Consider the following 55,871-nt stretch of genomic DNA (forward strand, 5'->3'; position numbering starts at 1 on the left):
GAGGAACCACACCCTCGACGAAAGGTCCATATGGCCGTCACGGCTGAACCTCGGGTCGCGCTCTACTTCGACTTCGACAACATCGTCATCTCACGCTACGACCAACTGCACGGCGACAGCGCGTATCGCAAGGACACGTCGCGCGGCAAGACGCCGGCCGCCGGAACGCAGACGGCGTCCAAGCTCAGCGAAGCCACCGTCGACGTCGACGCCGTGCTCGACTTCGCCGCCACCTTCGGCACCATCGCGATCGCACGCGCCTACGCCGACTGGTCGACCCCAGTGAACGCGAGCTACCGCGGCCAGCTCATCAACCGCGCCGTCGACCTCGTGCAGTTGTTCCCGCTGTCGGCGACGAAGAACGGCGCCGACATCCGCCTCTCCGTCGACGCTGTAGAAGACATGTTCCGCATCGACGACCTCTCGCACATCGTCATCGTCGCGGGCGACTCCGACTACGTCGCGCTCGCGCAGAAGGCCAAGCGCCTCGGCCGTTACGTCGTCGGCATCGGCGTGGCCGGCGGCACGAGCCGTGCGCTCACCGCGGCCTGCGACGAGTACGCCGACTACGACGCGCTGCTGGCAACGGATGCCGCAGTGAGCGACGACGAGGCGACGGTTGCCGCGGCGCCGCCAGCCCGCGGTCGCGGCGCGGGTCCTGCCGCAGCGGCACCCGAACCCGCTCCCGAACCGGCCGCTGAACCTGCCGCCGAACCGGCACCCTCCCGTCGTCGACGGGCTTCGACGAAGAAGGCCACGGATGCGGCATCCGCAGATGTCGTCGTCGACGGCGGTGCGCCGAGCACACCCGAGGAGCCCGCGGCGCCCTCGGTGCCCTCCACGTCGGTGACGTTCGTGGCTCCCGTGGAGCAGTTCGGGGCGGGCGACGACGACGAGGCCCCATCGGGCAGCCCCCGCAATCCGGGTCGCCTCCTGCTGAAGGCACTCGAGCTCATGCGTGCGAAGAACGACGAGGAGTGGCAGACGATGCGCGCAGTGAAGAACCAGATGCTGCGCATGGACCCAACGTTCCAGGAGCGCCGGCTCGGCTTCGCCTCGTTCACCGACTTCCTGAAGTCACGCGGCGGCGTGGTCGAGCTCGACGAGGCCGGCGGCAACCGCGTGCGAATCCGCCCGAAGAAGGGCTGACGCCCGGCTGAGTGCGGCTGCCCTGGCGGTGGCGACGGTGAGTAGGTCGCCGCCCGTGATGATTAGGCTGACCGGATGATCATCAACTTCGCCGCCGAACTCGCCGCTGTCACGGACCACTGGACGCCACGTGTCGTCGGCCAGGTCAACAACGAGTACGTCAAGGTTGCGAAGTTGTTCGGCGAACTCATGTGGCACGACCACGCGGATGAAGACGAGCTCTTTCTCGTCGTCTACGGGCGGCTCGTGATTCAACTTGAAGATCGCGATGACGTGGTACTGAACCCCGGCGAAGCATTCGTCGTTCCAAGAGGAGTGCGCCACAACCCGGTTGCGAAGGAGGAGTGCGGCATCGTGCTCGTCGAGACCGTGACGACGAAGCACACGGGCGACGAAGCCAGCGACCGCAGCGTTCCGCTTGACCGGCAGCTGGACCGATTCGCGGTGCGCGCGCAGGTGGAACCGACCGACTGACCCAAACGCAACGCGAGGCGGGGCGGGTGCCCATCTGCAGCACCCACCCGCCTCGACGCGGTTCAGCGATCGTCGTGGAGCAACTGCACCTCGGCGATGTTGACTCGCCCGCCGTGCTCGTCGAGCACGCGGAGCCGTTCGACGTGCGCCTCGGCCGGCAGCGGGAAGCTGTACCACTGATCGGCGGCGACGCCGGTGAAGGTGACGAGCGTCTGCCACGTCGCTCCGTCATCGTTCGAGCCCTGGAGCACGGTCCCGTTCGCACGCGGGAGCTGCGACGCTCGCGGCCGCATCCGCACGACGTCGAACGTGAATGTCGTCTCGTCAGTCGGCACGACAGTCACCCAGCCGTTGGCCACGGTGGTGTCAGGGTAAGTCGTCAGGTCGCCGTCGAACATGCGCCATCCGTTGTCCTGCGTCGTTCCCGAAGTGCCCGGCCATGGCACCGTGGAGGCGTCGACCCACTCCCGCCGGATCTCGAGGGAGCTCACGTGGGTGTTCCAGAGCGCGAGCGACGATCCGTCGGTGGTCTCGATGACCGTCGCACCCTGGTCTCCGGCCGCGGTGCGATAGTCGGCCGCGAACACGAGGTTCCTCCCGTAGTCGACGTCGTCGGGCAGCACGAGCTCGGCGGTCCACGTGAGCCCGTCGCTCGACGAGGCCGTGGCCGGGCGTCCCTCGATCGTCGCATCGACGCCGGCGAGCGGCTGGTCGGCGACCAGTGTCAGCGTGACCGTGTCGCCGTTCACCGCCTTCCCCGTCTCGGCGTTCGTCGACGTGAGCGCGGCTGAAGCGATCGCGTCGACCATCTCGTGGCGTTCGCCGTGGAGGCGGATCTCGCTGAACGACGAGATCCCGGGATACACGGGGTCGGTCGGCACCCCCGGGTGGTCGACCTGCACCTTGAGGTACCGCCAGGTCGAGTCCTGCAGCTCGGCGATGACCGGGATCGTCTCGATCGCGAAGTTCTGCGCGGTCGTGTCGGTGGTCTCCCGCGACGTCAGCAGGGTCCAGGTGCGGCCGTCGTTGGAACCGTAGACGTTGGCGCCCTGCGAGCGGTTGGCGAAGTTGTACCGTGCCTGGAGTCCGATCGCGTCAGCCGACACCCGGAACCCGGCGCCGAAGTCGAACGTGAAGGGTGCACGCAGGTCGCCGGTCGTCGTGTTGAAGTCGCCGTCGACGAGGTTCGAGACGTTGGCCGCCGACAGGGTCGAGGTGACGAGTCCGCGATAGTCGAACGAGCCATCGTCGGCCAGGCGCGGGGTGAGCAGTTGCAGCGCAGCCACGGCCTCCTGCAGCGCAGCGAGTCCGGTGAGGAAGGTCCCGTCGTCTGCGGTGTCAACGGATGCCTCTGCGCTCGCGCGCACCTGCTGGAACTCGGCGAGCGAATCCGACACGTATCGCTCACCGGGATCGAATCCGGCGAGGGCCGCCTCGAGCGCCGCCTGCCGGGTGGCGGCGACCTCGACCTCGACCTCGAGCGTGCTGGTGACCTCGCCGTTCGACGCCGCGAGCGTGAACCGGTGGTTGCCGACCTGCTTCTTGGAGGGCGTCCAGGTCAGGCGACCGGATGCGGCATCCACGCTCCCCCCTTCAGGAAGCCCGAATGCCTCGTACTCGAGCGTCGCGCCCTTCGGATCCGTCGCAGCGAGATCACGAGCGGATTCGGCGCCCGCGACACCGATGAGCCTGGTCGCCGAGCCCTGTGGGAACGCCGGGATGTCGAGCTTGGTCTTCGCCTCGAGCTCGACGTGGTCGAGGTCGACGTTGACTTTGCCGGATCCCTTCGCCGTGTAGTACGCCAGGTTGTCGCCCAACGTGCTGCCGGGCAGCACCTTCGTGTCGACGTCGTAGGTGATGTAGCGCCACTCGCCATGCGTGTCGGGCAGCGGCAGTGAGTGATACGGCGCGAGCTCAGGGCGCTTGCGGATCTCGAGCGTCGCGGGCCCGTCGGTGCGGACCCTCACGCCGACCGGGCTGTAGCCGGTGCGGCCGACGTACATGAGCGTGCGCACGGCGACTGTGCTTCCGGCCTTCGAGGCCTTCAACCGCGCGAACGTGGTGTCGCCGTCGGTGAGCACCTTCGTGGTGCCGTCGATGTGCACGCCGCGCTGCTCGAGTTGCACCTTCGGGTCAGTCGGAGCCGGCGGCGTCGTGCCGGCGATCTCCTCGGGCAGGGAGAGCCAGTAGTCGGGCGCGTAGTCGGGGTTCGGATCCCAGAAGTTGTACAGGCTGGCACCCCAGTAGAAGATCGGGCCGTCGGCCTGCTTATGCCACTGTTCGAGGTTCGGTGCCTCCTTCTCGAGGTCGCGCCCGAGGTCGTAGCGGTAGACGTGGTACATCTCATCGATCGAGTTGAACAGCCGGCCGCGGTATGCCTCCGAGAGCACGCCCGCGCCGCCCGTCGTATCGATCCACGGGATCTCGTGTCCGAGCATGTACCCGACGAACGCATTCGCGCCGTCGAGGAGCCGGTCGCCCAGGAACGCATACGGCGACACCGCGTCATCCGCTGTGGAGCGGGTACCGGTGACCGGATCGACCTTGGTGCCCTGCACCGTGAGGATGCGCGCCATGACGCCGAGCGTGTTGACGTCGTCCCAGCCGTGTGCCTGGTCGCGCCCCATCTCCTGGTGCTGGACGAAGCTGTACCCGTACGGATTCAGCGGATCGTGCTTGTCGATGAGCGGATAGATCGCGGCGATCGCGCCGTTCTGCTCGGGCCGCGTCGTCGTCGAGTTGACGGTGAACCATTCGACGCCCTCGTCGTAGCGTTCCCGGTTGTCGGTGAAGATGTACCCCGACATGGCTCCGATGAGCGGGTAGATGTGCTGGTTGAGGTACCGCCAGTTCGTGTGCAGGAAGGTCTCGGTCATCGGCACGATGAGGTTGTCGGTCAGCTTCGCGGTGTCCGAATCGTGCCAGGCGAGGTCGTATGCCGTGTAGCCGTCGGCGACGGTCGAGTAGCGGAAGATCTCGGCGGCCATGAGGAGCCGCTGCAGCGGCACGCCCGAGTGGATGTGGGCGTCGGGGTAGTACGCGTAGGCGGCGGGATCCATGTTCGACCAGATCCGGATGATGCGCATGCCGTTCTCGCGATGCACCGGGTCGCCCGTGATCACGTAGAGCACCGCTTGCGTGTATGCGCCCCACGCGTCCTGGATCAGCCTCGACTGCACCGCCTGCGAGTTGAAGGCCGTCCCCGCGGGCTGGTCGAGCACCGCGGACTGGTTCGCCGAACGCAGGGTCGTCGACGCGTACTTCGTCGCGACCATCGCGCCGTAGTACGTCGCCCAGGGCTCGGCGCCCTCCTGCACGTGCTCGCGTGCCCGGAGGAGGTTCTCGGCGCTCACCCCGATTCCTGGGTGCGTGAAGCCGTCGTCGCTCGTGCTCTCGTCGAACGACACCTCCACGTGCTTCGGCGGTTCATCGGCGGCCAGCGCGGGCACCGGGGTCGCCACCAGCGCGAACGCGGCCGCGATCGCCGCGAGGCTCAGCCGCCTCCGCCGGATCCACTCGAACGGACGTTGCATCACGGGACTCCTTCGTCGTTCGGATGGGATACACGACTCGCCGCTGGGGCAAGGTTGGTTGGATAGCGTTGTCCACTATGGAGCGAAGCGAGCCGGGCTGTCAAGCATTGCGAGCGGCGGCTTGGTAATCGATATCCGCGCGAACGCGAGCCCCTATGCGACTCCGATCAACTCGCGAGGCATCTGCACCGAATATCCCGGCCGAGTACCGACCGATGCATGGGACCTTGGGACGCGATATGTCAACGCCCGCGACGCCCGCGAGCGCGCCCAGCACGGACGGCACTACACGCCACGAGAACGACGCGGATGAGCGCCTCCCACTCACTCTCACGCCGTGAGTGTCCGGCACAAGTCGCGTCTCCAGTCAGGCGAGCAACATGGCATGCACTGCCACGACGACGACGCGATCCACGTGGCGGATTATTCGACCAATTCCAAGGTTGGCTCCTGCGAGTGAACCTCAAGTCGTCCGAAATCCCCAGCAATTACGTATGCTCCGTCGCTCACTTCGAACACGTCGAACGAGCCGAAGTCTGACTCTCCCATAGCGTCCACGGCGGGTAGCGCAGGCGGTTCCGTCCAGGACAAGGCTCTAATCTTCTCGAAGAGGATCCGCCCGCGGCGGTAACAGTACTGCTCACCTTCTACAGGTGGCTGATAAGAGGGATGAGTCTCGCGCAGAACAACGTCCACCGTGAAAGTAAGACTGTCCACCTCTTGCGCTATTCCGAGCACCCAGCTGTCCTCGAGGTAGACATCCTCGAATCCCGGGAGAGTCCAGTAGCTGCGCATGTGATCACCAGTCCCACTCGATTGGCGTGTGATTGCCGGGGCTGCGACACCGAGCCCGACTCACTCCGCAGTCGCACATTTCGCCCGATGGTGAAGACCCGTCGATCGGAGCGATTCCCACTCGTGGCATGAGATGCCGTCTCACCGCGACCACGGTGCCGACGTCCGCGACCACGTAGGCCTCGACCTCGGCAGCAATCATCCGCTCCTGCTCACCGACGGCATTGCGACATCACTAGGCCGTGTTGCTAAACACGGTTTGAGGGCTGGCGGGCGAGTTCTTGATGGGTGTCGCGTGATGTGATTTCGGGTACGGAGCGGACCGACGCTACACACCCGTTGACTCTGCTTCCGCGATCTGCTGAGCAAAGATCGCGACAGCGTCGGGATTCTCGCCCACGAGAGCCGAGAAGTGGTCCGGGTCATCGACAAGTTCTCGGTACCCCCACAGTCCCCTGGCAACAGGTCACCCGCGACCACCCAACGGCCCAGCTCGGGGACCCAGAACGGGTGCCCGTCCGTCGCGACCACCGCACCTGCGTCGTCCCCGCCCTGACCAGCGATCGTGATCGTCGTGAGGTCCTTCTCCCCATCACCGGTGATCAACGCCGTCACCGGCCGCGGTCCGCTCTCCCCGGTCTCGGGATCGGTCGCGAGGACCTGAGCCCGCGGTCCACACTGCGCGCATTGGACTTGACGAGTCACCACGGCCGGTACTCGCTTAGCAGGGCGCTACCGGCTCGAGAATCGTTGTCAGCAGCTCGAGGCGGGTTCGATCTACCGCGCGATCTTCGAGCATCGTGATCGCAGCCTCAACGGCTTCCACGGCTGCAGCCAGCTCGGCGTCGTCGAGCGCCGCTCGCTCCGCGTCGGCCTGTCGTTCGCTGCCGACGTCAGAGAGGCCGAACAGTCGGGCAGATACTGCTTGGAACATTGGCTCAAGTAGGTACCAGGCGGAGTCCGACGGGTCGAATTCGCCGAGCGCGCTACGCAGTGCGGTGTCGACGCAGATCCAGCAGTCTTGGGCAGCGGTGAACATCTCTGCGTCGGTCGGCTCAGACGGAGTTTCAGCCTCAACAGCCTCAAGCGCACCCGGATCAACCGTCGCCGTGCTATCAACAGCAAACTGCACCGCAAGGTCAATTGCTTGATCGAGGACAGCAGTAGCCGGAACCCGTCCTACCGCCTGGCACCAGGAAATGTAGCTGCTGATGAGTGCTCACCCGGCAGCGGCGTACAACCCGACTTGGGCAGGCAACGTCAATAGACGGATTCGGTCTGCGATATGTTCAGCGACCTGCTCAAAGGGACTCATTCGACTAGAACACCTCGCTCGAGAAGCTGAAGGGCACAGTTAATGATTCAACTTGTTTTCGTGAGTGCCGCGCCGACCGCAGTGCTCGCTCGCCGCACGATTGGAGCTTGTCCACGCTGGGTCGATCAGGCGCATCCGCGCGCATGTCGAATCACCTCGTCCGGCGAGCACCGGAGGAGATCCCGTCCCACTGAGCCTCGGTCAAGACGGCATCGCGAGCCCTCGAAGATTGGCCCGCGATCCTTGTCGCGGGACCGAGAACACCCCTAGTCAGCTTGTCGGAAGACGAGCCTGCCACCCGGACGGCCGATTAGACCTTCGCCTGAGCGTAGCCCGATTCTCGCAAGACGCTATCTAGCGCATCACGCAAGGCATGGCGCCCAATGATCCCGCCGTTGGACCAGAATGGGGCCGCTGGTCCGCCCACCTCGAGCGCAATCGGAATCTCAGCGAATGCATATTCAGTCGTGATCACCAAGCTCACGGCAGGGCCGAACTGCTTCAGCGCTGTCACGACGACTTCGCGACGCGGCCAGCTGCCGATCACGCGGCCCGAGTAGTGGAAAAGGACGATCGATGACTCCGTGATGACGAGGAACTGTCGCGAAAACGGCGTAGCGCCGACGACAAAGAGGCGGATCCCAAGGCGCGATGCCATGCTTCCGAAGCGCCGGTACATGACCGGAACAACCCACAAGAAGATTACGAAAACCCCGAAGCTTCCGGCCAGGACAATTGCCGGCATCGGGACCCCGGCGAAGGAGGCGACGTTACCATCCGAGGAAACCAGCATGACTGTGATGGTGATAAAGAGAACGCAGAACATCGACCAGAGCACGGCTGAAACAGTTGATGAGCGTACACGCCCAGGGCGAAACAGGCGCTCCGGTCCAACCTCATAGCGCGCTGCCACGACTACTTCGCCGCTGCCAGATCCACGGATGAGGTCGCGAAGTACAGCTTCGTTCAACACGTTTCGCCTATCCGACATGAGGCTCCGCCTCCAAGTCCGAATCCACCGCCAGAAAAACCGGCTCCATATCCGACCTGGGCCAGGACCACAATCATCCAAACATCCTCGCCATCCGGGCCGACTCCGTACGCGTAGACGCCCTTTCCTCCAAACCCTTGGGAATAGCTGCCTTCAGCCGACCACATTAGCGAGTCAAGTTGTTCAGCCGTACGGGCGTTCGTGTAGCCAAACCCAGCTCCGGCCTCTGCTGCGAGTTTCGTGCTCGGCCCAAGCCCAAAGTCCACCCCTCCGACAGCCACTCGCGAGCCATCGGGCATGACAACGTTGCACACGCTCGCGCCCATTGCGACCACCACCGAGCTGCCCCCTGCAGCAGCGCATGTAACGAGCCCAACGTTGACGCCGGCGTGACATTTATTGAAGCTGAATGAGTCGCATGCGAGAGGATCGAGAGGATCGTCGAGCTCGCTGTAGTTCGTTCCTTCGCCGCACGCGCCTCGATTGAAGCTCATCTGGCCACCGCAACTCGGCAGCCCACCGCCCAGGTTGATGCTGTTGTCGTCATCTGACGCCGACTCACGAACCGGCGGATCTACCGTGACATCCGGCACGACGTCCATCTCGAGTCCTCGTGCGTGTTTGTAGGCGTTGGTGATCCGCGCTTGGTCCGCGGGGGAATCGGACGCTACGTCTGTGACGCGCAGTCCGGTTGCGTCGGAGCGCGTGACGGGGTTGCTATTGGCGTACGCGTAAGCATTCCACTGTTGCGGGTCCGCGAGGTCGAGGAGCGGGTCGACGCTGATGAAGGCACCGACAGCCTCATCGAAGTAGCGCGCACCCACCTGCGTGAGCCCAGTGGTTCCGTCGCGGGTCTTCCCGAGAAACTGGCTATCGCCAGGCACGGTGGCGGCATCCGATGCGCCGCGGGTGGCGCCGAACGGATCGGTGTAGAGGCGTTTGATCGCGGTCTTGGCGGGGTGGCCGCCGTTCGGGATGGCCGCGATCGGGGTGCCATGATGATCGGCGACCAGGGAGGTGACGCCGTTGCCGAGGCCGCGGTCGGTGCGGATCGCGACGCTCTTGCCCGCGAACGAGTAGTACCGGGTGGCCTTGACCGCCCTGTTGGCCGCAATGTGGATCTCTTGCCCGCCGGCGTACACGGTGGTGCCGCTCGAATCGGTGCGGACGATCCGGTTCCCGTCGGCGTCGTACACGTTCGACGTGTCGCCGGCGGTGGTGAGCTCGCCTTCGGCATCCCACGTGTATCGCCCGGTCTGGCCCGAGACCTCGACGGTGGTGCGATTCCCGGCCGCGTCGTAGCCGTACTTGATCGGCAGCCCAGCCATGGTCGCAGTCGTGACCGCGTGCGGGCCCGCTGTGCCGGCACCGTGCGCATAGGTGGTCGTGATCGCGGTGCCGTCGGCGGCGGTCGCGGTCTGCTTGGTGCGGTTGCCGAGGACGTCGTAGGTGTAGTTCGTCCAGTACGGTGCCGCACCGCCCATCGCACCCGCGGATGGTGCTTGCGCGCAGTCCCCGTTGCCGGGTGTCCACGCGGTTTGCAGGTGCGCGAGGCCGTCGTAGTTGAAGCACTGGCTGTCCTGGAACGCTGCACCGGACAGCGGCGCATTCGTCGGGGTGTCTTTGATGCTGGTGACGTTCCCGGCCGGGTCGTAGGTGTAGCTGAGGTCGAGTTCGGTGCCGTTGATGCGTTCGCGGTCGAGGCTGATCCCGGCCGATCGTTTCGTGCCGTCCTCATACCGGTACGACACGACCGCCCCGTACGTGTTCCCGAGGTCTGCGAGCAGCGGGCGGCCGTCGGCGGCGAATCGGGACGCGGCGACGTAGGTGCCCCACCCGAAGCCGCCGCTCATCCAGGACGGCATCGACGAAGCGGTGTCGTAGATCGTGGTGACCTTCTCCGCGCCGAGGATCGTCTTGCCATCCGCGGACGTGTCGGCTGCCACAACGGCGGGGTAGGTGACGGCCGCGGTCTGCCCGTCGACGGTGTACGCGTGCTTCGTGCTGAGCGTCCGGGTCTGTAGGTTCGTGAACGCGCCCGTGTTCGGCAGCACGAGGGAAGTCTGGGTGGGCCGGTACGCGGCGTCCCAGGCATCCGTGCGGGTGACGTACGCCTGCCCGCCCACGTACCGGGTGGCTGAGGTGAGCACACCCTTGAGGACCGTGTCGTACTGCCATTCCGCGCGGACGGTGCCGGTCGGGGAGCCGTCGCGGACACTGGTGGTGCGACCGAGCGCATCGTAGGTGTACCCGAGGGTCTGGCCGTTGCCATTCGTGCGGGTGAGCACGCGGCCGAGCACGTCATACGTCGTGGACGAGTCGCCCGCGTCGGGATCAGATGCGGTGATCTGCCGGCCGGCCCAGTCGTAGCCGTACGCCCACTCGTTGAGATCGGGGTCGACCATGCCTGACAGTCGCCCGGCCGCGTCGTACGTGTATTTGGTTGTGGTTGTGGTCGGAGTCCTGCTGGCGGGGTCCTCGAGTGCCAACACTTCGGCGACGGTGTCGGCCTCGGATTTCTCGTCAGGATCGCGCACGTATTGGGTCAACTCGACGGTGCGGCCGCGGGCGTCAACGGTGGTCTTGGTCGGCGTTCCGCCCATGGGCGGGATCTGCAGTGTCTTCGCGCCGTCGTAGTGGGTGATGGTGCGCCACTTCTCGTTGGCGGGGTCGGAGTCGGTGTGCACCCAGAAGATCTGCGCGGTCTGCCGGCCTGCGTCGTCGTATTCGAACGTTGTGTGCCCGGACGTGTCAGCGGGCGGTGTCTCCGGGGTAGCGGACACGCCGCCCTGCACCCACCAGGGCTCGGTTTGCTTCACGATGCGGCCGGTGGAGTCGTAGATGGTGTGCGCCACCATCCGGCCCTGGTCGGATGTTCCGGTGCCTCGCCCTTCTTGCTGGGTCTGGAACGGGCGCATGAGTGCGTCATAGAGGACGGCGCTGGCGTGTTGGCGCTTCCCGTCCGCGGAGATCGTCTTGGTGACGACCGCGTTCAGCCCGTTCGGCTGGACGGTGTACTCGTACTGTACGGATGGGAACTGCGCGTTCACGTGCTGCGGGTAGATGACCTTATGCAATCGGCCCAGGGCGTCGTACACCCCCGTGGTCGTGCGCCCATTCGCGTCGGTCGAGGAGACGGGGACGCCGAGGATCGGGTCGAATCCGGTCGTCGTGACGTGCCCGAGGGGGTTGGTCGTGGTGGTCTCCGCGACCAACCCACCCGCCGAGGGGGTGTACCCGATGGTGGTGGTCTTACCGGCAGCGTCGGTGTTCTCGGTGACCCGGCCGCGGGTGTCGTACTTCACGGTCGATGTCTGGATGAATCCATCACCGTCCTGCGGGTCGATGGTCTCGACCTTGGTCGGCCGACCGGATGCGTCGTACGTGAGCTTGGACGCGGACACCACATCGGCCGGCCGCTGCGGTAGCTGGTCGCATGCCTTCGCGACCGTCTCGAGCACGGACGGCAATGCAACAAGGTGCTTCCCGGCGAGGTCGTCATCGGTTTCGTGCGCGTAGGTGGTCGTCGTGCACAGGTTGTCCGACGCGGTCTCGATGTCGCCGCGGTCGTCGACCGTGGTCGGCTGACTGAACGCGTTGAACGTCGTCGTGGTCTTGGTGTGGTGCACTGCCGATGTCCCGGCCGCGTTGTAGGTGACCGCGTCGACGGTCTGCGACGGGATGCGGGTCGCAGTGTAGGCGGCGTCCTGTGCGCTGGTCGCAACGGTGACCGGATTGCCGAACGTGCTCACCGTTTCGGAGACCTTGATAGTCCCGTTGAGCTCGGTGGAAGTGAATACCTCGCCCGCGAGGCGGTCGACGTCTGTGACGGTGCCGACACCGCTGATCGGGGCGGTCAGGGATTCTCCGGTCCCGCGGTAGTAGGTGGTGACGGATTTGGTCTGCTGGGCGCCGGAGTTCCCGGTGATCGTGGTGATCTGCTTCGCACCGCGGAACTCGGAATAGGTCTTGTCGGCGTCCTCGATCAGCGGAGTGTCCGGTTTCACCCATTTCCATGCGGCGTCCGTGTAGTCGTACCGGGTGGTCACGGCCAATGACCCGGTGATCAGCTCGGGGCCAGACGGTTCGAGGTTGGTGTGTCCCTCGACGACGGTGTCGACCACGTACTTGTAGAAGTAGTCAGTGTGCGGGTCTCCGTCGTTCGACTTCACTGGGAAGCAGAGGTCCGTGTTCGCCGCAGGGTCCGCGGTCAGCCCCTCCACGCAGCGGGTCGTGTAATTCACGCTGAGGCGCCCGCCGGACTCGGTCCGCACGCTCGTCACCCGATGCCGGTAGAGCGCGTCTGCGCCAGTGTCGGCGGCCTGGACTCGGTTCTTCAACGCCGTGTAATCGAATTTCACCGCAGGCAATGCCACATCGTCCTTGGAGCCGGCTTGACCAGTGTGGGCGACCGCCTCCAGGCGGAGCATGATGCCGGTCGCGTACTCCAACCCGATCCCGTCGCCCTGCGGCACGAACCGCTGCGACAATGCCCACGAGTCGACCGGCTGGAAGTCCGAGCCGACGTTCGCATAGGTGGTGATCTTCGCCAACCGGGTGCGGTTGAAGAATGTAGGCGCGTACGTCTCACAACCCGTCGTGGTCTCGCAGATCAAGTCGACCGGGGTGTCGGGCCAGTGGTACCCGGTCGTCGCGGACTGCGCGCCAGAGCACCAGGAGTCCGGCACGGCCAGGTTCGTGATGCAACGGGGGGTGTGGGTGAACTCGACCTTCGCCGGCGCCTGGCTGACACCGTCGTCGGCGTGTGTGCCGTACTCGATCCGGTTCAGGTACCCGCCCGCGACATACGAGACGGCGGCGTCACCGTAGAAGGGCCGGTAGTTGTTGGACTCAGCCGTGTAGAAGTACGACGCCGTGTTCCCCGACGGGTCGATCACCCGGTCGAGGTTCCACCGCCACACCTGCTCGTCGGACGAGTCCTTGAACGAGGCCGCGTGCCCCGGCTCGTCGGCATGGTTGCCGTACACGGGCACCGTCCACGCCGACGAGGCGTCGACTTGCTGGCCGAAGAAGTACTGGGTGCCGTCGGTTGTGGTGACCTTCCAGTACTCACCCTTCGCCCCGCCGCTGGTGATGTGCTCGATGCGGGTTCCGTCGTCCCGCTTCGGGTGCCACGTGCCGCTGTTCTGGTCCTTGACCAGCTCAGATCCGCTGCCGTTCAGCGACAGCGTCGCGTTCGCAGGACCCCAGCACAGGTCAGGCGCGGACAGGCCGGCATTGTTCGCCCCGGAGGTCTCGTCATCGGCGCACGACTTGTACGTGCGCTCGATGAAGCTCGCACCCACATCGAAGCCCTCACCGACCAGCCCGGACTGGTTGTTCGTCGACGCGATCCGCCCGTCGGAGACCGCGGACGAGTACGACAGGGCGAGTTCTGGTGCCGGCCCCGCCGGCACTTGCGGCGCCCGCATCGGGTACGACCACGTGAACGCACCCGTCGCACCGGTCGTGCCCCACGTAGACGACAACGCCAGCGGCGTCGCCGACCAGTCGCCCAACGGCCCCGCGACACCTGCGGTGATCGCGACCGACCCGCCCGACGAACCCGTCGATGTCGTCGTGGTGGTGGTCGTGGTTGACTGCAACATCGCCGGCGCCGCAGCCCCACCCGACGCGGCCGGGTTCACGGGCACCGTGACACTCACGGTCTGGGCGGTTTCGTCGTGCGAACTCTCCAACAGGACCGGGCGGCACTCCGGCGTTGGTTCAGCGGTGGTGTCGCAGTTCGGCACCCACACCGCCTGCAACCGGGACGCCCAGTCACCGCCGCCGACCCCGGCGAACGCGTCATACGAGACTGACAGCTTGACCGTCTTGTCCAGAGGTACTGGCGTGTCGGATGCGTCGGCGACCTCGAGGATGACCCCGGTGACGCCCGCCTGCTCGGTCGCCGCCTGATCGAGAACTTTCAGCGACACCCGCTCGGGCGACGGCTCGCCCTCGACCGGTGCGACGATCACCGACATCCCGCCGAGCTCGACCGGCACCCCCGTTCCCGGCGTCTGCGTGCCGGGCAGGTCTACGGTCGCCTCAGCAGCGGTCGGGAGGTCGGCCGGCAGTGCCAGTGGGACCAGCGGCTGGTCCGGATCCTCCGCAGCGCCCGCGATCGGGATGGGCCCGGCCGCTGTCTCCGGGTCGAGCGTCGCACCGGCGGCGGCGAGATTTTGCTCGCGAGACTCGTCGATCACCCCGGTCGCCGCAGCCTGCGCTGCCCACGACCACGCCGCCCCCAGCATGCCCGGGTCCACGCCGAGCACCACGACCAGGCCACCAGCGACTGTCAACATGAGCCGTTCGCGCACGCGCACCCCGTTCGTGGTCATCCATCCACTCCTGCGGAGCCCTTTGGCACCCTTGATCGGCATCACTGCTCGCTCACCGTCGGATCGATTGCGTTGAACGCGGCGACACCTTCTCCGAAGTCCTCAATCTCTGCGCCTTTGCACAGCCGGCGCAGCTTCGCGGCGTCGGTGATCTGACCCGAGAACAACCGCACGTTGTCGATCTGACCTGGCCACCAGGTTGCGCCGGCCCCGGCGGTTTGACCGCGACCCACCGCGAAGGCGCCGGGCGATTGCCACGCCGCACCGCCACGCGCTATCGGTGCGCTACCGATCGGCTCACCCGTCGCTGACTGGTCTGGGGTGCCGACTTCGCAAACCCACAGTCGCACCGTCTTCGCGGTCGCGTCATGCTCACCAACCAGGTGCACCCATTGGCCATCGGTCACCTCCGCGCTCGAGGTGGCAGCCGTGACACTCGTGCCGGCGCTGGTGTCGGGCATGCCGAACGACCAGCAGTCCGTCCCGTTCCCACAGTTCGACCGGTACCCCAGCCGGAACGCCGACTGGGTCAGCCCGTCCTGCGACAGCGCCGTGTAGTCCCCTTGACCCCTCGTCGACTTGTTCAGGAGCACATGGGCGGACACGGTGAACGACTTCGACGTGTCCAACACCGGCCCTCCGCTGATCGCGGCATCGTTCACACCGTCGAAGCTCAGCGCCCAGTCATCATCACGCGACCCGAACAACTGGTGCGGGCCCGCAACCCACCCGGCACCCGTGACACCCAGCGGGCCCGCATCCTTCGGACCCGAATCCGCCGCACTCGAACCATTGTTCTCGTCGAGTTTCCAGATCACGTCCTCGACCGGGGACGCGACATCGAATGTGTAGTCGAACGGGGCAGACCAGTTGCCGGCCCCGTCGCGCGCCTTCGCGTGGAGGGTCATCGGCCCCGAACCCTTCGGATCATGCGGGATCTCGAGGGATGAACCCGGGGTGACCGATGCCAACGTCGGGGTCTCTCCCGTGAACCAGTACTCGACGAACTTGACGTCGTAATCGTTCGGACTCTTCAACGTGAACTTGCCCAGGAGGCCAACGCCGCCGCGCTCGACGTCCGGTTCATAGACCGCTTCGATCCCCGCACCGGATCCCACCGCCGTTACGGTCGGTTTCCCCGGCGGGGTGATGTCCACTTTGAACTCGCATGACACCGACCACCCCGACCAGCGCCCGCCGGTGTCCACCGACGTCGCCCGCCAGAAGTACGAGGAGTACCCCGTGTTCTCAACAAGCTTGCCCGGAGCGACCGTCGCCTGGGCGCGGGTGCCTGACGCCTGCGCGGCCAGGGTGGTGCTGTTCCACACCTCGGTTTCCGTGGTGCCGGACTTGGTGTACACCTGGAAATGCGGGGCAACGAGCGTCCCATCAGGGTCGCTCACGATCGCCGAGAGCGTCGGCGTCTTCGAGTTGATCTGTTGTTGACTGGTCGAACAGGCCGGTTGAACTGGATTCGTCACCTGCAGGCTTGACGGCTTGTTCGGCACCCGGTTGAACTCCACGGAAAGCGTAGGTGTCGAGCGCGGAACGCATTTCGGCGTTGGCGAGGGCGGAACGCGTCTTCCGATCTGCTGTGGTCTGACCACATCTGCTACTGTGGTCTGACCACACCGGGGCGGCGAGAGGACGAGCAGCATGGCAGCTGACGCATCCGACGCTCCCCGCGCCTGGCAGAGCGTGCTCGAGCACATCGAGTCGCAGCTCCTCGAGGGCCGGCTGCGCCCGGGCCATCGGCTCCCCGGCGAGCGCGCCCTCTCCACCGAACTCGGCGTCGGCCGCTCGAGCGTGCGCGAGGCGATCCGCGTGCTCGAGGTGCTCGGGCTCATCCGCACCCACGCCGGCTCGGGGCCCAACGCCGGCGCCATCATCATCGCCACCCCCGGCGGAGCCATGAGCTCGCTCATGCGCCTGCAGGTCGCCGCGAGGGGCTTCCCGGTCGCCGACATCGTGCGCACCCGACTCATCCTCGAGTCCTCGGTCGCGGGCGATCTCGCCGACGCGACGCCGGCACCCGACCTCGCCGCGGCCGACCGGCTGCTCGACGCCATGGACTCCCCCACGCTCACGCCCCAGGAGTTCCTCGCGCTCGATGCCGCCTTCCACCTCGCGCTCGCCGAGGCATCCGGCAACCAGGTGATCACCGCGACGATGGCCGGCCTGCGCAGCGGCATCGAGGGCTACGCACTCCAAGGGCTCGCCGCGCTCACCGATTGGCATGCGACATCCGCTCGCCTTCGAACCGAGCACCGCGGCATCGTCGAGGCGATCAGGGCAGCGGATGCCGCAGCCGCCCGCACCCGCATCCACGACCACATCTCGGGCTACTACGCCGAGACCTTCATCGATCCCGCCCGAACCCCCGCGACCTAACCGTCCAGACGACAGAGAGCAACGACACCATGGTGAAGCGCCAGTTCCCGAATCCCCGCGAGCTCACAGAGCTCATGCAGTTCAAGAAGGCGACCCTCAATCCGACCGACCGACGGCTCGAGCGGGCGCTCACGATCGCCGACCTGCGCACGATCGCGAAGCGCCGCACGCCCAAGGCGCCGTTCGACTACACCGAGGGCGCCGCCGAGGGTGAGCTCTCGCTCGCTCGCGCGCGGCAGGCGTTCCAGGATATCGAGTTCCACCCGTCGATCCTGCGCAACGTACCGATCGTCGACACGAGCCGCGAGGTGCTCGGCGGGCCGAGCGCGCTCCCGTTCGGCATCGCGCCGACGGGCTTCACCCGCATGATGCAGACCGAGGGCGAGGTCGCGGGCGCCGGTGCTGCGGGTGCTGCCGGCATCCCGTTCACCCTCTCGACCCTCGGCACGACGTCGATCGAAGACGTGAAGGCCGCGAACCCCGATGGGCGCAACTGGTTCCAGCTCTACGTCATGCGCGAGCGCGAGATCTCCTACGAGCTCGCGCGCCGAGCGGCCGCGGCGGGCTTCGACACCCTCTTCTTCACGGTCGACACCCCGGTGGCCGGCGCCCGCTTGCGCGACAAGCGCAACGGCTTCTCGATCCCGCCGCAGCTCACGCCTGCCACGGTGCTGAACACGCTCCCCCGCCCCGCGTGGTGGATCAACTTCCTCACGACCCCGAAGCTCGAGTTCGCCTCGCTCTCGTCGACCGGCGGCACCGTCGCCGACCTGCTCAACTCCGCGATGGACCCGACCATCTCGTTCGACGACCTCGACATCATCCGCGAGATCTGGCCCGGCAAGATCGTGGTCAAGGGCGTGCAGACCGTCGACGATGCGAAGCTCCTCGCCGACCGCGGCGTCGACGGCATCGTGCTCTCGAACCACGGCGGGCGCCAGCTCGACCGGGCGCCGATCCCCTTCCACCTGCTGCCGCACGTCGTGCGCGAGGTCGGCACCGACCTCGAGGTGCACCTCGACACGGGCATCATGTCGGGCGCCGACATCGTCGCCTCGATCGCCCTCGGTGCCCGGTTCACCCTCATCGGCCGCGCCTACCTGTACGGCCTCATGGCGGGCGGGCGCCGCGGCGTCGACAAGACGATCGAGATCCTCCGCAGCGAGATCGTGCGCACGATGACGCTGCTCGAGGTGGCGACGCTCGACGAACTCGGGCCGCAGCACGTGACCCAGCTCGCGCGGCTCGTGCCGATTGCGAGGCCGGTGACGGATGCCGCAGAAGCGGCCTCCGCGTCGAAGCCGAAGACGGTGCGCACGCCGCGTACGGCCTCGGCGACGAAGTCCGCCGCGACGAAGCCGGCCTCGGCGAAGCCCGCGTCGCGGAACTCCGTCACGAAGTAGGTCGGGCCGCCGACATCCGGCGCCACGACCACGCGAGGTACCGCGGCACGCGCTCGCGGTAATCGGCGAACTCGTCGCCGAACTCGCGGCCGAGGCCGCGCTCTTCCGCGAGCACGCCGAGATGCTCCACGAGCACCGCAACAGGCAGGGTCGCCACCATCCAGGCGGAGCCGCGGACGACCCCGACGCCGAGGTGGATGAGCCACCATCCGACGTACATCGGGTGCCGGCTCAGCGCGTACGGCCCGGTCGTCACGAGCGATTGCGGTTGCTCCAGCTGGAACTCGCCGGTCGTCCGACGTCGTCGTTCGCGCAGCGCCCACACGTTCAACGCGCACCCCGCGGCGAGCGCGGCGGCACCCGCCGCTCGTTGGAGGCCTCGCGGACCGGGGAGCGGCGTCGGGCGCACACGGTCGAGCACGACGATCGCGACGACCCCGACGACCGATCCCGCCGGCAGCGGGAGATTCTCATAGAGCGCGACAGCGCGCCGAATCATCCTCCGGATCATCGCACCCGCTCTTCCACGTGCGCCGAGCGGCCGCCGCGGACCGCCCGCCCGACGCTCGCGGGCTGTGTGGCCGGCGAAGCCGGACGCATCCGCCGAGCGAGGTAACGGGCGTCGCGACCCACGCCGGGGATCGTCGCTGACGTGAACGCGTAGAGGAACTCGAGACCGAGGAAGTACAGGCCCGGAACGGAATCCACCACGCCGCGGCGATGGCGGGGTTCGCCATGTTCGTCGAACGCCGGCAGGTCGATCCAGCCGAAGTCATTCCGGTAACCCGTGCACCAGATCACGCTCGACACCTCACGGGTGGTGCCGTCGGCGAGGACCGGCTGGCCGGCACGCGCTCCGGTGACGCGCGGAACGCGTTGAACACCGGCGTCCACGAGGTCCGCGACCTTGGTGCGGATGAGCGGGGCACCACGGAAGGCCGCAGCGGCGGCACGACCGAGCGGATTCCCCCGGGTCAGCACGTGGGTGCCCACGAACCGGATCACCGGGAGGACGAAGCGCGCGGTCGCACGGTTCAGTCGCACGGGCAGTTCACCGCTCGGCGTTCCCGCGATCGACGTGGGGTGGGTGGGAGCGATGTCCCGGGCGATCTCGGCACCCGAGTTGCCCATGCCGACGACGAGCACCGGGCCCGGGGGCAGCTGGGACGGGTTCCGATAGTCGTTCGAGTGCAGCTGCACGATGTGGTCGGCGAGCTGATCGGCGAAACCCGGCACCGTCGGCGCCTGGCATCCGCCGGTGGCGACGACGACGTTCCGCGATTCCCATCGGCGTTCGGCGGCGGATGTCACGAAGCGCTCATTCTCGCGCCGCACCCGGTCAACGCGCACTCCGGTGCGCACCGGCAGGTCGAACCTCGACGCGTAGTCCTCGAGGTAGGACGCGACGTCGTCCTTGCCGGGAAACGCGAGCGGATCGCCGGGGAACGGCATCCCCGGGAGGCCATCGAACTTGGCGGGCGTGAACAGCTGGAGCGAATCCCAGCGGAGCCGCCACGCGTCGCCCACCCGACGCCTAGCATCGAGGATGACGAATTCGCGACCCTGTCGCGCCAGTTCGCGGCCCAGCGCGAGACCAGCCTGACCGCCGCCGATGACGACGGTGTCGACGATCTCGGTGCCATTGACCATCATTTCGGGCCTCCTTGACCACGGGTATGGACGAGCTTCATACCCGTGACGGTAGGCGGCACGACGGGGCATCCGTATCGGAAGAATGACCCATTCGCGGCTAGACCAGCGCGTGCTCATACGCGTACGCCGTCGCCGCCGCTCGGGATGCGAGCCCGAGCTTGGTGAACACGTTGCCGAGGTGGTGTGCAACGGTCTTCTCGCTGAGGTATAGCTCTCGCGCGATCATTCGGTTCGTCTTGCCCGCGGCGACCAAGCGCACCACCTCTATCTCGCGTGGCGTCAATGGACCGAACGCCGCATTCGCGTTCGCGCGCGCAAGGGCGTCGAGCCGAGCGAGCTCCGGCGCCGCGCCGAGCTCTGCGAACGTGGCCCGCGCTGCTTCGAGCTCCATCGATGCGGCATCCTCGTTTCGGAGCACTCGCAGGGCACGAGCGATGTGGACGCGGCACCTCGCCGCCTCATATGGAGCGTCGAGCTCATGCCAGAGCACCCACGCGCCACGCAGTCTCTCGAGCGCCCGGTCGGCTGCGCCCTCCTCGAGCAGTACTGCACCGTCGCAGGTTGCAACGACGGCCTGTAGCATCGGCATCGCGGCGGTCGGAGTCATGCCGATCAGTTCGTCGGCCGCTCGGCGAGCCGCGGCGACGTCGTGCATGGCGAGTTCGATCTCGATCAGCGCAGGCAGCATCCGTCGTCGAGTTACGAGGTCGGCCTGTGCTGCGGCTTCACGAAGGAGGGTTTGCGCGATCCTGGGCCTGCCCTGCGCCAGTCGCAGGAGGGCAAGGCCCGGTTCGGGTGCGAATCCCGTCTCGCCCGCGCGGCGATACGCTTCATCCGCAGCGTCGAAGTCCCCTCGAAGGCGTTGCACCTCACCCTGCGCGTACCACACCCCATAGAACGCGTCCCGGTCCCCACGGCGAGCCCGTACCAGACCCGCACGCGCCGCCGTCAAAGCCTCCCGCCAAGCGCCATGCAGGAGGTAGAGCTCAGCGCGATACGCTTGGCATTGACCGCTGAACGCGACCATGTCGGGCTGGTCGGCGCACCAATGGTCGAGTGCGATGGTCCACTCCCGGGCCCGACGATAGTCGTAGGCGAGTCGACAGAGACCGATCACCTCGCAGTAGGCGATGCCCGAGGGCAGCGGCGAGATCTCCCCAGCCGTGACCGCGACCATCACCTCGTCGAACAGGGCGAACCCCTCCTCGACGTCGCCCTGACCGATCTTGACCTCCGCCAGCCCGAGCCGGGCCAACGCGATCGTGTCTTGATCGTCGAAGCGCTCGCCCATCGTGAGCGCTTCGGCGAACGTACGCATCGCGCCGGACGGATCGCCCCCGTAGAGCGCACCGAGGGCCTGTGGGATGAGCAGCAGCCCGCCGACCGACTCGGCGGCACCGTTCGATTGGACGACGCGCCCTGCGCGGGCGAACCAACCGCCGGCCGGGGCATGCTCGCCCCGATCCATGAGATGCATGCCGATCCACACGGCGGCCCGGGCCGCGGCCTCGGCATCGCCTGCCTCGAGGAACGCCTCATGCGCCCGCGTCGCGGTGGGGATACCGGTCGCGCTGCCGATCAGGAACGCAGCAGTCGCGAGCCGACCGAGGTCGTCCGCCTCGAGCCCGGCCTCCGCGTCGGCCTCCGCCAATGCATCGAACGCATCCCTCCAGCGCTGCTCGGCGAAGGCATCGAGTCCGCGTTCGAGAGCGGCAGAGGAAGTCATGACGCCTCCCGCGACGAGCGCGCCCGCGCCCTGCGAGCACCAGGCGGCCGTGATATCGCTCACGGTACCGCCGGCTGTCATTGACGGCAAGGTCGGCGACAGACGCTCGACGAGCCAGAGTCACACCATCGTCGACGAGCTGACGAGCCGGACCTGCGGCTCGGGTTGAGCCGCGATCGGCTCGCGCCCGCGCTCCCGCGCCCTGCGGTACCGGAGGAACCACATGAGCATGAGGGCGGAGGCCACGAGGTAGAAGCTGTGCAGGAACCAGATCGGCCCGAGCGGGAGGCTGAAGACGTACACCGAGTGCACGACGTTGCCCAGGTTCGTGATCGCGAGGTTGCCGATGCTGTACGACGACAGGTCCTTCGTGCGCGCGGCCTTCACCAGCATGGGCAGGTAGCTCATGGCGAAGAGGCCGGTTGACAGGATGCCGGCGAGCACGGCGAGATCCATGACCCCAACGCTACGAACGTCGCCGCATCGCAACATCGGGGAAATCACCCATATCCGCATGCCCATTCGGAGGACATTCATCGGCGGAGCCCCGGAGAGCTCTGTCCGGGCGGATGCCGCTTCGACCTGCACTTGCCGACCGTTATGACGGCACTGCTTCGAAATCCTGGGAATGGCCTTGCGTGATCAGGCTCGGGTCGCGGAGCAGTTCCGCGGCGATCAGCGGGACGCTCGTGCGGAGGCGAACCAGAACCGAGTCGAGGACCTGCTCGCGCTCAACCTGTGCAAGACCACCAGGTGCGCTTCGCACGCGCGGGTCGCAGGTCACGAGGGTCGCGAGATACTGCACCGCACCGTACAACTCCGCCGGTTGCACTCCGAGCGCCCGGAAATGCTCGATCATGTCGTCTCGCAACGGCACGTGCCGTTGGGCGTTCGCAATGACGGCAACGTCACGGTCTGACACCACCATGGAAATACCCGCTCTCACTTCAGAATCATGTTTCAACAGCGGATGAACCGCCTACTACTAGAGAGGCCCGCCGGCCCAACGGATGACGCGACGAAGGAACGTACGCAAATCGGTCATCCCGACTACCGCAGGACCGTTTGCAGGGTTCTGCGGGCGAGGTAGGTCGCGGCAGCCACCGCATCGACGCTGGTGCCGACCTGGTCGGCGATCTCGGGCACGGAAAGCGGCCCATATCGGGGGCTGCGGATGCGTGGGCAGTGGCGTGTGAGCATGATGGCTCTCCTTGGGGATTCGATGTAATGGTCTGCCCATCCCCCGAGAGCTGACAACGTTGTCAAGTTCTCGTTTTACGTGAGACGTCAGGGCTGTGTCAACCGGCGCTGACCAAATGTCCGAAAATTGTGGTCACGCTCTCATCGGCGGATTCTCGGGAGCTTCACACGGAGCATTCAGATCATCGTCGCCGGACATGTCCGGCGCAGCCGCCTGGTGGCGAGGATTGCTCGTCTTGGGCAGATGTATTGACCTAGACGAGCGAGTGCTCGTAGGCGTAGGCCGTCGCCGCGGTGCGCGACGAGATCCCGAGCTTCGAGAAGATGTTGCTGAGGTGCCGGTCCACGGTCTTCTCGCTGAGGTAGAGCTCACCGGCGATGGCCCGGTTGGTCTTCCCGGCCGCCACGAGCCGCAGCACTTCGACCTCGCGAGGCGTGAGCGGTCCGGACGCGGCCGACGACCCACGTCGCGACAGCGCGTCGACCGCGGCCACGTCGGGGGCAGCCCCGAGTTCGAGGAACGTCGCCCTCGCGGCATCCAATTCCATCGAAGCGGATGCCTCATCGCCGAGCGCTCGCCAGGCGCGCGCCGTGAGCACCCGACACCGTGCCGCCTCGAAGGGCGCCTCGAGCTCTTGCCAGCATGCCCATGCGGTGCGCAGCGAGCTCAGCGCTCCACGCGGATTGCCCTCCTCGAGTCGCACCGCGCCGTCGCAGAGTGCGGCGACGGCCCGCAAGAGCGGCTTCGCGTCGCGGGGCATTCCCTCACTCAACTCGTCTGCCGCCCGTCGAGCCACCTCGACATCGCCCGCGGCGAGTTCGATCTCGACGACGGCGGGGAGCAACTGGCGGCGGGTCGGCGGATCGGCCTCCTGGCTCACCTGACGGATCTGGGATCGCGCGATCCGCACGTTGCCCTGCGCGAGTCGGAGGAGCGCCAATCCCGGCTGTGGCGGGTAGCCCGACTCCGCGGCGCGCACATACGCCTTCTCCGCTGCGTCGATCTCGCCCCGCAAGCGGTGCACCTCAGCCTGCTGGTACCAGGCCCGCCATGCACCGTGCGAGTCTCCGCGCCGAACCCGCTCGACGGCCACTCGTGCCGATTCGAGCGCATCGGCCCATGCGCCGTGCAGGCGGTACAGCTCGGCACGGAACGCCTGGCACTGGCCGCTGTACATCACCATGTCGGGCCGCGCCCCGCACCAGCGGTCGAGCGCGATCGTCCATTCCTGGGCTCGGCGCACGTCGAATGCGAGGTGGCAGCTTCCGATGACCGAGCAGTACACGATGCCGGATGTCACGGGCGAGACTTCGCCTGCGGTGATGGAGACCATCACCTCATCGAGGAGCCGCAGGCCGTCGTCGGTGTGGCCGAGCATGATCCAGGCCTGACCCAGCCCGAGGTGCGCCAAGGCCATGGCATCGCGATCGTGGAGTCGATCGCCGATCGTGAACGCCTCGGCGAACGCGAGGGCAGCACCCTCCGGGTCTCCGCTGTACAGCGCTCCGAGTCCGGCGGGGATCCGCAGGAGGGCCTCCACTGACTCCGAGCCGCCGCCGCTCTCCGCTATGCGATTCGCTCGAGCGAGCCAGCCGCCGCTCTGCGCCATGTCGCCGTGGCCCATGAGGTACATGCCGATCCACGCGGCGGACCGAGCCGCCCCCTCCTGGTCGCCCACCTCGAGGAACGCCTCATGCGCCCTCGTCGCGAATTCCACGCCGAGCTCCTCGCGACCGAGCAGGAGCGCTGTGGTGGAGAGCCGCTCGAGGTCGGCTCCCTCGAGCGCACCATCGCCGTCGGCCTCGCTCAATGCGGTGAACGCGTCAGTCCACCGGTGCTCGGCGAAGGCCGAGCGACCACGATCGAGAACGACGGACGAGGCCATGGCGTGCCTTTCGGCGGTGGGCGCCCAGCGCCCCCGGGCAGCGCGCCGGGCGCCCGTCGGATATTCGTCACGGTACCCCTGAGCGATGCGCCCCGGCAAGGGCTGACGATGCGTGCAGGCCCAGTGGACTCCGGTTCGCGCTCGCCGCGCGCCGCCCCCGATCGGACGCCTGATGCGCGACAGCTCTCGGCGCCCTAGCGCGATTTCGCCCGTTTCCGCGAGACCGGGAGCACACCCCGGGCATCCATCTCTGCGCCCGACGGCCTGCGCCGCCGTTTCTCGTCGGCCTTGCGCTGCTCCTCCTCGGTGGGGGTGACGACGGATGCCACGATCGCGTGCAGCGCCACGAACTTCGCCATCTTCTGCACCTGCTTCGCTTGTGCGCGATGCCGCTTGATCGTCTTGGCGCGCCGCTTCGCGTCGGCCTCGGCGAGCGCACGCTCCGCGTACGGGGTCATCCGCATCGACGCGTCCTCGAGGCGCGCCGCGACCTTCCTGGCGGTGCGTTCGGCGCGCCGCGGCCGAGCGTCGATCTCGCTCTTCGCCTCGCGGAGCTCGGCGCGTGCCGACGTCTCGATCGCGGCGAGGCTCGCGCCGGCATCGCGCGAGAGGGTCTTCGCGAGCTTCCGCGTCTCTTTGGCGGCACGCTTCGCCTCGTCCACCGCCTCGCTTGCGGCGCGCCGGTCGGCGCGCTCGGTGTCGGTCTTCGGTCTCGTCATGGCCCCTCCGTTCCGATGCCACGCCAGTCTTCCACCGGCCCAAGCGGGTGCACAGCGCTTGACGACCGACGCCCGGTCGACTACACGCCGATCGAGGTCCGGAATTAGACGAGGTTTCCTCAATTTGGCATGGACGCCGGACGTGTATCAGCGCCATACTGGGCCTGGCAGCGGACGGGACTGCGGCATCAGCGAGAGCAGACATCGGGCCGAGGCCGACGCCATCGACCAGCCGCGTCGCTGCTGCCTGTCAAAGGAGACGGAGCGATGACAAGACGAAGCACAACGCATGGTGTCGGATGGCTCAAGGGAACCGTGGGCGCACTCGGCGCCTCCGCCCTCATGGTGATGATGCTTGCTTCTCCGGCAGCGGCCGACCCTCCGACGCTCGATGACTTCACGATCACGTTCCCCGACCTCAACCCGTGCACCGGTGAGACCCACACGGTCACCATCGAGCTGACCTTCTTCCAACATGATCACGGTGATCGCTTCATCGAGCACGGCGTATCGTCGGTCACCACCAGCTCTGGGTTCGAGGGCGGCGGTACGACCACGCTCGTGGAGACCGAGGGAGCCTTCGTGTTCAGGGCCGTCGACGTCCTGACCGACGAAGCCGGCAGCCGCATCATGGCGCGGACGATCTTCATTGTCGATCCGGAGACCGGCGCGGTGCGGGTCGAACGGGGCGACCTTACGTGCGTTCACGCCGCAGAGTGACCATGAGTCCGCCGTAGGGGAAGCTGTAAATGCCTTGGCCCTACGTGAGGCCGAAAATGGTACGCACGTCTGGCTGTATGCGTGGAGTTGCAGCGACAACCGCCCTGGTCACATGCGGCGTGCTACTCGGCGAGCGTCGTCTCCTCGGCGGGCGTGCGCGCAGACGACCGGCCCGCGGTGACCGTGGTCGGCACGCGCACGATGACCGTGAGCCCCGCGCCCGGGTCGTTCTGCAGTTCGACGGTGCCGCCCGCGACCGCCGCGATGCTGGAGACGATCGCGAGTCCGAGCCCCGACCCGCCCTCGGGCGCGCCGGTGCCGCGGGTGAATCGCTCGAACGCGCTCGGCACGAACTCGGGATTCATCCCGCCCGCGTCGTCGCCGACGAGGAGCGTCGCCTGGTCGGCGGCGAGCGACCATTCGAGTTCGACGTGCACGGGACGATCGCCGGCGGCGGCGACGGCGTTGGCCACGAGGTTCTCGCAGACGCGGCCGAAGTCTGCGACCGACAGGTGCACGACGCGTCCAGCCCCACCCGACGCCGGCAGGTCGTAGTCGATGCTCACGGATGCGTCGCCGAACCGCCGGCGGCACCGCTCGACCGCGTCGGCGAGCTCCGCCCCGAGCTCGTCCCACGTCGCGCTGCTCGGGGTGACCTGGGCGTCCAGCCGGGAGAGCTCGAGCAGGGACGTGGCGAGCCCGGAGAGTCGTGCGAGCGTGCGACGTGCCGCGGCCAGGTCATCGACGAGCCGCTCGGCCGATGGCTCCCCCGTGAGCGCGAGGTCGAGTTGCGCCTGAAGGATCGCAAGCGGCGTGCGCAGCTCGTGCGAGGCATTCGAGATCATTTGACGCTCGTGTTCGAGCGCCACACGAAGGCGTTCGATGAGCGCATTGAGATCGCGCGCGAGCGCGGCGATCTCGTCGTCGGCCCGTCCGACCGGGAGCAGCTCGTCGCCGGACCGGTCCGCGAGTCCGTGGGCACTTCGACGAAGTCGAGCGACCGGGGCCAGCGCGACGCTGGTGATGATCCACGACGCCGCGCCGAACCCGAGGTTGATCAGCACGACCACCACGACGAGCAGCGCGGCGATTTGGTCGAGCACAGATGCCTGCGACGCGGCGGCGCGGGCGGCGATGACATGCCAGGCCCCATCGACGCCGTTCACCGCCGTCGTGCGGACGAGGTAGTCCGCCCCACCCGCTCGGATCGTGTGCAGATCGCCGTCGCCCGCGATCAGTTCCTCGACCAGCGCGCTGAGCGCCGATGGCAGGCTGTCGACCACCACCACCCCGCGCGGGTCGACGACCGCCGCCAGTTGCCCGGGGCCCGGCGCGTCGACGCGGACGGGCGGGTCGCCGGCGATCTCCGTGACGTATGGCGCCTCGATCGCGTGCAGCACCGACGATTCGCCGTGCTGCACGATCCGGCGCACCTGGTCGTAGATGACGAACCCTCCGATCGCCGACAATGCCAGCGCGATCAGCACGCTCCCGGCGGTGATGCGGGTGCGGATCTTCAGGCGCCGCAGCATCATGACTCCGCCGAGAACCGGTAGCCGATCCCGCGGATCGTGGTGATCGCGGCATCCGATCCGACGGCGGCGAGCTTGCGTCGCACGTAGCTGACGTACTGGTCGACCACGTTCCGGTCGATGTGTGCGGCCGAGTCCCACACGGACTCGAGGATCTCGGGGCGGGACACGACGCGATCGCATCGTGTCGCGAGGAGGTGCAGCAGGTCGAACTCCGTGCGGCTGAGGGCGAGCTCGCCGCCGCTCGACGCGATCCGGTGGCGTGCGAGGTCGAGCCGGAGGTCGCCGACCTCGAGCTGCGGCACGCCCATCGCCTCGCGTCGGCGAAGCGCCCGGATGCGCGCCGCGAGCTCGGCGAAGACGAACGGCTTGGTGAGGTAGTCGTCGGCACCCGCATCGAGGCCGCGGACCCGGTCGTCCACCGCGTCGCGTGCCGTCAGGAGCAGGATGCCCATCCCAGGAGCGCGCTCACGCAGCCGGCGGCAGAGCTCGAACCCGCTCATTCCGGGAAGTCCGACGTCGACCACCGCGACATCGGGCGGGCTCACCATGGCCTCGAGTGCGGCAACGCCATCGCCCACCGAGGCGACCGCGTAGCCCTCGTCGCCCAGGCCGCGCACGATCAGCGCGGCCATCTCGGCCTCGTCGTCGACCACGAGGATTCGTGCGGCCACAGGCGCTCCTCTCGGGTGCGTGCGCCGATCATACGACCACGACCTCAGCGCGCACCGGGAGCCGGAGCCCGTGCTTCCTGAGAAGACTCTCACGGGCGATCCTCCTGGTTCACAGCGCCACCGGATCGCCCCGAGTCAGCATTGCGGCATGACCAGCGTTCCGATTGTGAATCGCCTGCCCGACATGCGCGTGACCGCCGCGTCGAGCACGGCGGTTCGGGGGTTGCGGCGGCATCCGCTGGTCACCCGCTCGGTCGGCATCGGGGTGGCCGCCACGGTGCTCGGATACCTCGGTGCGGGCGTGCCCTCGTATTGGGGCGACGAGGCGGCGAGCGTGATGTCGGCCGAGCGACCCTGGACGAGCCTCGCGGCGGAACTCGGCCGCATCGACGCGGTGCACGGGGCTTACTACGCATTCCTCCACGTGTGGATCAACGTCTTCGGGGCGACCGAGTGGTCGACGCGAGCGCCGAGCGCCATCGCGGTGGGGTTCCTCGCGGCCGGCACGGTGGTGCTCGCCGCGCGCTGGTTCGACCCGCGGGTCGCCGTGCTCGCCGGCGTCGTGTGCGCCGTGCTTCCGCGCACCACCTCTATGGCGACCGAGGCGCGGTCATATGCGCTCGGATCGGCGCTCGCGGTGTGGATCACCGTGGCTTTCGTCGAACTCGTGCGCCGCAGGTCGACCTCGCTCTGGTGGTGGTCGGCGTACGGCGTCGCGGTCGCAGCATCCGCGACGCTCTTCCTCTATCTCCTGCTGCTCGTGCCGGTACACGCGGTAGCGCTCGCCGCCGCTCGCGCGCCGCGGAGCACTTGGCAACGATGGGCGGTCGCCACCGGAATCGCGGCGGTGGGCTCGGCGCCGATCCTGGTCGCGGCCTACGCCGAGCGGCGCCAGCTCAGGTTCCTCGCCGACCGCGACTACGCCACGCCGGACCGGGTGCTCGTGGGGCAATGGTTCGGATCGGCACCCGTAGCGATCGCCGGGTGGCTGCTCGTCATCGCCGGGATCGTCGCGGTCGTCGTCGGGCTGCGGCGCAGCTTCCGCGAGGGCGGCGCCACGACGACCCTCGCGGGGTTGGCGCCGACCCTCGCGTGGCTCATCCTTCCGACCGCCGCGCTGCTCCTCCTCGATGCGACCGTGTCGCCGACCTACAGCCCCAGATACCTCTCCTTCTGCGTGCCGGCGGTCGCGATGCTCGTGGCGCTCGGGATCCGCGCGACCTCGTCATCGGGGGTGCGGCTTCTCCGACGCGGGCCATTCGGGTCGGGGGCGGCCGACGGGATCGTGCCGGTCGTCGTGGGTGTCGCGGCCGCGGTCCTCGTGGCGCCGGTCTACCTCGCCCAGCGCACCGAGTGGGCGAAGGACGGGGGCAGCGACCTCCGCGGCGTCGCCGAGTACCTCGGCACGCATGCCCGGCCGGGCGAGGCGATCGTCTTCGACGCCGACACCAAGCCGTCGCGTCGTCCGCGGCTGGCGATGCACCTCTATCCCAGCGATTTCGCCGGGCTGCAGGATGTGGCGCTCCGCACCCCGTATGTCCAGCGCGCCGGTATCTGGGACCGCACGGTCCCCGTCTCCGACGTCGCGCCGACCCTCGACGAATCGACGGTCTGGGCCGTGGAGCTCGTCGGCCACGGTGAGCCGGCCGATGTCGCCGCGCTCGAGGCATCCGGGTACGAGGTCGCCGACAGCCAGCTGATCCACCGATCCGTGGTCTACCGACTCGAGAAGGAGTGAGCCATGCCGGAACACGTCGTGGTCGTCATGCCGACGTACAACGAAGCCGAGTCGCTGCCGGGTGTGTTGGCGCGTCTGCGGACGGTAGCCCCCGACGTCGCGGTGCTCGTCGTGGACGATGCCTCGCCGGATGGCACCGGTGAGCTCGCCGAGCGCATCGCGGCGGCGGATCCCCTCGTGCACGTGCTGCACCGGGCGGGCAAGGAGGGACTCGGCGCGGCGTATGCCGCCGGCTTCGCCCGGGCGATCGCCGACGGCTTCGACATCGTGGTGCAGTCCGACGCCGACGGGTCGCATCGCCCCGAGGACCTCCCCCGGCTGCTTGCCTCGCTCGCCGACAACGACCTCGCCGTGGGGTCGCGCTGGGTCGACGGCGGCGGCGTCGGTGACTGGCCGCTCAGCCGGCGGCTGCTCTCCCGCGGCGGCAGCGCCTACGCGGGATTCGCGCTCGGGCTCCACCAACGCGACGTGACGGGCGGATACCGGGCGTTCCGCGCGCACGCCCTGCGGGCTGTCGACCCGGCGACCGCACGCAGTCGCGGATACGGGTTCCAGATCGAGCTGCTCCTTCGCGCGAACGCCACCGGATGCCGCATCGCCGAGGTGCCCATCACCTTCGACGATCGTGCGCACGGCCGCTCGAAGATGTCGGCGGCGATCATCGTGGAGGCGTTCGCCCGCGTGACCGGCTGGGGACTGTTTCGGCTGCTGCACGGCGGGCGCCTTCCCGTCGCGTCGGCGAAGGCAGTGGCTGCCCCGGCCGTGCCCGCCGAGCCGGCCGTGCCCGTCGTGCCCGCCGTGGAGGTCGCCCATGCCTGAACGAGTCAGGCCGCTCCTGGTGCAACTCGCGCGCTTCAGCGTCGTGGGAGGCGTCGGATTCGTGGTCGACGCCGGCCTCTTCACGGCACTGCGCGCCGCGGACCCGATCGGCGTCCACGGATGGCCGATGTATGCCAAGGCGATCTCCGTCGTCGCGGCCATCGCCGTGAACTGGGTCGGGAACCGCACCTGGACGTTCCGCGCCGAGGGCCGTCGCTCCGACACCGCGCGCGAGGCGGTCGAGTTCCTCGTCGCGAGCCTCCTCGGCAGCCTCGTCGCGCTGGCGTGCCTCGGATTCTCCCACTATGCCCTGCACCTCACCTCCGCCCTCGCCGACAACGTCTCGGCGAACATGGTCGGGCTGCTGCTCGGCTCCGCCGTGCGCTTCGTCGCGTACCGACGCTGGGTCTTCGCGGAACGAAGGCCGCTGGGCGCGGCCATCGCGGTCGCCATCGAGTGAGCCCGCCCGCGTCCGGCGGTCGACCACCCGCCGCCCACGCTCCAGATGGCGCTCTTGCCGGGTCCGACTGGCGCTCTGTCCTGCTCGGAACGTCAGAATGGCCGGCGCCAGCCCGCCCGAGCGGCCGCTATCTGCTGGCCCGCGGGGGACGCCGCTGCTCGTTCGGAAGCGAGGTCTTCTACGCGGACAGCCCGTTCTCATACGCCTGCCGTGGCTCCGTCAGCGACCCGATCCGCGACGATCCGGCCCGACTGCGAACGGAACACCGCGTTCGTCACGCCAGCCTGGTGGCATCCGTTCAGTCCTCGTCGATGAGCTCCAGCAGCTTCTTCGACTCGTCGCGGATGTCGTCGTGGTCGTACTGGCCGGCGCGGCTCTCGAGCGAGATCACCCCGCAGCGATGCACCTTGCGGAAGTCGCCGTAGGGGAAGCTGTAGCGGCCCTTCGTGTCGCGTTCCTCGTCGTCGTCGACGCCGAGGTGCCACTTGCCGTACTCGGTCCAGCCGTGCTTCTCGATGAAGGCGTTCTCGACGTCGGTGCTCGGGGCGTGCTCGCTCCAGTCGTCGCGCTCGTCGCGCACCACCTTGCCGTCGCGAACGAGCGACCTCGCGTGCCGCAGTGCGGTCTGGTTGAGCTTCACGGTCATCTCGGCTCTTTCCCTCCCGGTGGGCCTGTGCGCCTCGGGGGCAAACGGAATCCACGCACGTTGTCGGGTCTACCCGCGGCGCCGCCGAGCGTCAACGGGGTTGCCATTCGTCAGAACACATAGATCACGTTCGGAGAAGCGGCCGCGGAGGCCGCGGCATAACGTCACTGCCATGACACTCCTCCTCAGGACCTCCATCCGATCCGTCACCCTCGACGTGCCCGATCCCATCGCCGCCGGCGCCTTCTACTCCGACGCCTTCGGATTCGACCATCAGGTGCGCATTCGAGCCGCGGATGCCCCGACGACGGGCTTCCGCGGGTTCATGCTGTCGCTCATGGTGTCGCAGCCATCCACCGTCAGCGGCCTGATCGACGCCGCGGTCGACGCCGGCGCCGCGACGCTGAAGCCGGCCGCGAAGTCGATGTTCGGCTACGGCGGCGTCGTCCAGGCTCCCGACGGGACAGTCTGGAAGATCGCGACCGCGGCGAAGGAGGACAGCGGTCCAGCTACCCGGCAGATCGACCAGATCGTGCTCCTGCTGGGGGCCGAGGACGTGGCCGCGAGCACGCAGTTCTATGTCGGCCGAGGCCTCGCCGTGGCGAAGAGCGTCGGAGGCATCTCTGTCGAGTTCTTCGCCAGTCCGTGGAGTCCCGTGAAGCTCGCGCTCTCCCGTCGCCCCACCCTCGCGGAGGACGCCGGCGTCGCGCTCGACGGCACGGGATCGCATCGGCTCTCGATCGGCAGCACTGCGGGGGCGTTCACCGATCCCGACGGATTCGCGTGGGAGGCGACATCCGTCTGAATCAGTCCGCGCGCACCTGCCGCGCCCGCATCGCCATGAACCGCACGGCGACGCGCGAGGCACCCGAGGCGTCCGGAGCATCCGGAGCCGGTCGGGGTGTCAGACCGACTTGTCCTCCACAGGGCAGGAAAGGGTGCAGTTATTCACAGGCTGATCAGGCATTTCTGGCTGCTTCGAATGTCGGTGGGTGCCGCAAGAATGGATGCATGACCACCACCCGCGACGCGCTCGAGCAGCTCCGCTCGGCGCTCGCCGGTGTGCTCGCGTTCGACGCCGCAGGCGGGTGCTCCGACGACGAGCTGCTCGCCACGATGGGTGCACTCGAGGCGGTGGGCCGGGTGGTCGACGCGCATCGCGCGGCCTACGCGGGCGAGGTCGCCGAGCGGTCCCGGGTCGAGCTCGGCGATCAGCGGTTGTCGACCCGGCATGGATGCCGCTCCGCCGCCGAGCTCGTCGAACGCGTCACGCAGGTGTCGGGCGTCGAAGCGCGGCGGCGGGTCGCGCTCGGCTCGGCCACCCGGGCGGGAGTCGGGTTCACCGGCGAGCCGCTCGAGCCGCCGTACCCGCTCGTCGCGGCGGCGCTGGCCGGGGGTGAGCTGGGGGCGGATGCCGCGGGCACGATCATCCGCGAGCTCGACCGCACCCGGCCCGTGGCCGATCCGGCGTCGTTCGCGGCGGCCGAGCAGGCGCTCGTGACCGAGGCGACCGGGCGTGGTGACGGCGCCCCGGTGCGGTGCACCGCGGATGAGTTGCGGGTGCAGGCGCAGGCGTGGTCGATCTTCCTCGACCAAGACGGCCCCGAACCCGACGATGAGCGGGCGATGCGGCGCCGCGGGTTCCGGTTGGGGCGGGCACGCGACGGACTCATCCCGGTCGCAGGCGACCTCATGCCCGAGGTCGCGGCGAAGCTCACGCGGCTCTTCGACGCACATCTGTCGCCGCGCTCCGGCGGGGGGTTCATGACCGACCAGGAACGCGCCGACATCGCCCGGAACGGTGAGACCCGCACCGCCGACCAGCAACGCCACGACGTGCTCGCCGCCGTCATCGACACCGCCGCCCGCTCCGGGGAGCACCCCTCGATCGGCGGTGCCGCACCCACGGTGCTGGTCAGCGTCAGGGCTTCCGACCTCGAAACCGGGCGCGGCGTCGCGCACGCCGACGGCGTCGAGGTGCCGATCTCGCTCCGAGCGGCCCGGCACATGATGTGCACCGGCGGCACCCAGAAGGTCGTCTTCGACGACGACGGCCGCATCATCACCCTCGGCTCGCCCGAGCGGTGCTTCACCCCGCACCAGCGCCGGGCGATCACACTCCGCGACGGCGGATGCCTCATCCCCGGATGCTCCGTCCCGGCCGCATGGTGCGAAATCCATCACGTCATCCCCGACGCCCACGGCGGCCCCACCCACCCCGACAATGGGGTGCTCCTGTGCTGGTTCCATCACCGCACCATCGACACGTCGGGCTGGGGCATCCGGATGCACCATGGCGTGCCGCACATCCGCCCGCCAGCGTGGCTCGATCCCGGCGGCGGGTGGCGCCCCATCACCAAATCACCCACCCGACTCGCCGACCAACGCGAGCGAAGAGAACCCGACCGTGCGGCGTGAGCGAGGTGATCGCCGTGGCCTACTCGACCGCGTGCGGCCCGACCCGCCGAAGACGCACCGCCATGAACTGCCGCGCCGGCAGCTCGACACGTATGGCGCCGCGATGCACTCCCGGCATCCGCTCGACCGTCATGTTCCAGGTGTCGATCACGTCGAGCTCGAAGTCGCCCTCGGGCAGCACGAGGTTGCGGAAGCTCGGCCGGTTGAAGCCGAAGTACGCGATGAGCTCGTCGCCCGCGACGCCGCCCCACGGCACGTCCCAATCGGAGGGCAGCGGATCGAGCACGCCCCCGGGCGCCTGGCCGATGATGCGGTCGAGGAACCCGAGTCGCGACGGGCTCGACCCCGTGAGCTCGCCGCCCTTCGACCACCAGAGCTCCTCGCGCTCGTTCAGGTAGGTCTCGCCGTGGCCGACGTACCCGCCGCGCACCGCGCCCTCCCACGCGCGCCGCACGAGTTCCTCGCCGGTGAGGTTGCCCCAGCCCTGGTCGATGTCGCCCTCGTAACCGAGCTCGTCGATGACGACGGGCTTGCCCCAGCGCTTGCGCCACTCGTCGGTGTTCTCGGCGGTGCGGTACACGTCGACGCGCTGGGCGCTCACGTGCGTGATCCACGGCCGCGACTGGTCGTAGAACGCGTGGCAGTTGTGGATCGAGCGGAGGTGTTGGTGCGGGTCCTCCTCGCCGATGACGGCGGCGATCCGCTCCCAGTCGTCGGTGGTCTTCGCCCAGACGAGGTCGTATTCGTTGGCGAGCGCCCACCACACGTTGGCGGATGCCGCGAGCCGGCGCACCACGTACCGCATGAGCCGCTCGTCGACGGCGGGCCCGAGGTCGGCGAACCCCCATCGGTCGTAGGCGTGGAACAGGATGAGGTCCGCCTCGATGCCGAGCGCGGCGAGGTCGGCGATGCGCCGCTCGAGCGCCCGGAAGTACTCGACGTCGAACCGCTCGAGGTCGAACCCGTCGGCGAGCGATCCGGGGAACGGGAACCGCTCGGGCTCGTTCGCGTTGTAGAGGTACGACTTCGGGAACAGGCACATGCGCAGCTTGTTGAACGACGTGTCGGCGAGCGCCGCGAGCGTGCGCTGCTGCACCTCGTCGGGCTGGTGCGTCCACGCGTACGCCGTCGTGCCGACGGGCCGGTACCGGGTGCCGTCGGCGTGGGCGAAGTGCAGGCCATCGGCCCGCACCGGGCCGTGGGTTCCGGATGCCGCGGGCCCCACCTGCACGGCGCCCGAGATGCCGTCGAGTGACCTGGCCGTCGACGCCGTCGCGAACCGCCACTCCCCCTCGGCCTCGGCGAGGAACCGGATCAGGTACACGCCGTCGCCGTCGTAGAACCCGCCGATCTCGAACGAGCGCTCGCCGTTCGTCACGATCGCGCCGAGCTCGACGTCGACGAACGGGTTCCCGTGCGACGGCCCGTCGAAGCGCAGCTCGACCACGCCCCAGCGCGGCACCGCGTCGGTCGGCACGGTGACGGCCGCGGATGCGCTCGGCACCTCGTCGCCCTCGTAGGCGGGCTCGGGCTCGATCGCGGGTGCGTACTCCCGCTGCGCGGTGCCGCCCATGGCGACGCCCGCGACGTCAGCGAGCGACGCCCAGAACCGCTCCTGCTCCGCGGCATCCTCGCGAAGGGCCGGCGAGATCGCGACGAGCTGGCCGAGGCGGGCGTCGCGGAACTGCCCCGCCATGGGCGAGGCGGCCACGCCGGGCAGGAACGTCTCGAGCACGGCGCGGGCGCCCGCGTCGTCGAGTGCGTCGCCGAAGGTGGAGGAACGATCGAACATCGGATGCCTCTCAGTCGAGTTCCGCGAGGGCGCGGCGGGTGTCGTGGCCGTCGTGGTCGGCAGTGGCATCCGTCACTCGTCATCACCCTCGTAGGCGAACCAGTCGACCGCCACGGTACCGCGCCTCGCCGACAGGCCCGTGACGCGTCCGGTGAACGACTCGGTGACCTCGGAGGAGAGGAAGCGGCCGTCGATCTCGGCGAGCACGCGCTCCTCGCCGCCGATGACGGCGCCGAGCTCGATCACGTCGGACGTTCGAGGGAACCCGCCGTCGTTGTTCGGCCGCCGGGTGCGGAGCAGGAGCTCCACCTCGGCGCCGTCGAAGGGCTCTGCCCATTCCTGCCAGAGGCCGCCGAGCTGCGCATGGGCGCGAAGCCGACCATCGCCTGCCTCGATGCCGACGTGGAACCGCTCGTCGTAGCGCACGGAGAGGCCGCCGATCCCGGCTGAGACGTCGAGGAGTGCCCGCGAGGTGGAGCGGAGGTGCTCCTGCCGGCGGCCGACGAACACCGGCCGCGCATCGTCGAGCGTCGAGCCGTCTGCGTGCAGCACGAGCGAGCCGGGTCGCTCGTTGAGCGAGCCGACTTCGCCCGGCAGGCGGCGCACCGCGACCCAGTCCGACGCGAACTCGGTGTCGTCGAAGTCGTCGCGCGCTGCGCTGCCGGGCCGCGGCGCGAGCTCGACCGGGTCGATCTCGGGCCAGCCGTCGTCGCGCCACCGCAAGCGGGTGACGAAGGTCTCCCGACCGAGCGCCGAGAACGCCCGCGTCATGCTGCGCGGCCGCACGCCGAGGAGCACGACGAGCCACTCACCGTCGGGGCCGACGACGAGGTCGCCGTGGCCGGTGTTCTGGATCGGCCGGTCGGTCGACCTGGCCGAGACGAGCGGGTTCGACGGTGCACCCTCGAAGGGCCCGGCGGGCGAATCGCCGCGCGCGATGCTGATGCCGTGGCCGCGTTCGGTGCCGCCCTCGGCGATCATGAGGTACCAGCGGCCGTCGTGCCGATAGAGGTGCGGGGCCTCGGGGAACATGAGGCCCGAGCCCGACCACATCGACCGCGGTTCCTCGAGCGCGAGGTGGCCGTCGAGGTCGACGCGCACCTGCTGGATGCCGTGGTGCGATCCGATGCCCTCGCCGGCGAGGATCAGGCCCGAGTACGTGATGTACGCCGTGCCGTCGTCGTCCCAGGCGAGGTCGGGGTCGATGCCGTCGACGCTCGCAGAGCCGTCGGCCTTGAGGATGAGGTCGCCGTCGCTCCACGGGCCTGCGGCATCCGTCGCGGTGAAGTGCAGCATGCCGCGGCCCATCGCGTCGGTGATGACGAGGTGGAACACGCCATCGCGGTGACGGATCGTGGGCGCCCAGGCGCCGCCCGCCGTGGGCACCTCGTCGACGCCGAGCTGGCCCGGGCGCGTGGCGACGTGGCCGATGCGCTCCCACGTCACGAAGTCGCGTGAGCGGTAGATCGGGATGCCCGGCAGGTACTCGAACGTCGACGTGGCGATGTAGTAGTCGTCGCCGACGCGCACGACGCTCGGGTCGGGGTTGAACCCCGAGATGAGCGGGTTCGGGTAGGTGGTCATGCTGCGAACACCTCCGCCGTCGAGTACGTCGCGGTGAGCGGCAGGTCGTCGACCGAGGCGCCCACGCTGAGCGTGTAGGCGCCCGGCTCGAGCTGCCAGCCGCCGTCCCAGTGCGCAAGGCGGCGTGCGGCCACCGGCACGGAGGCGACGACGGTCTCACCCGCCCCGGCGCGCACGACCGCGAAGCCGACGAGCCAGCGCACGGGCCGGTCGACGGCGGAGTCCTCGCGCTCGGCGTAGACCTGCACGACGTGTTTGCCGGCGCGGTCGCCCGTGTTCGTGACGGTCACGTGCACGAGGGCGTCGCCGAATGCGGCGTCGGATGAATCAGCGTCGCCGGATGCCTGGGTGCCGCCGCCCGCGGCATCCGTGATCTCGATCGCATCGAACGACCACGTCGTGTAGCCGAGCCCGAACCCGAAGGGATAGGCGGGCGTGCGGCCCGAGCGCAGCCACGCACGGTAGCCGATGTGGATGCCCTCGGAGTACTCGAGGCGGTCGTCCTTCGGGGTCACGTCGAGCACGGGCACGTCGTCGAACGAGGCGGGCCACGAGGTCGTGAGGCGCCCGCCCGGCTCTGCCGCACCGAACAGCACATCAGCGATGGCCTGCCCGAACTCCTGCCCACCGAACCAGCCGAGGAGCACAGCTGCGACGTCGTCGCGCCACGGCAGCAGCACGGGCGAACCCGCGTTGACCACGACGACCGTGCGCGGGTTGGCCGCGGCGACGGCGCGCACGAGCTCGTCCTGCCTGCCTGGGAGATCGAGGTTCTTGCGGTCGTACCCCTCGGACTCGACCTTCGAGTTCGTGCCGACCACGACGACGGCCACATCGGCGTTGCGCGCCGCCTCGACGGCCTCGGCGATCAGGGCGTCGGGGTCGGCGTCGTCGGGCGCGATGCCGAAGGTGACGCTCAGCGCGCCGGCGAGCGGGCCGTCTGCGGAGCCGAGGTCGAACTCGGCGCGCACGTCGAGCGGCACTCCCGCCTCGACCGTGATCGCACCGGTCGCCGATGGCGGTGAGAGGAACGCGGCACCGAGGTCGGTGCCGACGATCTCCGGCTGCTCGTCGACGAGGAGCACACCGTCGACGTAGACCCGGCCGTGCTTCGCGGTCGCGAAGCCGAGGAGGATCTCGCCCGACTCCGTGGGGGTGAACGTCGTGTGGAGCTCGACCGTCGACGACGCCGCGATGGGCGCATCGCCCCCGAACCACACGAGCGCCGTCGACCGGCGGTGCTCGCTGAAGAGCTCGGCGCCGTCGGCCGCGCGGAACGAGACGACGAGCCCGGGCTCGCCGGTGCGGGGGTTCCTGATGCGGTCGAGCGGGATCTCGGCGACGCCCTCCTGCACGACCGCGCCGAGCGAGTACGTCACGTCGGCGTGCGGCAGGGCGGCGCGAATGCCGTCGATCGGGGTGACGGTGTGCTCGGGCAGCACCGTCGCGCTGCCGCCGCCCTGGGTGCGCGCCTCGCGGGCGTTGTGCCCGATCACGGCGACCCTGGCGAGCGACGACGGATGCCACGGCAGCTCCCCCTCGTTCCTCACGAGCACCGCGCCCTCGACGGCGGCCTCGCGCGCGAACGCACGGCCGTCGACGGCGGGCGGCGTGACGGAGACCGAGCCCTCGAGCGCGCCGACGCGCTCGGCGAGGAGGAGGAGCCGCAGCACCTTGCGATCGAGGTCGGCCTCGTCGAGGCGTCCGTCGCGCACCGCGTCGGCGAGGTCGGCCCACGCCGGGGCCGGGCCGGGCATCGCGAGGTCCTGCGCGGCGGGCACTGCCTGGAGGCTCCGCACCGCGGTCCAGTCCGAGACGACGATACCGTCGAAGCCCCACTCCGAGTTGAGCGGCGTCTCGAGCAGGTCGTTCTCGGTCATCGTGACGCCGTCGACCGAGTTGTACGCGCTCATGACCGCCCACGCGCCGGCCTCGACCGCGCGCTCGAACGGCAGGAGGTAGAGCTCGCGCAAGGCGCGCTCGTCGACGAGCACGTCGGCCGTGAAGCGCTCGGTCTCGGAGTCGTTCGCGACGTAGTGCTTCGGCGTCGCGGCGACGCCGTTCTCCTGCAGGCCCTCGACGTACGAGGCGCCGAGCTCGCCCGAGAGCCACGGGTCCTCGCTGAAGCACTCGAAGTGGCGGCCGCCGAGCGGCGAGCGGTGCAGGTTGATGGTCGGGCCGAGCACGACGTCGACACCCTTGCGACGGGCCTCGGATGCCGCGGCGGCACCGTAGCGGTGGGCGAGCCCCGTGTCCCACGAGGCCGCGAGCGCGGTGCCCGACGGGAGGTTGAGCGACGGATCGCGCTCGTCCCACGCCGGTCCGCGCACACCGGCCGGACCGTCGGAGAGCGTCATGGCGCGCAAGCCGATGTGCGGCAGCGGCACGGTCGTCCAGAAGTCCGCGCCCTGCACGAGCGCGACCTTGTCCTCGAGCGAGAGGCGCTCGAGCAGTGGTCGCAAGTGGTCGGTTGACGCGGTCATACGGTGGTTCCTTCGTTCAGTGGGGTGGGGATCGACGATCGGTTGCGGCTCATGCCACGGCGGCGGCATCCGTCACCTGGGCATTCTCGGATTCGGCGCCCTGGGCCGCGATGAGGTCGCGGTACCAGTAGGCGCTGTCCTTCGGGATGCGGGCCAGCGTGGCGTAGTCGATGTAGACGATGCCGAATCGCATGGAGTACCCCCACGACCACTCGAAGTTGTCGAGGAACGACCACGCGAAGTAGCCGCGCACGTCGGCGCCCGCGGCCGCCGCGTCGGCGACGGCGCGCGCGTAGCCGGCGAGGTAGTGCACGCGCTCGGGGTCGTGCACATGGCCGTCGTGCGTCGGGTAGTCGGCGAAGGTCGCGCCGTTCTCGGTCACGTAGAGCGGCAGCGGCGTGAACTCGCGGCTGACGCGCACCAGCACGTCGCGGAGCGCGTCGGGGGTGTCCGACCAGTCGAACGTCGTGGGCGTCGGCTCGACCTGCGTCATGCGCGTTCCGGTGGGCGCATCGGGGTCGGCCGAGATGAGCGTGTTCGTGTAGTGGTTCACGCCGGCGAAGTCGGTCGGCGCCGAGATGAGCGCGAGGTCGCCGCGGCGCACGAGGCCGTCGTCGGTCTCGTCGACCGTGATGCCGTGCATGCCGAACAGCCGCGAGACATCCTCACCGTACGAGCCGTGGTAGACGGGCTCGAGGAAGATGCGGTTGAACCGGATGTCGGCGATGCGGGTTGCCGCGGCATCCGCTTCGCTGTCGCTTGCCGGGTTGAGGTTCGAGATGAGGTTCGTGATGCCGAGCTTCGCGGCCGGTCGGCGCGCGCGGAACGCGGCGAGCGCGAGCCCGTGTGCGAGCAACAGGTGGTGCGCCGCCCGGGTCGCTTCGGTGTCATCCGTGTGGCCCGGCGCTTGCATGCCCCACGAGTAGCTGAGGAACGACGCGCACACGGGCTCGTTGATCGTGATCCAGTTGTCGGCGAGGTCGCCGAGGGCGTCGGCGACGAGCGCCGAGTATCCGCCGAAGCGGTACGCCGTCTCGCGGGCCGGCCAGCCGCCCTCGTCCTGAAGCGCTTGCGGCAGGTCCCAGTGGTAGAGGGTGACGTAGGGCTCGATGCCGCGAGCGCGGCAGCCCTCGAGCAGCGCACGGTAGAAGGCCACGCCCTCGGGGTTGAGCGCGCCACGGCCGGTGGGCTGCAGCCGCGCCCACGACAGCGAGAGCCGGTAGGCGGGAATGCCGAGCTCGGCCATCAGATCGAGGTCCTCGGCCCAGCGGTGGTAGTGATCCACCGTCACGTCGGCGTCTTCGCCGTGGAAGATCGCGCCGGGCTGCTTCACGAACGTGTCCCAGATGCTCGGGCCGCGACCGCCCTCGGCGACGGCGCCCTCGATCTGGTACGCGGCCGTCGCGACGCCCCACGCGAAGTCGGCGGGGAGGTCGAGGCGAGCCGGGGTGAGGTCACGGGTGTTCTCGGTCATCGTCATCCTTCTGCTGCGATCGCCATGAGGCGCCGGCGCGCGATGCGCCGCTCCTCCTGCTGGTCGGGGTCGGGCACGGGTGCGGCCATGAAGAGCTTCTGGGTGTACGGATGCTCCGGCCGGGCCGTCACCTGGTCGCCGTCGCCCGACTCGACGATCTCGCCGCGGTACATCACCGCGACGCGGTGGCTGACGTGCCGCACGACCGCGAGGTCGTGCGAGATGAAGAGGTAGGCGACGCCGGTGCGCTCCTGGATCTCGATGAAGAGGTCGAGCACACGCGCCTGCGTCGACAGGTCGAGCGCCGACACGGGCTCGTCGCACACGATGAGCTTCGGGTCGAGAGCGAGCGCACGGGCGATCGCGACACGCTGCCGCTGCCCGCCCGAGAACTCGCGCGGGAGGCGCGAGCGAGCGTCGACCGGCAGGCCGACCTGCTCGAGCAGGGTCGCGACGCGCTGCTTCGCGGCGGCCGAGGTGACGCCGCGCACGGTGAGCGGCTCGATGAGGATCTGCTCGATCGTGAGCGCCGGGTTGAGCGAGGAGTAGGGGTCTTGGAAGACGACCTGGATCTCGGAGCTCAGCTCGCGACGTTCGCGGCGGTGCAACTGGCCGATCTCACGGCCCGCGTAGCGGATCGACCCGCCGGTGACCGGTGCGAGGCCGAGCACGGCGCGGCCGAGCGTGGTCTTGCCCGATCCCGATTCGCCGACGAGCCCCACGGTCTCGCCCGGCACGATGTCGAGCGAGACGCCCTTCAGCGCCCGGAACGGCTTGGCACGGAACCCCTTGCCCGGGTACTCGACTTCGAGGTTCTCGACCTCGAGCAGTGGCGCTGCTCATCGCGCACCTCCCTTCACGACGGCGGCCTTCACGATGTCGGCGTCTTCGATGTCGGCCTGTTCGATGTCGGCGCCGCCGAGCGGGGCACGCGCCGGGCCCTCATCGAGGATCGCGCCGAGGAGCGAGCGGGTGTACGGATGCTCCGCACGCCCGAAGATGGCACGAACCGGGCCGTGCTCGACGATGAGGCCGTGCTGCATCACCGACACCCGGTCGCAGAGATCGGCGACGACGCCGAAGTTGTGCGTGACGAGCAGCAGCGCCATCTGCCGCTCGGCCTGCAGGTCGCGCAGCAGGTCGAGCACCTCGGCCTGCACGGTCACGTCGAGGGCCGTGGTCGGCTCGTCGGCGATGATGAGGTCGGGATCGGTCGAGACCGCGCCGGCGATGAGCACGCGCTGCGCCATGCCGCCCGACACCTCGTGCGGGTAGGCGGCGAAGGTGCGCTTGGGATCGGGGATGCCGACCCGCTCCAGCAGTGCGAGCGCCTTCTCGGTCGCGTCCTTCTTACTGAGGCCGAGGCCCACACGCAGAGGCTCGACGAGCTGGCTGCCGATCGTGAACGACGGGTCGAGGTTCGACATCGGCTCCTGCGGGATGTAGCCGATGCGCCGTCCGCGGATCGCGGTGTACTCCCGCTCCCCCGCGGTGTCGAGGCGCACCCCTTCGTAATCGATCGACCCGCCGGTGATCCGGCCGCCGCGCGGCAGCAGGCCGAGCACGGCGAACGCGGTCTGGGTCTTGCCCGAGCCCGATTCGCCGATGAGGCCGTGCACCTCGCCGCGACGGATGTCGAGGGAGACGCCGTGCACGACCTCGAGCGTGCCGCCGTCGTCCTGCCCGTAGCCGATGCGCAGGTCGCGCACGTCGAGGATCGTGTCGCCGGCGCGGGCGGCCGCGCGTTCGTCGTCGGCGTGGCGGATGGTCGGCTCGGCCTCGGCCTCGGCGTCGAGCCCGATGCCACCGGTGACCGTGCCGATCGACGTGGTCACCGCGGCGATCGAACCGGTCGCGGTAGCGACGGCACGACGACGACGGCGACGAACCTGCACGGTGCGCTCGAGCGCGTCGCGCATGACGTTCGCGAGCAGGGTGAGGGCGATGGAGGTGAGGGCGATCGCGAGCGATGGCCACATCATGAGCAGCGGCGCCTTGTAGATGTTGATGAAGCCGTCATTCAGCATCGATCCCCACGTCGGCACCGACATGTCGCCGAGCCCCAGGAACTCGAGTCCCGACTGGATCGCGATCGCGATGCCGGCGACGATCGCCGACTGGATGATGATCGGCGCGCGCACGACCGAGAGGATGTGGCGCGAGATGATCCGCAGGTCGCTGAGGCCCGACACCCGGGCCGCGTCGACGTAGAGCTCGGAGCGCACCGCCGAGACGGCGGCGTACACGAGCCGGAAGTACGCCGGCGCGAGCAGGATGCCGAAGATGAACATCGCCGCCCAGACCGACGGCCCGACCACCGCTCGCGCCGCGAGCAGCACGACGATTCCGGGCAGTGCCATGACGAGCGCCGTGAACCAGGACGCGACGTTGTCGAACCAGCCCCGGTAGTACCCCGCGATGAGGCCAGCGATCACGCCGATCAGGAGGGCGGTGACGAGGGCGACGAGCGCCGCGGCGATGCTGATCTGCGTCGCCGCGAGCAGGCGCGAGAGCACGTCGCGTCCGCCGCTGTCGGCGCCGAGCGGATGCTCCGCACTCGGCTGCGCGAGCACGAGCTGCAGCGAGGCCAGGTTCGGGTCGTATGGCGCGATCAGCGGGCCGATCACGGCGATGAGCGCGACGACGAGGAGGAACGCGAGCGAGATCGCGCCGAGCGGTCGGCGGATCACTCGACGCAGGAGCGACGTGCGACCCGTCGGCGTGGGGATCGTGTTGGGAGGCGTGATGGCGGTGGTCATGACAGTCTCACCTTCGGGTTGAGGGCCGCCTGCGCGAGGTCGATGAGGAGGTTCACGACGACGACGATGATCGCGGTGGCGATCACGACGCCCATGACGACGGGGATGTCGCCGGCGCCCGTGGCCTGCACGGCGAGCTGGCCGATGCCGGGCAGTGCGAAGATCTGCTCGACGATGACGGCGCCGCCGAGCAGGCCGACGAACTGCACGGCGAGCACGGCGAGCGCAGGCCCGCCCGCGTTGCGGAGCACGTGCTTGTAGACGACCCGGTTGGTGCTGAGGCCGCGGCTTCGGAGGGTGCGCACGTAGTCGCGCGAGAGGGCATCGAGCACGGAGCCGCGCACCTGCTGGGCGACGGTCGCGATGGCGCCGATCGAGAGCGCGACGACCGGGAGGGTCACCGACGCGATCCATCCGCTCGGCGACGAGGCGAACGGCACGTATCCGGTCGCCTTGAACAGCCCGAGGTTGATCGCGAAGACGAGCACGAGCACGAGGGCGATGAGGAAGCCGGGGATCGCGAACCCGATCACGGAGACGAACTGCACGACGTTGTCGATCCAGCCTCCGCGGCGGGCCGCGAGCACCCCGAGCACGACCGCGACGATCGCGGCGATGATCGTCGCGCCGATCACGATCGAGAGGGTGACGGCGAGCCGGCTCGAGACGCTGACCGCCACGAGCTGGCCCGTGAACCACGAGCGGCCGAGGTCGCCGCCGAACGCCGAGGTGAGCCAGTCGAAGTACTGGGCGAGGAGCGGCTGGTCGAGGCCGAGGTCGGCGGCCTTCTGCGCGACGACGTCGTCGGTCGCGTTCTGGCCGAGGATGCGGCGGGCGATGTCACCGCCGCCGAGATAGAGGAGCGCGTACGCGATCACCGAGATCACGAACACGAGCACGACGCCCGATGCGAGGCGGCGCAGCACGAATGGCAGCATGGGTACTCCGTGGTTGTCGGAACAGGCTCGGGCCCGAGGCCCGCGGTGGGACCCGGCCCGCCCCGGTGATCCAGGACGGGCCGGAGACTTCGTCAGCCCTTGGGCTGGAAGTCGTAGATGGCCGGGTACACGTTCGTCGGCATCATCTCGACGCTCGTGTTCGCGTCGGTCGGGATGCTGTTCTGCACGCGGTAGAACGGCGCGAACCAGGCCTGCTCGACGATGTACTCGTTGAGCTGCTTGGCCACCTCGGCCTGCGTGGCCTCGTCGCCCGCCTGGATCTCGGCGATGTACTCGTCGACCTGCGGATCCTCGTACTTGAACGGGTTGAACACGGAGTTCGGCGCGACCATGAACTGGATGAGCTGCCAGTCCGGGTTCTGCTCGAGTGCCATGAACGACGCGGGGAACTTCGGCGCGAGCAGGTCGGCGATGAAGTTGTTGCCCGGGTCGGTGTACTCCGCCGTGATGCCGATGTCGGCGAGCTGCTGGCTGAGCAGCGTGTAGGTGGTCGAGCCGAGCACCGTGGAGCTCGGCATCGCGAGTGAGAAGCCGTCGGCGTAGCCGGCCTCGGCGAGCAGTTCCTTGGCCTTCTCGGGGTCGTAGGGGTAGCGCTCGTCGAGCGCCGGGTCGAACGCAGGGCTCGACTTGGGGAAGACCTGACCCGTGACGGTGCCGTGGTCACTCTGCAGCGCGGTGAGCAGCGCCTCTCGGTCGAAGGCGTAGTTGATGGCCTGGCGCACGCGCACGTCGGAGAGCGGTTCGCTCATGGTGCCGGCGCGGTCGAGCAGGAGGAGGCCCTGGAAGTCGAGCTCATTGGCGTTGACCGTCCAGCCGGCGCCTTCGACCTCGGCGAGGTTGTCGTTGCTCGCGAGCTTGATGCCGTTGACCTCCCCGGCCTTGATCGCGTTCAGGCCTGCCGTCGCGTCGGCGAGCACGTTGATCGTGAGGGTGTCGTAGTGCTGGAGGTCGGGATTCCAGTAGTCGGGGTTCTTCGTGTAGGTGTAGCTCGTGCCGGTGACCGTTGCCGCCGTGTCGAGCACGTAGGGACCGGAGCCGACCGGGTCGGTCGCAAGCGAGTCGGGGTCGGCGAGGCTCTCGGCACTCGCGATCAGCCCCGGGTCGCGGGTGAGGTAGTTGAGCAGCGCGGGGTCGGGCGCCCCGAGCGTGATGACGACGGTGATGGCGTCGGGCGCCTCGATCGAGGTGATGCCCGCGAAGTACCCGGCGTCGGGCGACGTGCCGGTCTGGAACCGCTCGAGGTTCTGCTTCACGACATCGGCGTCGAGCTTGGAGCCATCCGTGAAGGTGACGTCGTCGCGGATCGTGAGGGTCAGCACGGTGTTGTCGTCGTTGTACTCGAACGACTCGGCCAGGAACGGCTCGATCTCGCCGTCGGACGTGGCGAGCAGGAGGGTGTCGTACACCGCCTGGTAGAAGGGGGCGCGGTTGCCCCATTCCGAACCGGCCGGGTCGAACGTCGTCGGCGCGACGATGGCACCGAGTGTGAGGGTGCCTCCTTCGGCACCGGATCCTGTCGAATCAGCCGCGCAACTCGTCAGTGCGAGTGCGGCGGCGACGGCGACAGCTGCTGTGGCGGATCTCCATCGGAGCATCTTCGGTCCTCTTGGTCGGCGGCGATACCACTGCGGATCGCCTCGTGAGTCGAGAAGGTATCATGAAACCCGAGTGACCACTAGGTTTTTATTTCAGAGCGTGACACGATGGCTCTTGACGGGCCGACGGATGCCCCGCCTCACGCGGCGGTTAGGCTCGTCAGATGAGCTGGAGGGCGTAGTGAACGAGGCCACGACCGGGCGGAACAAGCCGCGAGGCTCGTATGCCAAAACCGGCATGAAGCGCGCCGCGATCCTCGAAGCAGCGCTCGCAGTGTTCGCCAAAGGCGGGTACCGGTCCGGTTCCCTGCGTGAGATGGCGAGCCATGTCGGCATGAGCGAGGCCGGGCTGCTGCACCATTTCCCGAACAAGAGCGCGCTCCTCGCGGCCGTGCTCGAACTCCGCGATGAGCACGCCATGGAGATGGTTCCGTTCGATTCCGAGGATCCGCTCGAGCCCATCCGCGGCCTCATCACGCTCGCCCGCTACAACGCCTCGGTGCCCGGGGTCGTCGAGCTGTACTGCACGCTCTCGGCCGAGGGCACCTCGCCCGATCATCCGGCTCACGAGTACTTCGTCGGCCGCTACGACCTCACGGTCAGCAGGCTCACGCACAATTTCGCCCGCTGCGCCGAGCGCGGCATCCTGCGACCGGGCATGCCCCCGGAGAGCGCCGCCCGCGGCACGGTCGCGCTCATGGACGGCCTGCAGGTGCAGTGGCTGCTCGACCGCGACGGCGTCGACATGGCCGACGAGCTCGAGGTCTACCTGCGCACCATCGTCGACCTCGATGCCTGACCGGGCGCAGCGCAGACGCAGGTCTTACGGAACGCGAACGATTCACCGATGCGAGGCGCCGCGCCGGCGTCGCGGTCGTAGTCTGTGAACGTGCCTCACCTTCCGCCGTCGTCGATCGGCAACGAAGACCTGGTGGGCCGTCGAGTGCTTCTCGTCGACGACGACCCCACGGTCGCCGAGGTCGCGTCGAGCTACCTGCGGGCCACCGGCTTCGTGGTCGAGGAGGCGAGCGACGGCTTCGCCGCACTCGAGGCCGCCGAGCGGATTGCGCCCGACCTCATCGTGCTCGACCGAATGCTGCCCGGTATCGACGGTCTCGAGGTGTTCCGGCGGCTTCGCGAACGGACCTCGACTCCCGTCATCCTGCTCACTGCGCTCGGGTCGGAGGACGATCGCATCGCCGGTCTCGAGGCGGGCGCCGACGACTACCTCTCGAAGCCGTTCTCGACGCGCGAGCTCGTCTTGCGCGTGCAGTCGGTGCTCCGCAGGTCGATCGGAGAGTTCACGCCCGAGTCCGTGCTCGAGTACGGCGAGTTCCGCCTCGACCCGTCGGCTCACGTCGCAACCCGAGGCGGCGTCGAGCTGACCCTGACGGCACGCGAGTTCGACCTGTTCGAGTTCCTGCTGAAGCATCCGAACCAGGTCTTCAGCCGTGAGGAACTGCTGCGAACCGTGTGGGGCTGGACCTACGGCGACCTCTCGACCGTGACGGTGCACGTGCGCCGCTTGCGGGAGAAGATCGAACGCGACCCGCGCTCGCCCGTGTTGCTGACGACCGTCTGGGGCGTCGGCTACCGATTCACGATGGACGGTGCCGCCGATGCCGTGGTCTGATCTGCTCGCGGTGGCGGTCGTCGCGCTCACGACCACGGCGGTTGTCGGCGGGCTCGCGCTTCTTGCACTGCTGATGCTGCGGCGAACCTCGGTCGTCGTGCAGGTGTGCGTGCTCCTGCTCGCCGCGATCGTGTCGGTCGTCGCGAGCATGGTCGGCGCCGCGAACCAGATGTACCTCTCAGGGCACGACCTCACGGTCGCGATCGCCGTCTCGGCGATCTCGGGCATCGTGTCGCTCGTGCTCGTCGCCGTGCTGGGGTGGGTCGTCGCCCGCAACTCGCGAGCGCTCTCGCTCGCTGCGCGTCGCATCGGTGCGGGCGAGCGCCTGGAGTCAGCGGGCCGGTACTCGAACAGCGAGCTCAACGCACTCGCCGACGAACTCGTGGCGACGAGTGCGAAGCTCACCGAGTCCCGCGAGCGCGAGCAGCGCATCGAAGCCTCCCGCCGCGAGCTCGTCGCGTGGATCTCGCACGACCTGCGCACACCGCTCTCGGGCATCCGGGCGATGGCCGAGGCGCTCGAAGACGGCATCGCGGCCGACCCCGCCCGCTACCACCGTCAGATGCGAATGCAGGTCGACCAGCTCTCCAGCATGGTCGACGACCTCTTCGAGCTCTCGAAGATCGACTCCGACGCGCTGCGCCTCTCGCTCAAGGAGGTGTCGCTCTACGACGTCGTGAGCGACACGGTCGCCGATCTGCGGCCCGCATCGCAGGGGCGCGAGATCCGCGTCGAGGCGCCCCTCGCGCAAGAGCTCGTCGTGATGGCCGACCCGCGACAGCTCTCCCGGGCGATCGGCAACCTGCTCATGAACGCGATCCAGCACACCCCTCAGGGCTCGCCGATCACGGTCGCCGTCGATCTCGTCGACGACCGCGCGATGGTCTCGGTGATCGACGCGGGCGGCGGCATCGACGAGGCCGACCTCGACCGCGTGTTCGAGCCCGCGTGGCGCGGGTCGAAGGCGCGCACACCCTCACTCGAAGACAACCGCTCGAGCGGCGCCGGCCTCGGCCTCGCGATCGTCAAGGGCATCATGAGCGCGCACCGCGGCGAGGTCTCGGTGCGCAATGTGCCCGGCGGATGCCGCTTCGACCTGCTGCTCCCCCGCGACGCGTCGATCGGCGCTTGAGCCGCCTGGCTCGTTACCCGAAATCCAGCACTTCGTGTCTGTGCTGGGGGCATTGACGCCCCTCACTGTTCAGGCGTGTACTTGAGTGGGCTCTTGCTTGAACCGAAGCCCAGCCATGGAGCGGCCTGCGCTTTCCGTGGGGCCGCCCCTTGAGACGGAGGTCGAAAAATGGGACAGGCACGCGATGCAATGGACCGCTTGACCACGGCCATGACAGCGAACGACAACGAGGCGCAGGCAGCGTGTTACGCCGCTGATGCAGTGGCTATCACTCCCGATCAGGGCGAGCTTGCCGGGCCGGAAGCGATCAGCAGCTACCTGTCGCAATTCGGGGAATCATTCCCTGACGTCGACTACGAGTATGTGCAGAAGTATGAGGCTGGAAATGTAGCGATCGATGAGGGCTTCGTCACCGGAACGAACACAGGACCGCTGCCCTTGCCATCCGGCGAAAGCCTGCCTCCCACGGGCAAAAGCATCAGAGTGAGAAGTTGCGACATCGCACACGTGGAGGGTGGCCTGATTGTGCGGCACACGTTCTACTTTGACCAGATGGAGTTCTTGGGACAACTCGGCCTGCTCCCTGAGTCACTGTCCCAGCCAGGAGGCTGAGGGCCGCACTTGACCCGAGCGGTGCGCGGGCAGCGCATCGAGGCCTCCCACCGCGATCTGCGGCTCGTCGGCCTCGCCGCAACCGGGGTGCTCGCGGCGCTCGGGGTGTTCGCGCTGGTCCGGCGCGCCCGCGGTCGCGGTTCAGCTTCCGTTCGTCGCGAACGCGATCACCTCGGCCGCGGCATCCTCGAGGGTCGGGAAGTGCCGGTGAGCGCCGGAGACCGGGGCAACGCCGTTCACGCTCCACACCGTCATGCCGGCAGCGAGTCCGGCGGCGACACCAGAGGGTGAGTCCTCCACCACGAGGCAGTGGGCGGGCACGACCCCCAGGGCCGCGGCCGCCGCAAGATACGGATCGGGGTGCGGCTTGCCTCGCGCCGTGGTCTCGGCGTCCACGATGACCTCGGGCACGGAGAGTCCAAGCCTGAGGAACCGGCCCTCGACGCGTCGCCGGAGGTTGGCCGTCACGAGCGCGCACCGCCCGGCGTCGAGGGCGCGCAGCATCCGCTCTGCACCATGGAACGCCGTGTAGAGACCGTCGCGCACGTCGGCATCTTCGAGGTCGTTGAAGTCCGCGAGCGCGTCAGCCCTCTCGGCTCGCGGGAGCAACTCCGCCACCGTATCGACGGGTCGCGTGCGCAGCGCCAAGGCATTGACCTCGTCGCCGTCGAGCCCGAACCGCTCCGACCACGCCGCCCAGATGCGCCGCTGGTTGGCGACGGCGTCGACGAGTGTGCCGTCAACGTCGAAGAGTACGGCGCTCGATGGCCGCGTCATGTGTGATTCCTCCTTTCAGCTCAGGAGCTGGGGAAGGAAGATGACCGCGAGCACGACGACCGGAACCAGCGAGAGGACAACGAGGGCTCGGTTGATGCGACGGCGACTGATCGTGCCCTTCCTGAACGAAGATCGCGACATCCGGTCCAAGTTGGGAAAGAGCGCCTGGTACGGTGGCTCTTTTCCGGGCGCAGCATCCGATTCCTGCTCAGGCTCGTGATCGTCCTCATCGCCCATGGGCCCAAGGGTACTCACCAGTCGATCGATCACTGATAGCGGCAGGAGATGCTCGACGACATCACATCAGCCATCTCGCGCGGCCCTCGAGGCGATTGTCAGGCAGCGCCCCAGAAGCGGTCCTCGGCAGGCCCGTCCTCGGAGAACAGGTGCACGGCAGCGATCGCGCCGTCAGCGATGGTGAGCAGGTCGATGCCAATCATGTCCATCGCGACGCTCTCACGTTGACCGGTGAAACGGACCGGGACGGCAACGAGGTTGCCGTTGACCATCGCCGGGCCCGTCACGGCGAGTTGGAAGGTTCCCCCGCTCACCTCCATCATTCGACCGAGGAGCGCACCTACCCCTTCCTGTCCGCGGTGGTCACCCGAGAAGCGGTTCGCGCCGGGCTGGTGCCAGACGATGTCGGGGCTCAAGAGCGCCATCGCTGCGGGAATGTCACCGTCGGCAAGCGCATCGAAATAGCGGGCTGCGACGGCTGCGGGGTACTGGTCGGTCATCTGGGTTCTCCTTCGAGTGGGACGAGGTAGCCCAATGGTTTCAGTCGGTAACCTGTTACCTCAACGTAACTAAAGGGGAAGATGTGGCTGCACCGGTGTGGGATGTGATGTTGGCCACGTGCCCGTCGCGGACGTCGCTGGCGAGAATCGCGAACAAGTGGACCGCGATGATCGTGATCGCCCTCAGCGAGCGGCGGATGCGGTTCGGTGAGCTGCGCACCAGAGTGGCCGGCATCAGCGGGAAAGTGCTCACGGACACGTTGCGCGATCTCCAGCGGGACGGCATCGTCACACGGATTGCGTTTGCGGAGATGCCTCCACGGGTGGAATACGAATTGACCGCGCTCGGGCGAACCCTCTCCGAGCCATTGGGGGCGCTCGGCCGCTGGGCAGAGGAATATTTCGATCAAGTTCAGCAGGCCCGCGACGCCTTCGACGCGCGGACGACCACTTGACGCGGTTCGTCGTGCGGGCACGAACGACGTCTCCAACCCAGGAAAGCGGTCGCACCGGCTGAAGGGCCTATCGGGGCCCATTCCACTCCGGGCGCACGGTGAACTACCTGAGAGCTGCGGTCATCTGCACACGTCGCCCGTACCGAGCAAGCCCGAGTCGCTCCTCGACCTCGACGAGGTACTTGTGGAAGTCGGTTGTGGGCGCTGTCTCGACAAAGCCGGCGCGCGCATAGAAGGGCGCGTTCCAGGGCACATCGGCGTAGGTGCGCAGCGTCAATTGTTCGTACCCGCGACGACGAGCCTCATCCATCGCGGCTTCGACGAGTCTCCGCCCGTAGCCACGTCGGCCATCCTGAGGGAGCACCGAAATCTGCTCCAAGTGAGCGATCCCGTCAACCTCGAGAACGTGCACGAACCCGACGATGGTGCCCGCCTCTGGTTCCTCCGCCACCAAGACGAACCCCGGCTTGGACGCTCTCGACAAGCCAGACGGAGCGGGCTCCCAACTCTCGGGGCTCAGCCTGTCGATGAGCAACTGATCGGCGGCGTTCTCAATCGACTCGACCGCCACGTAGTCGTCGGGCGCAATGGGACGGATGGAAACGGTCACCGGCAAATCCTATGGTCATCGTTCCCAGCGGCTCAGGGTTCGATTGCCGATAGGAATCTGTTGTGGCTGTCTACGGCTCCTGGCGCGAGGAGGGCCCGGGGCCAGAGGATGCCCGTCGCGCGGCCGACGGCGTCGTTGTCTTCCACCATGGGTCGCGCGAGTGAGTGGGCTCCCTCGACGCGGTCGACGGTGAGGAGCGGTCCGAAGATGGAGCGGTAGGTGCGCTCGGTCTCGTCGACGTCGACGTTGCGGTCGTGCGAGCCCACCAGGAGGTGGACCGGGATGTCTCTGTCGGCGACGGCCAGGAGGTCGTCGGTCGCGTCGGACCTGAAGTTGCGCAGGACGAAGGCCAAACAGGGCAGCTCAGCCTTGACGCTCGGAAGTGAGACGAGCAACTCGGACTGTCAGTCCCCCGTGCGATCGTCACCCCATGTACGAATGGGAAACGAGCGTTGTGGTGGTCCTGAACTCAACCAACCAGGTGCTGCTGGTCCGCCAGAGCTACGGCTACCGGTTCTTCGGCCTACCGGGAGGAAAGATCGAAGACGGTGAATCGCCCGACGAGGCAGCGATCCGTGAGTTCTTCGAGGAGACGGGCCTGCGCTCCAACGCCGTCACTCCCCATAGCATCCACGATCTTGTGTACCCCGGGAGCGGCAGCAAGTACCGGGCACACGTATTCAGCTGCGACCAGGCCGCTGGCGTACTCGACGTGCAGATCCCAGATGAGATTTCCTCGGTGGGTTGGTATGCATTGAACGAGCTGCCTTCCCCACTCACCCCCTCGGCCCAGGCAGTGCTGAGATCACGGCCCGTGCTCAACGATTGTGCGTAGGGCCGGTCGTAGCCGTTCGATGCCGCGCTCACCCAATACGTCGTTGAGCCACGCCTCATAGCCGACGACGACCTCCGCACAGACCGTCAGCAAGGTCGTGCCCGCCGATGTCGGAATATAGAGCTTGGCACGGCCGTCTCTCGGGTCGGCGTGGAGTTCCAGGTATCCGCGCTGGACAAGGTGGGCGGCGAGTTCGGCAGTGGCCTGCTTCGTTCGCCCTCCTCGCGCGCGTCATACGCCAGCCCGTGGATCGACGCCGTCTGGGGCAGCGCCCACTGGACACGCAGCATCACAGCACGCCGCTCCGGATCTCGGCTTTCGTGTGCGCGGGAAGATCCAGCGAGTCGAGCAGGTCGAACGCAGCCTCACCGTACATTTCACTGGCGTCTTCCAAGAACCACGTTCCAACGAAACGTAGCTCATCACTGCTTGCTGCTTCACGCGCAATGCACTCCAGAAGCGGACCGAGCGTCTCGAGGTGCCCCGCCAAACGATCAACGTCTGATTCCACCTGCTGTGCCTCAGAGATGTCCGCCCCGGGTGCAGACTCAGGTTGATCGAAGTAGCCACCCGGCCTTCTGTTGCGCCACCACTCCTTCGCGAGACTCGAATAGGGTTCCATTTCTATACCCCTTGATCAACCGAATGCCGGTGCTGCGAACGGAGCGACGACGACCAACGCTGCAGCGCCGAGCGCACCGACAACCCACGCAGCCGCATCCGAGTCGAGGGTCCACGTTGACGCTTGGTATCCCCCCGGTGGGGCGTAACTGTAGACCGGTCCAGGGTTGCCCACTGTGTCTGGCACTACCCCGCCCGCTGGAACATCGCGCCAAGACATTTCACCCATCCACCTCGTATTCGGGCCCGGTCCATTGGGTCCAGAACAGCTCCTGTCCCACGCCTTGATGTCATCTCGAAGTCCTCGTTGGAGTTGCTCAAGCTTCTTGGCGTGACCGCTGTCAGGCCCTCCGGTACGAGTCGCCCCTCCAGCGCGTGGGTCAAACTTGGCCTGATACAGGGTTTTCTGGAGTCTGGTCGCCTTGCTCATTATGTCGACCGCCAGCTGCACGCAGTTCTTACGATTGCCACCGTACGCCCCTGAATCCGTCAGGCGTTCTCCACTGAGGTCGAGTTTGTTGATGGGGTCGGCGGGGTAGTCGTAGTTGTTGGTGACGCCGCCTTCGATGGGGTCGACTTCGAGGAACCGGCCGAGGGCGGGCACGTATTGGCGGGCGCCCATCTCGATCGTGTGGATCGAGCCGGAGTGCTCGGTGAGTTTGCGGTGGGTGCCGAGCCAGCCCCAGTTCGCGTTGCCGGGCAGGGTGTCCGGTCCTGCGTCATCCGCGGTGCCGGTGCCGATCTGCCCGGTGGCCGGGTCGATGGGTTGGCCGAACGGGTCGTACCGGAACACCCCCGCGGAACGGGTGCCCGTGGCATCCGCGGTCACGACGATGTCGCCGTGCAGGTTCGGGTACGACCACGACTGGGTCGCACCGGTCATCGACACGGTCACCCCACCGGGCAGGCCCAGCACCCGCTGCAACACCCCGTTGGCCCCGTCCAGGATCAGGTCCGGGCTGTCGCCGCCACCGGTGAACCCGTACCGCACGGTCAGGGTTTCCGGGTTCTGCCCGCCCGTGGTCTCCTCGCGTTGCACGATCCGCCCGGTGACATCACGCAGGTACTTGATGCGGGTGCCATCCGTCAGCGAGGTGGTGAGGTGCTGGTCGGTCACGTCGTAGCCGAGGGTCTGGTCGACCAGCTTGGTCGTGTTCCCATGCGCGTCATACGCCAGCCCGGATGCCGGGATCCCGGCAGCGACCGGGTTCAGGCCCGGCTCTTATA

At 68.3% G+C, this 55,871-nt stretch carries 48 protein-coding genes; 16 read left to right on the forward strand and 32 right to left on the reverse strand.

The features are described from left to right. Window positions 1–30 precede the first annotated feature (30 nt). Both J7E25_RS13815 and J7E25_RS13820 read left to right on the forward strand, forming a co-directional pair. Window positions 31–1,149, forward strand: a complete 1,119-nt coding sequence (locus tag J7E25_RS13815) for an NYN domain-containing protein (protein ID WP_214870731.1) — start codon at window positions 31–33, stop codon at window positions 1,147–1,149. Window positions 1,150–1,224: 75 nt separating this feature from the next. After that, a complete protein-coding gene (locus J7E25_RS13820) occupies window positions 1,225–1,623 on the forward strand; it encodes a cupin domain-containing protein (RefSeq protein ID WP_214870732.1) in 399 nt (132 codons plus the stop codon). A 62-nt stretch (window positions 1,624–1,685) separates the two neighbouring features. Here the strand turns inward: J7E25_RS13820 and J7E25_RS13825 are convergent, their stop codons facing one another. The 6 genes from J7E25_RS13825 to J7E25_RS18375 form a co-directional block, all read right to left on the reverse strand. Further along, window positions 1,686–5,156, reverse strand: a complete 3,471-nt coding sequence (locus J7E25_RS13825; protein WP_214870733.1) for a discoidin domain-containing protein — start codon at window positions 5,154–5,156, stop codon at window positions 1,686–1,688. A 423-nt stretch (window positions 5,157–5,579) separates the two neighbouring features. After that, entirely contained in the window at window positions 5,580–5,951 is a 372-nt protein-coding gene (locus tag J7E25_RS13830; protein ID WP_214870734.1) for a hypothetical protein, read from the reverse strand. A 721-nt stretch (window positions 5,952–6,672) separates the two neighbouring features. Continuing rightward, a complete protein-coding gene (locus J7E25_RS13835) occupies window positions 6,673–7,083 on the reverse strand; it encodes a hypothetical protein (protein WP_214870735.1) in 411 nt (136 codons plus the stop codon). 493 nt (window positions 7,084–7,576) lie between these two features. Beyond that, window positions 7,577–8,239: a hypothetical protein gene (locus J7E25_RS13840; RefSeq protein WP_214870736.1), complete on the reverse strand. Its 663-nt coding sequence runs from the start codon at window positions 8,237–8,239 to the stop codon at window positions 7,577–7,579. Continuing rightward, entirely contained in the window at window positions 8,233–14,601 is a 6,369-nt protein-coding gene (locus J7E25_RS13845) for an RHS repeat-associated core domain-containing protein (protein ID WP_214870737.1), read from the reverse strand. Before J7E25_RS13845 ends, J7E25_RS13840 begins: the two co-directional genes overlap by 7 nt. Before the next feature lie 41 nt (window positions 14,602–14,642). Further along, window positions 14,643–16,124, reverse strand: a complete 1,482-nt coding sequence (locus J7E25_RS18375) for a LamG domain-containing protein (protein ID WP_214870738.1) — start codon at window positions 16,122–16,124, stop codon at window positions 14,643–14,645. Between the two features lie 133 nt (window positions 16,125–16,257). Here J7E25_RS18375 and J7E25_RS13855 point away from each other — a divergent pair, with 133 nt between their 5' ends. Together J7E25_RS13855 and J7E25_RS13860 are read left to right on the forward strand one after the other, a co-directional pair. Continuing rightward, a complete protein-coding gene (locus tag J7E25_RS13855; protein ID WP_214870739.1) occupies window positions 16,258–16,992 on the forward strand; it encodes a FadR/GntR family transcriptional regulator in 735 nt (244 codons plus the stop codon). Window positions 16,993–17,021: 29 nt separating this feature from the next. After that, the gene (locus J7E25_RS13860; RefSeq protein ID WP_214870740.1) at window positions 17,022–18,395 is read left to right on the forward strand and encodes an alpha-hydroxy acid oxidase; all 1,374 of its coding nucleotides are present in this window, start codon (window positions 17,022–17,024) and stop codon (window positions 18,393–18,395) included. Here J7E25_RS13860 and J7E25_RS13865 read toward each other — a convergent pair. From J7E25_RS13865 to J7E25_RS13900, 8 genes are all read right to left on the reverse strand, one after another. Then, complete coding sequence (locus J7E25_RS13865; protein ID WP_251006806.1) at window positions 18,385–18,894, reverse strand: isoprenylcysteine carboxylmethyltransferase family protein; 510 nt, start codon at window positions 18,892–18,894, stop codon at window positions 18,385–18,387. The genes J7E25_RS13860 and J7E25_RS13865 overlap by 11 nt on opposite strands. Window positions 18,895–18,902: 8 nt before the next feature. Next, entirely contained in the window at window positions 18,903–20,048 is a 1,146-nt protein-coding gene (locus J7E25_RS13870; protein ID WP_214870742.1) for an NAD(P)/FAD-dependent oxidoreductase, read from the reverse strand. Window positions 20,049–20,145: 97 nt separating this feature from the next. Next, window positions 20,146–21,837: a LuxR C-terminal-related transcriptional regulator gene (locus tag J7E25_RS13875; RefSeq protein ID WP_308164573.1), complete on the reverse strand. Its 1,692-nt coding sequence runs from the start codon at window positions 21,835–21,837 to the stop codon at window positions 20,146–20,148. Window positions 21,838–21,894: 57 nt separating this feature from the next. Then, a complete protein-coding gene (locus tag J7E25_RS13880) occupies window positions 21,895–22,230 on the reverse strand; it encodes a hypothetical protein (protein WP_214870743.1) in 336 nt (111 codons plus the stop codon). Between the two features lie 142 nt (window positions 22,231–22,372). Beyond that, window positions 22,373–22,738, reverse strand: coding sequence for a hypothetical protein (locus J7E25_RS13885; protein WP_214870744.1), 366 nt, complete (start codon window positions 22,736–22,738; stop codon window positions 22,373–22,375). Window positions 22,739–22,824: 86 nt separating this feature from the next. Continuing rightward, on the reverse strand, window positions 22,825–22,974 hold the full coding sequence (locus J7E25_RS13890) for a hypothetical protein (protein WP_214870745.1): 150 nt from the start codon (window positions 22,972–22,974) through the stop codon (window positions 22,825–22,827). A 254-nt stretch (window positions 22,975–23,228) separates the two neighbouring features. Next, window positions 23,229–24,860, reverse strand: coding sequence for a helix-turn-helix transcriptional regulator (locus J7E25_RS13895; RefSeq protein ID WP_214870746.1), 1,632 nt, complete (start codon window positions 24,858–24,860; stop codon window positions 23,229–23,231). 194 nt (window positions 24,861–25,054) lie between these two features. Then, window positions 25,055–25,579: a hypothetical protein gene (locus J7E25_RS13900; RefSeq protein ID WP_214870747.1), complete on the reverse strand. Its 525-nt coding sequence runs from the start codon at window positions 25,577–25,579 to the stop codon at window positions 25,055–25,057. A 267-nt stretch (window positions 25,580–25,846) separates the two neighbouring features. Between J7E25_RS13900 and J7E25_RS13905 the strand changes: the two genes are divergently transcribed. Beyond that, entirely contained in the window at window positions 25,847–26,299 is a 453-nt protein-coding gene (locus J7E25_RS13905) for a hypothetical protein (protein WP_214870748.1), read from the forward strand. A 122-nt stretch (window positions 26,300–26,421) separates the two neighbouring features. Here the strand turns inward: J7E25_RS13905 and J7E25_RS13910 are convergent, their stop codons facing one another. Both J7E25_RS13910 and J7E25_RS13915 read right to left on the reverse strand, forming a co-directional pair. Further along, the gene (locus tag J7E25_RS13910; RefSeq protein WP_214870749.1) at window positions 26,422–27,834 is read right to left on the reverse strand and encodes a HAMP domain-containing sensor histidine kinase; all 1,413 of its coding nucleotides are present in this window, start codon (window positions 27,832–27,834) and stop codon (window positions 26,422–26,424) included. Beyond that, window positions 27,831–28,505 carry a response regulator transcription factor gene (locus J7E25_RS13915; RefSeq protein ID WP_308164575.1) on the reverse strand — a complete coding sequence of 225 codons (675 nt, stop codon included), beginning with the start codon at window positions 28,503–28,505 and terminating at the stop codon, window positions 27,831–27,833. The genes J7E25_RS13910 and J7E25_RS13915 overlap by 4 nt, the downstream gene beginning before the upstream one ends. Before the next feature lie 148 nt (window positions 28,506–28,653). On the opposite strand from J7E25_RS13915, the gene J7E25_RS13920 reads away from it, so the two are divergent. Genes J7E25_RS13920 through J7E25_RS13930 form a run of 3 tightly spaced genes read left to right on the forward strand, consistent with a single transcriptional unit; the run spans window position 28,654 to window position 31,522 of the window. Continuing rightward, window positions 28,654–30,243 carry a glycosyltransferase family 39 protein gene (locus J7E25_RS13920; protein ID WP_214870750.1) on the forward strand — a complete coding sequence of 530 codons (1,590 nt, stop codon included), beginning with the start codon at window positions 28,654–28,656 and terminating at the stop codon, window positions 30,241–30,243. A gap of 3 nt (window positions 30,244–30,246) precedes the next feature. Next, a complete protein-coding gene (locus J7E25_RS13925) occupies window positions 30,247–31,062 on the forward strand; it encodes a polyprenol monophosphomannose synthase (protein WP_214870751.1) in 816 nt (271 codons plus the stop codon). Further along, a complete protein-coding gene (locus tag J7E25_RS13930) occupies window positions 31,055–31,522 on the forward strand; it encodes a GtrA family protein (RefSeq protein WP_214870752.1) in 468 nt (155 codons plus the stop codon). The genes J7E25_RS13925 and J7E25_RS13930 overlap by 8 nt, the downstream gene beginning before the upstream one ends. 298 nt (window positions 31,523–31,820) lie before the next feature. Here J7E25_RS13930 and J7E25_RS13935 read toward each other — a convergent pair whose 3' ends face one another. Beyond that, window positions 31,821–32,168, reverse strand: coding sequence for a hypothetical protein (locus J7E25_RS13935; RefSeq protein WP_214870753.1), 348 nt, complete (start codon window positions 32,166–32,168; stop codon window positions 31,821–31,823). A gap of 172 nt (window positions 32,169–32,340) precedes the next feature. On the opposite strand from J7E25_RS13935, the gene J7E25_RS13940 reads away from it, so the two are divergent. Both J7E25_RS13940 and J7E25_RS13945 read left to right on the forward strand, forming a co-directional pair. Next, entirely contained in the window at window positions 32,341–32,973 is a 633-nt protein-coding gene (locus tag J7E25_RS13940) for a glyoxalase (RefSeq protein WP_214870754.1), read from the forward strand. 206 nt (window positions 32,974–33,179) lie between these two features. Further along, complete coding sequence (locus J7E25_RS13945; RefSeq protein ID WP_214870755.1) at window positions 33,180–34,586, forward strand: HNH endonuclease signature motif containing protein; 1,407 nt, start codon at window positions 33,180–33,182, stop codon at window positions 34,584–34,586. 19 nt (window positions 34,587–34,605) lie between these two features. Here J7E25_RS13945 and J7E25_RS13950 read toward each other — a convergent pair whose 3' ends face one another. The 8 genes from J7E25_RS13950 to J7E25_RS13985 all read right to left on the reverse strand — a co-directional run bounded on the left by J7E25_RS13950 (window position 34,606) and on the right by J7E25_RS13985 (window position 47,232). Further along, the gene (locus J7E25_RS13950; protein ID WP_214870756.1) at window positions 34,606–36,378 is read right to left on the reverse strand and encodes a DUF5605 domain-containing protein; all 1,773 of its coding nucleotides are present in this window, start codon (window positions 36,376–36,378) and stop codon (window positions 34,606–34,608) included. A gap of 72 nt (window positions 36,379–36,450) precedes the next feature. Continuing rightward, entirely contained in the window at window positions 36,451–37,962 is a 1,512-nt protein-coding gene (locus tag J7E25_RS13955; RefSeq protein WP_214870757.1) for a glycoside hydrolase family 43 protein, read from the reverse strand. After that, on the reverse strand, window positions 37,959–40,445 hold the full coding sequence (locus tag J7E25_RS13960) for a beta-glucosidase (RefSeq protein WP_214870758.1): 2,487 nt from the start codon (window positions 40,443–40,445) through the stop codon (window positions 37,959–37,961). The genes J7E25_RS13955 and J7E25_RS13960 overlap by 4 nt, the downstream gene beginning before the upstream one ends. 49 nt (window positions 40,446–40,494) lie before the next feature. Next, a complete protein-coding gene (locus J7E25_RS13965) occupies window positions 40,495–41,919 on the reverse strand; it encodes a GH1 family beta-glucosidase (protein WP_251039111.1) in 1,425 nt (474 codons plus the stop codon). Window positions 41,920–41,921: 2 nt separating this feature from the next. Next, entirely contained in the window at window positions 41,922–42,749 is an 828-nt protein-coding gene (locus J7E25_RS13970) for an ATP-binding cassette domain-containing protein (RefSeq protein WP_214870784.1), read from the reverse strand. 9 nt (window positions 42,750–42,758) lie between these two features. Then, a complete protein-coding gene (locus J7E25_RS13975) occupies window positions 42,759–44,678 on the reverse strand; it encodes a dipeptide/oligopeptide/nickel ABC transporter permease/ATP-binding protein (protein WP_214870760.1) in 1,920 nt (639 codons plus the stop codon). Beyond that, the gene (locus J7E25_RS13980) at window positions 44,675–45,616 is read right to left on the reverse strand and encodes an ABC transporter permease (RefSeq protein ID WP_214870761.1); all 942 of its coding nucleotides are present in this window, start codon (window positions 45,614–45,616) and stop codon (window positions 44,675–44,677) included. Before J7E25_RS13980 ends, J7E25_RS13975 begins: the two co-directional genes overlap by 4 nt. 92 nt (window positions 45,617–45,708) lie before the next feature. Continuing rightward, window positions 45,709–47,232, reverse strand: a complete 1,524-nt coding sequence (locus tag J7E25_RS13985) for an ABC transporter substrate-binding protein (protein ID WP_214870762.1) — start codon at window positions 47,230–47,232, stop codon at window positions 45,709–45,711. A gap of 181 nt (window positions 47,233–47,413) precedes the next feature. Between J7E25_RS13985 and J7E25_RS13990 the strand changes: the two genes are divergently transcribed. From J7E25_RS13990 to J7E25_RS14005, 4 genes are all read left to right on the forward strand, one after another. Next, a complete protein-coding gene (locus tag J7E25_RS13990) occupies window positions 47,414–48,031 on the forward strand; it encodes a TetR/AcrR family transcriptional regulator (RefSeq protein ID WP_308164576.1) in 618 nt (205 codons plus the stop codon). Between the two features lie 84 nt (window positions 48,032–48,115). Then, a complete protein-coding gene (locus tag J7E25_RS13995; protein WP_214870764.1) occupies window positions 48,116–48,865 on the forward strand; it encodes a response regulator transcription factor in 750 nt (249 codons plus the stop codon). Continuing rightward, window positions 48,852–49,997, forward strand: coding sequence for a cell wall metabolism sensor histidine kinase WalK (locus J7E25_RS14000; RefSeq protein ID WP_214870765.1), 1,146 nt, complete (start codon window positions 48,852–48,854; stop codon window positions 49,995–49,997). Before J7E25_RS13995 ends, J7E25_RS14000 begins: the two co-directional genes overlap by 14 nt. Window positions 49,998–50,165: 168 nt before the next feature. Further along, window positions 50,166–50,609 (forward strand): ester cyclase, encoded by a 444-nt coding sequence (locus J7E25_RS14005; RefSeq protein ID WP_214870766.1) that lies wholly within the window; start codon window positions 50,166–50,168, stop codon window positions 50,607–50,609. A 141-nt stretch (window positions 50,610–50,750) separates the two neighbouring features. Here the strand turns inward: J7E25_RS14005 and J7E25_RS14010 are convergent, their stop codons facing one another. The 3 genes from J7E25_RS14010 to J7E25_RS14020 form a co-directional block, all read right to left on the reverse strand. Further along, window positions 50,751–51,386, reverse strand: a complete 636-nt coding sequence (locus tag J7E25_RS14010) for an HAD family phosphatase (RefSeq protein ID WP_214870767.1) — start codon at window positions 51,384–51,386, stop codon at window positions 50,751–50,753. Between the two features lie 15 nt (window positions 51,387–51,401). After that, the gene (locus J7E25_RS14015; protein ID WP_214870768.1) at window positions 51,402–51,623 is read right to left on the reverse strand and encodes a hypothetical protein; all 222 of its coding nucleotides are present in this window, start codon (window positions 51,621–51,623) and stop codon (window positions 51,402–51,404) included. A gap of 98 nt (window positions 51,624–51,721) precedes the next feature. Beyond that, entirely contained in the window at window positions 51,722–52,123 is a 402-nt protein-coding gene (locus tag J7E25_RS14020; RefSeq protein WP_214870769.1) for a nuclear transport factor 2 family protein, read from the reverse strand. 83 nt (window positions 52,124–52,206) lie between these two features. Between J7E25_RS14020 and J7E25_RS14025 the strand changes: the two genes are divergently transcribed. After that, complete coding sequence (locus J7E25_RS14025) at window positions 52,207–52,578, forward strand: helix-turn-helix domain-containing protein (RefSeq protein WP_308164577.1); 372 nt, start codon at window positions 52,207–52,209, stop codon at window positions 52,576–52,578. A gap of 103 nt (window positions 52,579–52,681) precedes the next feature. Here the strand turns inward: J7E25_RS14025 and J7E25_RS14030 are convergent, their stop codons facing one another. After that, on the reverse strand, window positions 52,682–53,188 hold the full coding sequence (locus J7E25_RS14030; protein WP_214870770.1) for a GNAT family N-acetyltransferase: 507 nt from the start codon (window positions 53,186–53,188) through the stop codon (window positions 52,682–52,684). Between the two features lie 32 nt (window positions 53,189–53,220). Beyond that, the gene (locus J7E25_RS14035) at window positions 53,221–53,541 is read right to left on the reverse strand and encodes a hypothetical protein (protein ID WP_214870771.1); all 321 of its coding nucleotides are present in this window, start codon (window positions 53,539–53,541) and stop codon (window positions 53,221–53,223) included. Window positions 53,542–53,618: 77 nt separating this feature from the next. Here J7E25_RS14035 and J7E25_RS14040 point away from each other — a divergent pair, with 77 nt between their 5' ends. Next, window positions 53,619–54,023 carry an NUDIX hydrolase gene (locus J7E25_RS14040; protein WP_214870772.1) on the forward strand — a complete coding sequence of 135 codons (405 nt, stop codon included), beginning with the start codon at window positions 53,619–53,621 and terminating at the stop codon, window positions 54,021–54,023. Window positions 54,024–54,312: 289 nt separating this feature from the next. On the opposite strand, the gene J7E25_RS14045 is transcribed toward J7E25_RS14040, so the two are convergent. Both J7E25_RS14045 and J7E25_RS17980 read right to left on the reverse strand, forming a co-directional pair. Next, window positions 54,313–54,645: a hypothetical protein gene (locus J7E25_RS14045; RefSeq protein ID WP_214870773.1), complete on the reverse strand. Its 333-nt coding sequence runs from the start codon at window positions 54,643–54,645 to the stop codon at window positions 54,313–54,315. 15 nt (window positions 54,646–54,660) lie between these two features. Further along, window positions 54,661–55,761 carry an RHS repeat-associated core domain-containing protein gene (locus tag J7E25_RS17980; protein ID WP_214870774.1) on the reverse strand — a complete coding sequence of 367 codons (1,101 nt, stop codon included), beginning with the start codon at window positions 55,759–55,761 and terminating at the stop codon, window positions 54,661–54,663. Window positions 55,762–55,871: the final 110 nt, after the last annotated feature.

This window comes from Agromyces sp. ISL-38 (assembly GCF_018613935.1).
Lineage (GTDB): Bacteria > Actinomycetota > Actinomycetes > Actinomycetales > Microbacteriaceae > Agromyces.

Coding starts and splice junctions, on each gene's coding strand:
- J7E25_RS13890 (WP_214870745.1), bottom strand. CDS start 22,974: ATGCTCACACGCCACTGCCCACGCATCCGCAGCCCCCGATATGGGCCG.
- J7E25_RS13920 (WP_214870750.1), top strand. CDS start 28,654: ATGACCAGCGTTCCGATTGTGAATCGCCTGCCCGACATGCGCGTGACC.
- J7E25_RS13930 (WP_214870752.1), top strand. CDS start 31,055: ATGCCTGAACGAGTCAGGCCGCTCCTGGTGCAACTCGCGCGCTTCAGC.
- J7E25_RS13910 (WP_214870749.1), bottom strand. CDS start 27,834: ATGATGCTGCGGCGCCTGAAGATCCGCACCCGCATCACCGCCGGGAGC.
- J7E25_RS13855 (WP_214870739.1), top strand. CDS start 16,258: ATGGCAGCTGACGCATCCGACGCTCCCCGCGCCTGGCAGAGCGTGCTC.
- J7E25_RS13880 (WP_214870743.1), bottom strand. CDS start 22,230: ATGGATCTCGCCGTGCTCGCCGGCATCCTGTCAACCGGCCTCTTCGCC.
- J7E25_RS13960 (WP_214870758.1), bottom strand. CDS start 40,445: ATGACCGCGTCAACCGACCACTTGCGACCACTGCTCGAGCGCCTCTCG.
- J7E25_RS13975 (WP_214870760.1), bottom strand. CDS start 44,678: ATGACCACCGCCATCACGCCTCCCAACACGATCCCCACGCCGACGGGT.
- J7E25_RS14005 (WP_214870766.1), top strand. CDS start 50,166: ATGGGACAGGCACGCGATGCAATGGACCGCTTGACCACGGCCATGACA.
- J7E25_RS13900 (WP_214870747.1), bottom strand. CDS start 25,579: ATGACGAGACCGAAGACCGACACCGAGCGCGCCGACCGGCGCGCCGCA.
- J7E25_RS13950 (WP_214870756.1), bottom strand. CDS start 36,378: ATGTTCGATCGTTCCTCCACCTTCGGCGACGCACTCGACGACGCGGGC.
- J7E25_RS13965 (WP_251039111.1), bottom strand. CDS start 41,919: ATGACCGAGAACACCCGTGACCTCACCCCGGCTCGCCTCGACCTCCCC.
- J7E25_RS13985 (WP_214870762.1), bottom strand. CDS start 47,232: ATGCTCCGATGGAGATCCGCCACAGCAGCTGTCGCCGTCGCCGCCGCA.
- J7E25_RS14040 (WP_214870772.1), top strand. CDS start 53,619: ATGTACGAATGGGAAACGAGCGTTGTGGTGGTCCTGAACTCAACCAAC.
- J7E25_RS13860 (WP_214870740.1), top strand. CDS start 17,022: ATGGTGAAGCGCCAGTTCCCGAATCCCCGCGAGCTCACAGAGCTCATG.
- J7E25_RS14000 (WP_214870765.1), top strand. CDS start 48,852: ATGCCGTGGTCTGATCTGCTCGCGGTGGCGGTCGTCGCGCTCACGACC.
- J7E25_RS13820 (WP_214870732.1), top strand. CDS start 1,225: ATGATCATCAACTTCGCCGCCGAACTCGCCGCTGTCACGGACCACTGG.
- J7E25_RS13870 (WP_214870742.1), bottom strand. CDS start 20,048: ATGATGGTCAATGGCACCGAGATCGTCGACACCGTCGTCATCGGCGGC.
- J7E25_RS13865 (WP_251006806.1), bottom strand. CDS start 18,894: ATGATTCGGCGCGCTGTCGCGCTCTATGAGAATCTCCCGCTGCCGGCG.
- J7E25_RS13935 (WP_214870753.1), bottom strand. CDS start 32,168: ATGACCGTGAAGCTCAACCAGACCGCACTGCGGCACGCGAGGTCGCTC.
- J7E25_RS14020 (WP_214870769.1), bottom strand. CDS start 52,123: ATGACCGACCAGTACCCCGCAGCCGTCGCAGCCCGCTATTTCGATGCG.
- J7E25_RS13980 (WP_214870761.1), bottom strand. CDS start 45,616: ATGCTGCCATTCGTGCTGCGCCGCCTCGCATCGGGCGTCGTGCTCGTG.
- J7E25_RS14015 (WP_214870768.1), bottom strand. CDS start 51,623: ATGGGCGATGAGGACGATCACGAGCCTGAGCAGGAATCGGATGCTGCG.
- J7E25_RS13940 (WP_214870754.1), top strand. CDS start 32,341: ATGACACTCCTCCTCAGGACCTCCATCCGATCCGTCACCCTCGACGTG.
- J7E25_RS14010 (WP_214870767.1), bottom strand. CDS start 51,386: ATGACGCGGCCATCGAGCGCCGTACTCTTCGACGTTGACGGCACACTC.
- J7E25_RS13895 (WP_214870746.1), bottom strand. CDS start 24,860: ATGGCCTCGTCCGTCGTTCTCGATCGTGGTCGCTCGGCCTTCGCCGAG.
- J7E25_RS13845 (WP_214870737.1), bottom strand. CDS start 14,601: ATGACCACGAACGGGGTGCGCGTGCGCGAACGGCTCATGTTGACAGTC.
- J7E25_RS13830 (WP_214870734.1), bottom strand. CDS start 5,951: ATGCGCAGCTACTGGACTCTCCCGGGATTCGAGGATGTCTACCTCGAG.
- J7E25_RS13825 (WP_214870733.1), bottom strand. CDS start 5,156: ATGCAACGTCCGTTCGAGTGGATCCGGCGGAGGCGGCTGAGCCTCGCG.
- J7E25_RS14045 (WP_214870773.1), bottom strand. CDS start 54,645: ATGGAACCCTATTCGAGTCTCGCGAAGGAGTGGTGGCGCAACAGAAGG.
- J7E25_RS13905 (WP_214870748.1), top strand. CDS start 25,847: ATGACAAGACGAAGCACAACGCATGGTGTCGGATGGCTCAAGGGAACC.
- J7E25_RS13815 (WP_214870731.1), top strand. CDS start 31: ATGGCCGTCACGGCTGAACCTCGGGTCGCGCTCTACTTCGACTTCGAC.
- J7E25_RS13955 (WP_214870757.1), bottom strand. CDS start 37,962: ATGACCACCTACCCGAACCCGCTCATCTCGGGGTTCAACCCCGACCCG.
- J7E25_RS13925 (WP_214870751.1), top strand. CDS start 30,247: ATGCCGGAACACGTCGTGGTCGTCATGCCGACGTACAACGAAGCCGAG.
- J7E25_RS13945 (WP_214870755.1), top strand. CDS start 33,180: ATGACCACCACCCGCGACGCGCTCGAGCAGCTCCGCTCGGCGCTCGCC.